General features: G+C 42.9%; 62 protein-coding genes, 1 pseudogene and 1 other annotated feature (2 of these 64 only partly in view). Of the genes and pseudogenes, 56 read left to right on the top strand and 7 right to left on the bottom strand.

The annotated features are described in order from the left end of the window. From tig to yihA, 5 genes are all read left to right on the top strand, one after another. On the top strand, window positions 1-336 hold the end of the coding sequence (gene tig / locus AXI59_RS14835; protein ID WP_061528602.1) for a trigger factor. 939 nt of this gene lie to the left of the window's left edge; the window shows 336 of its 1275 coding nt (coding positions 940-1275); the start codon falls outside the window, past its left edge; it ends in the stop codon at window positions 334-336. Between the two features lie 271 nt (window positions 337-607). Then, complete coding sequence (clpX, locus tag AXI59_RS14830; RefSeq protein WP_061522998.1) at window positions 608-1870, top strand: ATP-dependent protease ATP-binding subunit ClpX; 1263 nt, start codon at window positions 608-610, stop codon at window positions 1868-1870. A gap of 149 nt (window positions 1871-2019) precedes the next feature. Continuing rightward, a complete protein-coding gene (lonB, locus tag AXI59_RS14825; RefSeq protein WP_061528601.1) occupies window positions 2020-3678 on the top strand; it encodes an ATP-dependent protease LonB in 1659 nt (552 codons plus the stop codon). A gap of 191 nt (window positions 3679-3869) precedes the next feature. Then, on the top strand, window positions 3870-6194 hold the full coding sequence (lon, locus tag AXI59_RS14820; protein ID WP_061522996.1) for an endopeptidase La: 2325 nt from the start codon (window positions 3870-3872) through the stop codon (window positions 6192-6194). After that, complete coding sequence (gene yihA, locus AXI59_RS14815) at window positions 6191-6778, top strand: ribosome biogenesis GTP-binding protein YihA/YsxC (RefSeq protein ID WP_061522995.1); 588 nt, start codon at window positions 6191-6193, stop codon at window positions 6776-6778. Before lon ends, yihA begins: the two co-directional genes overlap by 4 nt. A 33-nt stretch (window positions 6779-6811) precedes the next feature. Here yihA and AXI59_RS14810 read toward each other — a convergent pair whose 3' ends face one another. Beyond that, the gene (locus tag AXI59_RS14810; protein ID WP_061522994.1) at window positions 6812-7303 is read right to left on the bottom strand and encodes a hypothetical protein; all 492 of its coding nucleotides are present in this window, start codon (window positions 7301-7303) and stop codon (window positions 6812-6814) included. Between the two features lie 183 nt (window positions 7304-7486). Here AXI59_RS14810 and hemA point away from each other — a divergent pair, with 183 nt between their 5' ends. The 8 genes from hemA to ysxE all read left to right on the top strand — a co-directional run bounded on the left by hemA (window position 7487) and on the right by ysxE (window position 16457). Beyond that, entirely contained in the window at window positions 7487-8854 is a 1368-nt protein-coding gene (gene hemA, locus AXI59_RS14805) for a glutamyl-tRNA reductase (protein WP_061522993.1), read from the top strand. Between the two features lie 7 nt (window positions 8855-8861). After that, window positions 8862-9692, top strand: a complete 831-nt coding sequence (locus tag AXI59_RS14800) for a cytochrome c biogenesis protein (RefSeq protein WP_061522992.1) — start codon at window positions 8862-8864, stop codon at window positions 9690-9692. A gap of 35 nt (window positions 9693-9727) precedes the next feature. Beyond that, window positions 9728-10669, top strand: a complete 942-nt coding sequence (gene hemC / locus AXI59_RS14795; protein WP_061522991.1) for a hydroxymethylbilane synthase — start codon at window positions 9728-9730, stop codon at window positions 10667-10669. Next, window positions 10659-11441 (top strand): uroporphyrinogen-III synthase, encoded by a 783-nt coding sequence (locus tag AXI59_RS14790; RefSeq protein WP_061522990.1) that lies wholly within the window; start codon window positions 10659-10661, stop codon window positions 11439-11441. Before hemC ends, AXI59_RS14790 begins: the two co-directional genes overlap by 11 nt. 2 nt (window positions 11442-11443) lie before the next feature. Next, entirely contained in the window at window positions 11444-12418 is a 975-nt protein-coding gene (gene hemB / locus AXI59_RS14785; RefSeq protein WP_156476294.1) for a porphobilinogen synthase, read from the top strand. A gap of 27 nt (window positions 12419-12445) precedes the next feature. Then, the gene (hemL, locus tag AXI59_RS14780; protein ID WP_061522988.1) at window positions 12446-13735 is read left to right on the top strand and encodes a glutamate-1-semialdehyde 2,1-aminomutase; all 1290 of its coding nucleotides are present in this window, start codon (window positions 12446-12448) and stop codon (window positions 13733-13735) included. 133 nt (window positions 13736-13868) lie between these two features. Beyond that, window positions 13869-15401 carry a LysM peptidoglycan-binding domain-containing protein gene (locus AXI59_RS14775; RefSeq protein WP_061528599.1) on the top strand — a complete coding sequence of 511 codons (1533 nt, stop codon included), beginning with the start codon at window positions 13869-13871 and terminating at the stop codon, window positions 15399-15401. A 33-nt stretch (window positions 15402-15434) separates the two neighbouring features. Continuing rightward, window positions 15435-16457 (top strand): spore coat protein YsxE, encoded by a 1023-nt coding sequence (ysxE, locus tag AXI59_RS14770; protein WP_061528614.1) that lies wholly within the window; start codon window positions 15435-15437, stop codon window positions 16455-16457. Window positions 16458-16470: 13 nt separating this feature from the next. Here the strand turns inward: ysxE and AXI59_RS14765 are convergent, their stop codons facing one another. Further along, complete coding sequence (locus AXI59_RS14765) at window positions 16471-16662, bottom strand: hypothetical protein (RefSeq protein WP_045926471.1); 192 nt, start codon at window positions 16660-16662, stop codon at window positions 16471-16473. Window positions 16663-16831: 169 nt separating this feature from the next. After that, window positions 16832-17055, top strand: a binding site (T-box leader). Between the two features lie 58 nt (window positions 17056-17113). On the opposite strand from AXI59_RS14765, the gene AXI59_RS14760 reads away from it, so the two are divergent. The 6 genes and pseudogenes from AXI59_RS14760 to radC all read left to right on the top strand — a co-directional run. Beyond that, a complete protein-coding gene (locus AXI59_RS14760; protein ID WP_061528597.1) occupies window positions 17114-19756 on the top strand; it encodes a valine--tRNA ligase in 2643 nt (880 codons plus the stop codon). Between the two features lie 58 nt (window positions 19757-19814). Then, window positions 19815-21110 (top strand): bifunctional folylpolyglutamate synthase/dihydrofolate synthase, encoded by a 1296-nt coding sequence (locus AXI59_RS14755; protein ID WP_061528596.1) that lies wholly within the window; start codon window positions 19815-19817, stop codon window positions 21108-21110. A 134-nt stretch (window positions 21111-21244) separates the two neighbouring features. Beyond that, a complete protein-coding gene (locus AXI59_RS14750; protein WP_061528595.1) occupies window positions 21245-21991 on the top strand; it encodes a prepilin peptidase in 747 nt (248 codons plus the stop codon). Between the two features lie 131 nt (window positions 21992-22122). Beyond that, window positions 22123-23127 (top strand): SPOR domain-containing protein, encoded by a 1005-nt coding sequence (locus tag AXI59_RS14745; RefSeq protein ID WP_061528594.1) that lies wholly within the window; start codon window positions 22123-22125, stop codon window positions 23125-23127. 139 nt (window positions 23128-23266) lie between these two features. Continuing rightward, complete coding sequence (locus AXI59_RS14740) at window positions 23267-23836, top strand: Maf family protein (RefSeq protein WP_061528593.1); 570 nt, start codon at window positions 23267-23269, stop codon at window positions 23834-23836. Window positions 23837-23867: 31 nt separating this feature from the next. Then, a pseudogene (radC, locus tag AXI59_RS14735) lies at window positions 23868-24272 on the top strand (RadC family protein); the annotation flags it as partial. A 15-nt stretch (window positions 24273-24287) separates the two neighbouring features. Here the strand turns inward: radC and AXI59_RS14730 are convergent. From AXI59_RS14730 to AXI59_RS14720, 3 genes are read right to left on the bottom strand one after another with little or no spacing between them, the layout of a single operon-like run. Continuing rightward, window positions 24288-25721, bottom strand: a complete 1434-nt coding sequence (locus AXI59_RS14730; protein ID WP_061522981.1) for a recombinase family protein — start codon at window positions 25719-25721, stop codon at window positions 24288-24290. 38 nt (window positions 25722-25759) lie between these two features. After that, complete coding sequence (locus AXI59_RS14725) at window positions 25760-26206, bottom strand: ImmA/IrrE family metallo-endopeptidase (protein WP_061522980.1); 447 nt, start codon at window positions 26204-26206, stop codon at window positions 25760-25762. Between the two features lie 13 nt (window positions 26207-26219). After that, entirely contained in the window at window positions 26220-26657 is a 438-nt protein-coding gene (locus AXI59_RS14720; protein ID WP_061522979.1) for a helix-turn-helix domain-containing protein, read from the bottom strand. A 265-nt stretch (window positions 26658-26922) separates the two neighbouring features. On the opposite strand from AXI59_RS14720, the gene AXI59_RS14715 reads away from it, so the two are divergent. The 14 genes from AXI59_RS14715 to AXI59_RS14655 all read left to right on the top strand — a co-directional run bounded on the left by AXI59_RS14715 (window position 26923) and on the right by AXI59_RS14655 (window position 33953). Then, window positions 26923-27180, top strand: coding sequence for a helix-turn-helix domain-containing protein (locus tag AXI59_RS14715; RefSeq protein WP_061522978.1), 258 nt, complete (start codon window positions 26923-26925; stop codon window positions 27178-27180). Window positions 27181-27266: 86 nt separating this feature from the next. Further along, window positions 27267-27410: a hypothetical protein gene (locus tag AXI59_RS20075; RefSeq protein WP_167348384.1), complete on the top strand. Its 144-nt coding sequence runs from the start codon at window positions 27267-27269 to the stop codon at window positions 27408-27410. A 13-nt stretch (window positions 27411-27423) separates the two neighbouring features. Next, complete coding sequence (locus AXI59_RS14710) at window positions 27424-27705, top strand: YqaH family protein (RefSeq protein ID WP_061522977.1); 282 nt, start codon at window positions 27424-27426, stop codon at window positions 27703-27705. Continuing rightward, a complete protein-coding gene (locus AXI59_RS14705; protein ID WP_061522976.1) occupies window positions 27692-28000 on the top strand; it encodes a hypothetical protein in 309 nt (102 codons plus the stop codon). The genes AXI59_RS14710 and AXI59_RS14705 overlap by 14 nt, the downstream gene beginning before the upstream one ends. Beyond that, window positions 27991-28638, top strand: a complete 648-nt coding sequence (locus tag AXI59_RS14700; RefSeq protein ID WP_061522975.1) for a Rha family transcriptional regulator — start codon at window positions 27991-27993, stop codon at window positions 28636-28638. The genes AXI59_RS14705 and AXI59_RS14700 overlap by 10 nt, the downstream gene beginning before the upstream one ends. 12 nt (window positions 28639-28650) lie before the next feature. Continuing rightward, window positions 28651-29496, top strand: a complete 846-nt coding sequence (locus tag AXI59_RS14695; RefSeq protein WP_061522974.1) for a hypothetical protein — start codon at window positions 28651-28653, stop codon at window positions 29494-29496. Window positions 29497-29625: 129 nt separating this feature from the next. Continuing rightward, window positions 29626-30030 carry a hypothetical protein gene (locus AXI59_RS14690; RefSeq protein ID WP_061522973.1) on the top strand — a complete coding sequence of 135 codons (405 nt, stop codon included), beginning with the start codon at window positions 29626-29628 and terminating at the stop codon, window positions 30028-30030. A gap of 11 nt (window positions 30031-30041) precedes the next feature. Further along, a complete protein-coding gene (locus AXI59_RS14685; RefSeq protein WP_061522972.1) occupies window positions 30042-30815 on the top strand; it encodes a hypothetical protein in 774 nt (257 codons plus the stop codon). Further along, window positions 30808-31164, top strand: coding sequence for a replicative helicase loader/inhibitor (locus tag AXI59_RS14680; RefSeq protein ID WP_061522971.1), 357 nt, complete (start codon window positions 30808-30810; stop codon window positions 31162-31164). Before AXI59_RS14685 ends, AXI59_RS14680 begins: the two co-directional genes overlap by 8 nt. 1 nt (window position 31165) lies before the next feature. Further along, entirely contained in the window at window positions 31166-32494 is a 1329-nt protein-coding gene (dnaB, locus tag AXI59_RS14675; protein WP_061523008.1) for a replicative DNA helicase, read from the top strand. Next, the gene (locus AXI59_RS19835; RefSeq protein ID WP_061522970.1) at window positions 32484-32705 is read left to right on the top strand and encodes a hypothetical protein; all 222 of its coding nucleotides are present in this window, start codon (window positions 32484-32486) and stop codon (window positions 32703-32705) included. Before dnaB ends, AXI59_RS19835 begins: the two co-directional genes overlap by 11 nt. 91 nt (window positions 32706-32796) lie before the next feature. After that, window positions 32797-32991, top strand: coding sequence for a hypothetical protein (locus tag AXI59_RS14665; RefSeq protein WP_061522969.1), 195 nt, complete (start codon window positions 32797-32799; stop codon window positions 32989-32991). A gap of 20 nt (window positions 32992-33011) precedes the next feature. Beyond that, window positions 33012-33212, top strand: coding sequence for an XtrA/YqaO family protein (locus tag AXI59_RS14660; RefSeq protein WP_032867702.1), 201 nt, complete (start codon window positions 33012-33014; stop codon window positions 33210-33212). 225 nt (window positions 33213-33437) lie between these two features. Next, window positions 33438-33953, top strand: coding sequence for a sigma-70 family RNA polymerase sigma factor (locus AXI59_RS14655; RefSeq protein ID WP_061522968.1), 516 nt, complete (start codon window positions 33438-33440; stop codon window positions 33951-33953). Between the two features lie 15 nt (window positions 33954-33968). On the opposite strand, the gene AXI59_RS14650 is transcribed toward AXI59_RS14655, so the two are convergent. Next, on the bottom strand, window positions 33969-34385 hold the full coding sequence (locus AXI59_RS14650; protein ID WP_061522967.1) for a type II toxin-antitoxin system HicB family antitoxin: 417 nt from the start codon (window positions 34383-34385) through the stop codon (window positions 33969-33971). 26 nt (window positions 34386-34411) lie between these two features. Further along, entirely contained in the window at window positions 34412-34597 is a 186-nt protein-coding gene (locus tag AXI59_RS14645) for a type II toxin-antitoxin system HicA family toxin (protein WP_061522966.1), read from the bottom strand. Window positions 34598-34787: 190 nt separating this feature from the next. On the opposite strand from AXI59_RS14645, the gene AXI59_RS14640 reads away from it, so the two are divergent. The 23 genes from AXI59_RS14640 to AXI59_RS14535 all read left to right on the top strand — a co-directional run. Next, the gene (locus AXI59_RS14640; RefSeq protein WP_061522965.1) at window positions 34788-35660 is read left to right on the top strand and encodes a DUF2971 domain-containing protein; all 873 of its coding nucleotides are present in this window, start codon (window positions 34788-34790) and stop codon (window positions 35658-35660) included. A 114-nt stretch (window positions 35661-35774) separates the two neighbouring features. After that, window positions 35775-36560, top strand: coding sequence for a hypothetical protein (locus tag AXI59_RS14635; protein ID WP_156476293.1), 786 nt, complete (start codon window positions 35775-35777; stop codon window positions 36558-36560). A gap of 109 nt (window positions 36561-36669) precedes the next feature. Then, the gene (locus AXI59_RS14630; protein ID WP_061522963.1) at window positions 36670-37434 is read left to right on the top strand and encodes a hypothetical protein; all 765 of its coding nucleotides are present in this window, start codon (window positions 36670-36672) and stop codon (window positions 37432-37434) included. Between the two features lie 157 nt (window positions 37435-37591). Further along, on the top strand, window positions 37592-37792 hold the full coding sequence (locus AXI59_RS14625) for a hypothetical protein (protein WP_061522962.1): 201 nt from the start codon (window positions 37592-37594) through the stop codon (window positions 37790-37792). A gap of 31 nt (window positions 37793-37823) precedes the next feature. Further along, on the top strand, window positions 37824-38138 hold the full coding sequence (locus tag AXI59_RS14620; RefSeq protein ID WP_058906235.1) for an HNH endonuclease: 315 nt from the start codon (window positions 37824-37826) through the stop codon (window positions 38136-38138). 234 nt (window positions 38139-38372) lie between these two features. Next, window positions 38373-38822 (top strand): phage terminase small subunit P27 family, encoded by a 450-nt coding sequence (locus AXI59_RS14615; RefSeq protein ID WP_061523006.1) that lies wholly within the window; start codon window positions 38373-38375, stop codon window positions 38820-38822. After that, window positions 38812-40602, top strand: coding sequence for a terminase large subunit (locus AXI59_RS14610; protein ID WP_061523007.1), 1791 nt, complete (start codon window positions 38812-38814; stop codon window positions 40600-40602). Before AXI59_RS14615 ends, AXI59_RS14610 begins: the two co-directional genes overlap by 11 nt. A gap of 12 nt (window positions 40603-40614) precedes the next feature. Beyond that, the gene (locus AXI59_RS14605; protein ID WP_061522961.1) at window positions 40615-41835 is read left to right on the top strand and encodes a phage portal protein; all 1221 of its coding nucleotides are present in this window, start codon (window positions 40615-40617) and stop codon (window positions 41833-41835) included. Then, window positions 41810-42532 (top strand): head maturation protease, ClpP-related, encoded by a 723-nt coding sequence (locus AXI59_RS14600; RefSeq protein WP_061522960.1) that lies wholly within the window; start codon window positions 41810-41812, stop codon window positions 42530-42532. Before AXI59_RS14605 ends, AXI59_RS14600 begins: the two co-directional genes overlap by 26 nt. Further along, window positions 42529-43725, top strand: a complete 1197-nt coding sequence (locus AXI59_RS14595) for a phage major capsid protein (protein ID WP_061522959.1) — start codon at window positions 42529-42531, stop codon at window positions 43723-43725. Before AXI59_RS14600 ends, AXI59_RS14595 begins: the two co-directional genes overlap by 4 nt. A gap of 12 nt (window positions 43726-43737) precedes the next feature. Further along, window positions 43738-44052, top strand: a complete 315-nt coding sequence (locus tag AXI59_RS14590; RefSeq protein WP_061522958.1) for a head-tail connector protein — start codon at window positions 43738-43740, stop codon at window positions 44050-44052. 6 nt (window positions 44053-44058) lie between these two features. Continuing rightward, entirely contained in the window at window positions 44059-44388 is a 330-nt protein-coding gene (locus AXI59_RS14585; RefSeq protein ID WP_061522957.1) for a phage head closure protein, read from the top strand. Continuing rightward, window positions 44385-44813 (top strand): HK97-gp10 family putative phage morphogenesis protein, encoded by a 429-nt coding sequence (locus AXI59_RS14580; protein ID WP_061522956.1) that lies wholly within the window; start codon window positions 44385-44387, stop codon window positions 44811-44813. Before AXI59_RS14585 ends, AXI59_RS14580 begins: the two co-directional genes overlap by 4 nt. Continuing rightward, a complete protein-coding gene (locus tag AXI59_RS14575) occupies window positions 44810-45199 on the top strand; it encodes a hypothetical protein (RefSeq protein ID WP_061522955.1) in 390 nt (129 codons plus the stop codon). The genes AXI59_RS14580 and AXI59_RS14575 overlap by 4 nt, the downstream gene beginning before the upstream one ends. A 57-nt stretch (window positions 45200-45256) precedes the next feature. After that, window positions 45257-45832 (top strand): major tail protein, encoded by a 576-nt coding sequence (locus AXI59_RS14570; protein ID WP_061522954.1) that lies wholly within the window; start codon window positions 45257-45259, stop codon window positions 45830-45832. Between the two features lie 75 nt (window positions 45833-45907). Beyond that, window positions 45908-46228, top strand: a complete 321-nt coding sequence (gene gpG, locus AXI59_RS14565) for a phage tail assembly chaperone G (RefSeq protein ID WP_061522953.1) — start codon at window positions 45908-45910, stop codon at window positions 46226-46228. A gap of 32 nt (window positions 46229-46260) precedes the next feature. Beyond that, window positions 46261-46395 (top strand): hypothetical protein, encoded by a 135-nt coding sequence (locus AXI59_RS20665; RefSeq protein WP_269448773.1) that lies wholly within the window; start codon window positions 46261-46263, stop codon window positions 46393-46395. 15 nt (window positions 46396-46410) lie between these two features. After that, the gene (locus tag AXI59_RS14560; protein WP_061522952.1) at window positions 46411-52173 is read left to right on the top strand and encodes a phage tail tape measure protein; all 5763 of its coding nucleotides are present in this window, start codon (window positions 46411-46413) and stop codon (window positions 52171-52173) included. Further along, a complete protein-coding gene (locus tag AXI59_RS14555; RefSeq protein ID WP_061522951.1) occupies window positions 52170-53009 on the top strand; it encodes a phage tail domain-containing protein in 840 nt (279 codons plus the stop codon). The genes AXI59_RS14560 and AXI59_RS14555 overlap by 4 nt, the downstream gene beginning before the upstream one ends. Before the next feature lie 8 nt (window positions 53010-53017). Further along, entirely contained in the window at window positions 53018-54172 is a 1155-nt protein-coding gene (locus tag AXI59_RS14550) for a prophage endopeptidase tail family protein (RefSeq protein ID WP_061522950.1), read from the top strand. Continuing rightward, a complete protein-coding gene (locus AXI59_RS14545; RefSeq protein WP_061522949.1) occupies window positions 54165-55346 on the top strand; it encodes a glycoside hydrolase family 113 in 1182 nt (393 codons plus the stop codon). Before AXI59_RS14550 ends, AXI59_RS14545 begins: the two co-directional genes overlap by 8 nt. Before the next feature lie 178 nt (window positions 55347-55524). Next, window positions 55525-56376: an SGNH/GDSL hydrolase family protein gene (locus AXI59_RS14540; RefSeq protein WP_328056377.1), complete on the top strand. Its 852-nt coding sequence runs from the start codon at window positions 55525-55527 to the stop codon at window positions 56374-56376. A 15-nt stretch (window positions 56377-56391) separates the two neighbouring features. Continuing rightward, window positions 56392-57671, top strand: the 5' portion of a protein-coding gene (locus AXI59_RS14535; protein WP_061522948.1) for a phage baseplate upper protein. Its footprint extends 7 nt past the window's final position; only the first 1280 of its 1287 coding nucleotides appear in the window; the start codon lies at window positions 56392-56394; its stop codon lies beyond the right edge, outside the window.

Raw genomic sequence — 57671 nt, 5'->3', positions numbered from 1 at the left:
GACCGCATGATGAAAGAATTCGAACAGCGTCTGCAAATGCAAGGCATGAACCTTGAGCTTTACACTCAATTCTCAGGCCAAGACGAAAACGCGTTAAAAGAGCAGATGAAAGAAGATGCTGCGAAACGCGTAAAATCAAACCTGACTCTTGAAGCGATTGCTCAAGCTGAAAATCTTGAAGTAACAGATGAAGAAGTTGAAGCTGAGCTTACTAAAATGGCTGAAGCATACAACATGCCTGTTGAAAACATCAAACAAGCAATCGGTTCAACTGACGCGATGAAGGAAGATTTAAAAGTTCGAAAAGCAATTGATTTTCTTGTAGAAAACCGTTAATATGGTTCATAATAATAGACATAATAAAACAGGGCGCGAGTAATTCGTGCCTTGTTTTGTACAATTATGATATAACTCTTTTTCTTGGGGCAAGATAGTCATTGCCGGGCTGTTTTTTGTCATACATATAGAATGTGCAAGTACGAAACACATTGTTACCGTCTTATTGGAAAGTATGGTAAAATGCAATACATACTCGATCGTTTCAAGAACCGTTTTCTTTTGCCCTCTAGGTAAAAGAAAAAGTGAGACAAGATTAAGGGGTGAAAGAATGTTTAAATTCAACGAGGAAAAAGGACAATTAAAATGCTCGTTCTGCGGAAAAACTCAAGATCAAGTTCGTAAGCTGGTTGCAGGACCGGGCGTATATATATGCGACGAATGCATCGAGCTCTGCACAGAGATCGTAGAGGAAGAGCTCGGTACTGAAGAAGAAGTCGAATTTAAAGACGTTCCGAAGCCGCAGGAAATCCGTGAGATCCTGAATGAATATGTCATCGGACAGGATCAAGCGAAGAAATCACTTGCGGTTGCGGTCTACAATCATTACAAACGCATCAACTCCAACAGTAAAGTGGATGATGTCGAGCTTTCTAAAAGTAATATTTCATTGATCGGACCGACGGGAAGCGGGAAAACACTGCTTGCCCAAACGCTTGCGCGTATTTTGAACGTACCGTTTGCAATTGCGGACGCTACATCTTTAACTGAGGCCGGATATGTAGGTGAGGATGTGGAAAACATTCTCCTGAAACTCATTCAGGCAGCAGACTATGACGTGGAAAAAGCGGAAAAAGGCATCATTTATATCGATGAAATTGATAAAGTGGCGCGAAAATCTGAAAACCCGTCTATTACACGAGACGTATCAGGTGAAGGCGTGCAGCAGGCGCTTCTGAAAATTCTTGAAGGAACAGTTGCGAGCGTACCGCCTCAAGGAGGACGCAAACATCCTCATCAGGAATTCATTCAGATCGACACGACTAACATTTTGTTCATCTGCGGCGGTGCCTTTGACGGCATCGAACAAATCATTAAGCGCCGTTTGGGACAAAAAGTGATCGGGTTCGGTTCTGATAATAAAGCTGCCGACTTGGAAAAAGAAGAGCTGCTTTCTAAAGTTCTGCCGGAAGATTTGCTCCGTTTCGGGCTGATCCCTGAATTTATCGGCCGTCTTCCTGTCATTGCAAGCCTTGAGCAGCTTGACGAAACAGCATTAGTTGAAATTTTGACTAAGCCTAAAAATGCACTCGTCAAACAGTATACAAAAATGTTAGAACTTGATGATGTCGAGCTTGAATTTGAAGAAGAGGCATTGTCTGAAATCGCGAAAAAAGCGATCGAGCGAAAAACAGGCGCCCGCGGCCTGCGTTCTATCATTGAAGGTATCATGCTTGACGTCATGTTTGATCTGCCGTCCCGCGACGACATTGAAAAATGTGTCATTACCGGAGCGACAGTGGCAGACGGAGAAGCGCCTCGCCTTGTTTTAAAGGACGGCACTGTAGTAGGCCAAGATAAAACATCAGCATAACATCATGAAACCTCCTGAATCATTCGATTCAGGAGGTTTTTTTCTTTCCCGGCACCTTCTGAAAATGTTTATTCCGGGCATCACTGGGCGATACTAGCGAACAGAGGAATGAATTGGATACATAAATCGTTTTTTCAGGAGGGACCAGCATGAGTTGGACAGGGATCGCATTATTCGTACAGCTGTTTTTTGGGATTGTCATCGGATTATATTTTTGGAATCTGCTCAAAAATCAACGTACACAAAAAGTGACAATAGATAAAGAATCAAAAAAGGAAATGGAACAGCTGCGGAAAATGCGGGCGATCAGTTTGTCAGAGCCATTATCAGAAAAAGTGCGGCCGAAAAGCTTTCAGGATATTGTCGGCCAGGAGGACGGAATTAAAGCGTTAAAAGCCGCGCTGTGCGGTCCGAATCCGCAGCACGTCATCGTTTACGGGCCTCCGGGGGTCGGAAAAACGGCTGCTGCCAGACTGGTGTTAGAAGAGGCGAAAAAACATAAACAGTCACCATTTCAAGAGCAGGCTGTTTTTGTAGAGCTTGATGCGACAACCGCGCGTTTTGATGAACGGGGAATCGCCGATCCGCTTATCGGCTCCGTGCATGACCCGATTTATCAGGGAGCGGGCGCAATGGGCCAGGCAGGTATTCCGCAGCCGAAGCAAGGGGCAGTGACACATGCGCACGGCGGTGTGCTGTTTATCGATGAAATCGGTGAGCTTCATCCCATTCAGATGAACAAAATGCTGAAGGTGCTTGAAGACAGGAAAGTATTTTTAGACAGTGCGTATTACAGTGAGGAAAATACACAAATTCCGAATCATATTCATGATATTTTTCAAAACGGGCTTCCCGCAGATTTCCGTTTGATCGGGGCGACAACGAGAATGCCGAATGAAATTCCGCCGGCCATCCGTTCTCGCTGCCTTGAAGTGTTTTTCCGGGAGCTTGAGAAGGATGAGTTAAAAGCCGTAGCGAAAAAAGCAGCGGATAAAATTCAGAAGGACATTTCTGATGAAGCCCTCAGTGTTTTGACAACGTATACGAGAAACGGCCGTGAAGCCGTCAATATGATTCAGATTGCCGCAGGAATGGCGGTCACCGAGGACAGAAAAGAGATTACAATTGAAGATATAGAGTGGGTTGTCCATTCCAGTCAGCTCACACCTAAACATGAGCAGAAAATTGCAGATAAACCGCAAGTCGGAATTGTAAACGGGCTTGCCGTTTACGGACCGAACAGCGGCGCTTTGCTTGAAATCGAAGTGAATGTCACGCCTGCGCAGGACAAAGGCAGCCTGAATATCACGGGAATCGCCGAGGAAGAGAGCATCGGCAGCCAGTCTAAGTCGATCCGCCGTAAAAGCATGGCGAAGGGATCGGTGGAAAATGTTTTAACGGTTCTCCGGACGATGGGAATTAAACCGTCCGACTATGACATTCATGTCAACTTTCCCGGGGGAGGCCCGATTGACGGCCCGTCAGCAGGCATAGCGATGGCCGCGGGGATTTTTTCCGCCATTCATCGCATTCCTATTGACCATACTGTGGCAATGACGGGAGAAATCAGTTTGACGGGACTTGTAAAACCGATCGGCGGTGTCATTCCTAAAATTAAAGCAGCAAAGCAGGCCGGAGCGAAAACGGTTATTATCCCGTATGAAAATCAGCAATCGATTTTGAAACGAATTGACGGCATCACCATTAAAGCGGTCAAAACGTTCCAAGAGGTGCTTGATGTCATATTAGTCGATCCGCCTTCAGAACAAAAACCGTTTGATATTCAGATTAATAAAGAATCTGTTTAACCCCATTTTATAATGGGGTTTTTTTATGAAGGACATCTTTTCCTTTTTCAGAACAGAAAGAAAGGGTATACTACGAAGAGACTGTTTTTATTGCAGGGCGTGTTATTCGGTGATTCCCAATCCCGGAATTGTACAACGATGAAAAAGTTGTATTATAATGGTTCATACTAAAGTCACGGAGGTGTCAGTCAATGGCAGAAGATATAAAACGCAGCATCCCGCTCCTCCCTTTAAGAGGTTTATTGGTATACCCGACGATGGTTTTGCATTTAGATGTGGGCCGTGATAAGTCGGTTCAGGCTCTTGAACAGGCAATGATGCATGATCATATGATTTTTTTAGCCACTCAGCAGGATATTTCGATAGATGAACCGGGTGAAGAGGACATTTTCACTGTCGGCACTTATACAAAAATTAAACAGATGCTGAAGCTTCCAAACGGTACGATCCGGGTGTTGGTAGAAGGGATTCAGCGGGCACAGATTCTCGAATACACTGAGCTGGAAGACTATACTTCGGTGGACATACAGCTGATGCATGAGGACGATTCTAAAGACGTGGAAGACGAAGCGCTGATGCGAACGCTGCTGGACCATTTTGACCAGTACATAAAAATTTCTAAAAAAATCTCCGCTGAAACGTACGCGGCTGTGACGGATATTGAAGAGCCCGGCAGAATGGCAGATATCGTCGCTTCCCACCTGCCGCTCAAATTAAAGGACAAGCAGGATATTTTAGAAACGGCTGATATCAAAGAGCGTTTAAATAAGGTCATCCGTTCCATCAATAATGAAAAAGAAGTGCTGGAAATAGAGAAAAAAATCGGCCAGCGCGTCAAACGTTCGATGGAGCGAACACAAAAAGAATATTACTTACGCGAACAGATGAAAGCCATTCAAAAGGAGCTTGGCGATAAAGAAGGGAAAACGGGAGAGGTTCAGACGCTGTCAGAAAAGATTGAAGAGGCAGGTATGCCTGAACGCGTCAAAGAAACGGCTCTTAAGGAACTAAACCGCTATGAAAAAGTCCCTTCCAGTTCCGCTGAAAGCTCCGTTATCCGTAATTATATTGACTGGCTTATCGCCCTGCCGTGGTCGGATGAAACAGAGGACAAGCTCGATATTAAAAAAGCGGGTGAGATTTTAGACAAGGAGCATCACGGCTTAGAAAAAGTAAAGGAACGTATCCTTGAGTATTTAGCGGTAAAGCAGCTGACGAAAACGCTGAAGGGGCCGATTCTTTGTCTGGCAGGACCTCCCGGGGTCGGAAAAACATCATTGGCAAAATCGATCAGTACGAGCATGGGCCGCCGTTTTGTAAGGATTTCACTTGGCGGGGTCCGTGATGAATCTGAAATCCGCGGTCATCGGAGAACATATGTCGGAGCCATGCCGGGACGCATCATTCAAGGGATGAAAAAAGCCGGCAAACAGAATCCGGTCTTTCTCCTTGATGAAATCGATAAAATGTCTTCTGATTTTAGGGGAGACCCGTCTTCGGCAATGCTTGAGGTGCTCGACCCCGAGCAAAACAGCACTTTCAGCGACCACTATATTGAAGAGACGTTTGACTTGTCAAAGGTGCTTTTTATCGCTACAGCGAATAACTTAGCCACCATTCCGGGCCCTCTCAGAGACAGAATGGAGATCATCAACATATCCGGCTATACTGAAACCGAAAAGCTGGAAATCGTCAAAGACCACCTGCTCCCGAAACAGATCAAAGAGCACGGTCTGACAAAGGGAAACCTGCAGATCCGGGATCAGGCCATTATAGATATCATCCGCTATTATACGAGAGAAGCCGGCGTCAGAACGCTTGAACGCCAGATTGCCGCGATTTGCCGGAAGGCCGCAAAAGCCATTGTCGCTAAAGAGAGAAAACGGATTACCGTCACCGAAAAAAATCTGGCTGACTATATCGGAAAGCGGATTTTCAGATACGGACAAGCGGAAACAGAAGATCAGGTCGGTGTTGTAACTGGCCTTGCGTATACAACAGTCGGCGGAGACACGCTGTCAATTGAAGTCTCGTTATCTCCGGGAAAAGGAAAGCTGATCCTGACCGGAAAGCTTGGAGACGTGATGAGAGAATCAGCCCAGGCTGCGTTCAGTTATGTCCGCTCGAAAGCGGAGCAGCTCGGCATCGACCCGAATTTTCATGAAAAACATGACATTCATATTCACGTTCCTGAAGGAGCGGTGCCAAAAGACGGCCCTTCCGCCGGAATCACAATGGCTACGGCGCTCGTTTCCGCATTAACTGGGCGCCCGGTGTCACGAGAGGTCGGAATGACGGGTGAAATCACATTGCGCGGGCGTGTGCTTCCGATCGGCGGGCTGAAAGAAAAGGCGCTTGGCGCGCACAGGGCCGGCCTGACCACTATTATTGCGCCTAAAGATAATGAAAACGATATAGAGGATATACCGGAAAGCGTCAGAAGCGGGCTGAAGTTTATATTCGTTTCGCATCTCGATGACGTTTTGGAATATGCCTTAGTAGGAGAGAAGAAATGAAAGTCACAAAGTCAGAAATCGTGATCAGCGCGGTCAAACCCGAGCAGTACCCTGAAGGGGGACTCCCGGAAATCGCGCTGGCCGGAAGATCAAATGTAGGAAAGTCATCTTTTATCAACTCGTTAATCAATCGGAAAAACCTCGCCAGAACATCGTCGAAGCCGGGGAAAACACAAACCTTAAACTTTTACATCATTAATGATGAATTGCATTTCGTGGATGTTCCCGGATACGGATTTGCGAAAGTCTCAAAAAGTGAGCGGGAAGCATGGGGAAGAATGATCGAAACCTATATGACAACCCGAGAAGAGCTGAAGGCCTGCGTCCAGATTGTCGATCTCAGGCACGCCCCGTCAGCGGATGACGTGAACATGTATGAATTCTTAAAGTATTACGGAATTCCGGTCATTGTCATCGCGACAAAAGCGGACAAGATTCCAAAAGGAAAATGGGACAAGCACTTAAAGACCGTCAAGCAAACGCTCGATATGGACCCGGAAGATGAGCTGATTTTATTCTCCTCTGAAACGAAAAAAGGGAAAGATGAGGCTTGGGGAGCTATAAAAAAAGCGATCAGCCGCTAAATGAAAAACCCAAAACGCGCCGCGTTTTGGGTTTTATCGTATAGTTTTGTTCCGTCTGATAAACAATAAAAAAAGGCTGATACCGATCAAAACATACGGCCAGTATGTTTTGAAATGCTCTGTTGGAATATGTACGGACTCAAGCCAGGCTGTTATTTGTTTAAAGAAGTACAAAAAGAGGGAAAAACAAATCATTGAAACAGCTTCGTATACATATTCTTTTCTCGCTGCCGCAAATAATGAAAATCCAAATACGAAGATCAGCATTTCAAAATCTCCGGGCCACCATGGAAATTCAGGCTTAGCGAAAAAGTGTAAACCTATCCCGAAAAGAAGCATACCAATCAGGACATGAGGCGGTGCCGCTTCTTTCTTGCCCTGATAGAGCATGGTGAGGCCAAGCAGCATAAGAAGCACCGGCCATTCGCCTTGATTCGGGAACAATTGGACCTGTCCGCTTTGAAGCCAAGCGAATAATGACGCGGCAAGCAGAAGCCCTGGAAATAAAATTGATTTTTTTCTCATCCTATCACCTACCCGTTGTAAAGGTTTTTTAGTATGATAAATACAGTAGGAAATGAAGCTTTTTATACTATAGCACAACATTTTTGAAATCTGTTCACAATTTCAGAAAGAAACTATGTTATAATTATTATAAATTAGAATGATTATAAATTAATGCGAAGTGTGGGGGTGCATGAAAAAGCTATGCATATACTTGTTGTGGGAGTAGATTATAAATCCGCCCCTATTGAAATACGCGAAAAAATAAGTTTTCAGCCGGATGAGCTTGCAGAAGCGATGCTCCGTTTAAAAGAAGAAAAAAGCGTTTTGGAGAACATTATCGTGTCCACCTGCAACCGCACTGAAATATACGCGGTGGTGGATCAGCTTCATACCGGCCGTTATTATATAAAGACATTTTTAGCCGAATGGTTTTCTTTGCCGAAAGAAGAGCTGTCGCCTTTTTTGAAATTCTATGAGAGCGATGCGGCGATTGAACATTTATTCCGTGTGGCATGCGGATTGGATTCTATGGTGATCGGTGAAACGCAAATACTCGGCCAGGTCCGTTCAAGCTTTAAAACGGCGCAGAATGAAAAAACAATCGGCACGATATTTAATGAACTGTTTAAACAGGCGGTGACCGTTGGCAAACGTACGCACGCTGAAACTGATATCGGCGCAAATGCCGTTTCCGTCAGTTACGCTGCTGTTGAGCTTGCGAAAAAAATCTTCGGTTCTCTGTCCAGCAAGCACATTTTAATTCTCGGTGCGGGAAAAATGGGCGAGCTTGCCGCAGAAAATCTGCACGGCCAGGGAATCGGCAAGGTGACGGTCATCAACAGAACGTTCGTGAAAGCAAAAGAGCTTGCGGATCGTTTTTCCGGAGAAGCGCGCAGCCTAAACCAGCTTGAAGATGCTCTCGCTGAAGCCGATATATTAATCAGCTCAACAGGCGCGAGTGATTTTGTCGTGTCTAAAGATATGATGGAAAAGGCCGGCAGAAGGCGGAAGGGCCGTCCGTTATTTATGGTCGATATCGCCGTGCCGAGAGACCTTGATCCGTCGTTAAACGATCTTGAAGGTGTTTTCCTTTACGATATTGATGATCTTGAAGGAATCGTCGAAGCAAACTTAAAAGAACGCCGTGAAACAGCTGAAAAAGTCGAGCTGTTTATTGAAGCGGCAATTGTTGAGTTTAAGCAATGGCTGAATACGCTCGGCGTTGTGCCGGTCATCTCAGCGCTGCGGGAAAAGGCGCTCTCCATCCAGTCAGATACAATGCAGAGCATTGAACGCAAGCTCCCTCATCTGACTGTGAGAGAGAAAAAGCTGTTAAGCAAACATACGAAAAGCATCATTAATCAAATGCTCCGCGACCCGATTCTGAAAGCGAAAGAGCTTGCGGCTGAGGCTGATTCTGAGGAAAAACTGAAGCTGTTTATGCAGATTTTTGATATTGAAGAAGCGGCCGGACACCAGCTGGACAAAAGCCTGGATACCCGCCAGGAGGTTCATTCGTTTCAAAAGGCAGAAACAAAAGCGGGCTTTGGTCCACTTGTAAGTGAGTGAGGGCTGCATGATTGATACAGCAATGGCAAGACTTAATGAAGGCACAATTGTTATCTATGCAGTAAGCGTCCTTTTTTATTTTATAGATTTTCTTCAACACAACCGGAAGGCTGGGAAAATGGCCTTCTGGTTGCTTTCTATTGTCTGGACTCTGCAAACTGTTTATCTTTCCTATTTTATGTGGCAGACGGGCAGATTTCCGGTCTTAAATATTACAGAAGCCCTTTACTTTTATGCCTGGGTGCTTGTCACACTCTCACTTGTCGTCACGCAGATTTTGCGCGTAGACTTTATCGTGTTTTTTACGAACGTCATCGGTTTCTCGATGATAGCGATCCATACGTTTTCACCGACGGATCAGCATTCAGCTGCCTTTTCCGGCCAGCTTGTGTCAGAACTTTTGGTGATCCATATTACAATGGCGATTCTTTCATACGGGGCTTTTTCCCTGTCCTTTGTCTTTTCGCTGCTTTATCAGTTTCAATATTACTTATTAAAGAAGAAAAAATGGGGAAAATGGCTGTTGAGAATTGAAGATTTGTCAAAACTTGATTATATGGCTTACGTTCTGAATGTGATCGGGGTTCCGATGCTGCTGTTAAGCTTGATTTTAGGCGTGATTTGGGCGTATGTGTCGCTGGAAACGCTGTATTGGTTTGACTCAAAGGTGCTCGGTTCATTTATTGTGCTGCTTTTATACAGCTACTATTTATATATCAGATTGATTAAGGAACTGCAGGGAAAAGTGGCGGCGCTATGGAATTCAGCTTGTTTTCTCGTGCTGATGATTAATTATTTCCTGCTCGGAAGCCTGTCGCAATTCCATTGGTTCAGTTAATATCAAGTTCCCAAACAGATTCGGGAGGAAAGAAAATGAGAACGATTATGGTAGGTTCCAGACGGAGCAAACTGGCTATGACCCAAACAAAATGGGTAATTAACAAACTGAAGGGATTGAATCCTTCCTATACATTTGAGATTAAAGAGATTGTTACCAAGGGTGACCGCATTCTCGATGTTACGCTGTCAAAAGTGGGCGGTAAAGGATTGTTTGTGAAAGAGATCGAACAGGCGCTGTTAAATAAGGAGATTGATATGGCGGTTCACAGTATGAAGGACATGCCTGCTCTTTTGCCTGAGGGCCTTACCATCGGCTGTATACCGAAACGCGAGGACCCTCGTGATGCGCTGATTTCAAAGGGGCATCAAAAGCTGGATGACATCAAAAAAGGCGGAATCATCGGCACGAGCAGCTTAAGAAGAAGCGCACAGCTGCTTGTTGAGCGTCCTGACCTTACAATTAAGTGGATCAGAGGTAATATAGATACGAGACTTCAAAAGCTTGAGACAGAGGACTACGATGCTATTATTTTAGCTGCCGCAGGGCTTTCCAGAATGGGCTGGAAAGATGATGTCGTGACGGAGTTCCTCGAACCGGAACGCTGTCTTCCGGCAGTCGGACAAGGCGCTCTTGCGATTGAATGCAGGGAGTCGGATGAAGAGCTGCTGAAGCTGTTCTCGCAATTTACCGATGAGTATACAGCACGCACCGTATCAGCAGAACGGGCCTTTTTGAATGCGATGGAGGGCGGCTGCCAAGTGCCGATCGCCGGATATGCGACAATAAATGATCAGGATGAAGTTGAATTAATCGGCCTTGTGGCATCTCCTGACGGAAAAACGATTTTTAAAGAAAAAACAGCCGGACATAATCCGGAAGAGATTGGAAAACGCTGTGCGGCGATAATGGCGGATAAAGGAGCTAAAGCATTAATCGACCGTGTGAAACAGGAGCTAGATCAGGATGGCGAATGAGCTTCCTTTAAAAGGAAAGACCGTGCTTGTCACCCGCAATAAAAAGCAGGCTGCTTCGTTTCAAAAAAAAGTGGAGGCGCTCGGCGGAACGGCTGTTTCAGCCTCGCTGATTACTTTTCAGGAAGCGCTCCCCGGCGAATGTGCGGACAGTCTCCGGGAAGACCTTTCTGAGCCAGGCTGGCTTGTCTTCACAAGCGTAAACGGCGTCAGGTTCTTTTTTTCCTATCTTGCCGAACACGGAGTAACTGTTCCGGACCGGAAAAAGATTGCCGCAGTCGGTGAGAAGACAGCACGCGCCTTAAAAAAACGCGGGCTCACGGCAGATGTGATGCCGGATGAGTATGTGGCTGAATGTTTGGCCGATACATTAAAGCTGCACGCGGCTGTAACGGAGCCCATTACAGTCATGAAGGGCAATTTATCACGGGATGTCATAAAGACGGAGCTCGAGCCTCTTGGCTATCAGATTAGGGAATGGGTGTTATACCATACCATTCAGGATGAAAAAGGCATGGCTGAACTGAGACAGGCTGCTTCCCGTTCTCATTTTGATTATATTACATTTACAAGTTCATCAGCCGTGCATACCTTTATGCATGCGGTGGGAGACGGAGAAAAAGTTTGGGAGAATCACGGGACGGCATATATCAGCATCGGTCCTCTGACAGAGAAGGCACTGCTGGAATACGGAATTTCGTCCCATGTGCCTAAGACATATACGATAGAAGGAATGCTGGACGTTATGTGCAGCATGTCGAGAAAGGAAAGATGATGATGAATCAAACATTTAACAGACACCGCCGTTTGCGCGCGAATGCAGCAATGAGAGAATTGGTAAAAGAAACACGTTTGCATCCGTCTGATTTTATTTACCCGCTGTTTGTCGTCGAGGGGCTCAAAGGAAAAAAAGAGGTTCCTTCAATGCCGGGTGTTTATAATGTATCACTCGATTTACTGAAGGACGAAATGGCTGAACTTGTATCGCTCGGCATTAAATCTGTCATCGTTTTCGGCGTGCCTGAGGAAAAAGACGCCTGCGGAACTCAGGCTTTTCATGATCACGGCATCGTGCAAAAAGGCATAGCAGAAATTAAAAAGCATTATCCTGATATGATCGTCATCGCCGATACGTGTTTGTGCGAATATACGGATCACGGCCATTGCGGCGTTGTCAAAGACGGTGAAATTTTAAATGACGAATCACTGGAACTGCTGGCGCAAACAGCAGTAAGCCAAGCTAAGGCGGGCGCAGACATCATCGCTCCTTCAAATATGATGGACGGATTTGTCGCGGTTATCAGAGAAGCGCTGGACAAAGAGGGATTCTCTAACATTCCGATTATGTCTTATGCCGTAAAATATTCCAGTGAATTTTACGGTCCGTTCCGTGACGCTGCGGACAGCACGCCGCAATTCGGTGACCGCAAAACATATCAGATGGACCCGTCCAACCGCTTAGAAGCGCTTCGGGAAGCGGAATCTGATGTGGCCGAAGGCGCTGACTTTTTAATCGTCAAACCGTCAATGTCTTATTTAGATATTATGCGGGACGTGAAAACCCGCCATCATCTGCCGCTTGTCGCTTATAATGTGAGCGGAGAGTATTCGATGGTAAAAGCTGCGGCGCAAAACGGCTGGATTAAAGAAAAAGAAATGGTGCTGGAAATTTTAACGAGCATGAAACGCGCAGGTGCTGATTTGATTATGACGTACCATGCGAAAGACGCAGCAAAATGGCTTGCTGAGTAACTATTTATTTGACGGGAGCTGAGGCAGATGCGAAGCTATGAAAAATCAAAAGCCGCTTTTAAAGAAGCGCAAAAACTGATGCCGGGCGGAGTGAACAGCCCTGTACGCGCTTTTAAATCAGTTGATATGGACCCGATTTTTATGCAGCGCGGCAAAGGATCGAGAATTTTTGATATTGACGGCAATGAATATATTGATTATGTGCTGAGCTGGGGACCGCTTATTTTAGGCCATACCAATGACCGTGTCGTCGAAAGCCTGAAAAAAGTAGCGGAAAACGGAACAAGTTTCGGCGCTTCTACAGAAGCAGAAAACGAGCTTGCCAAATTGGTCATTGACCGTGTTCCTTCTGTGGAAATCGTACGGATGGTCAGCTCAGGCACAGAAGCGACAATGAGCGCCTTGCGTCTGGCTCGGGGATATACCGGCCGAAACAAAATTTTGAAATTCGAAGGCTGTTATCATGGCCACGGCGATTCGCTGCTGATTAAAGCAGGATCTGGCGTTGCGACGCTTGGACTTCCTGACAGCCCGGGAGTGCCGGAAGGGATTGCAATGAATACGATTACCGTTCCGTACAACGATTTGGAAAGCGTTAAGCTTGCGTTCCAGGAGTTCGGCGAAGATATTGCCGGTGTGATCGTTGAGCCGGTAGCCGGAAACATGGGTGTTGTTCCTCCGCAGGAAGGATTTTTACAAGGGCTTCGCGACATTACAGAACAGTACGGCACGCTGTTAATTTTTGATGAGGTCATGACCGGTTTCCGTGTTGACTATAACTGCGCTCAAGGATATTTCGGCGTGACACCTGACTTAACGTGCCTCGGCAAAGTAATCGGGGGCGGTCTTCCAGTCGGTGCGTACGGCGGTAAAGCAGAAATTATGGAGAGAATCGCTCCGAGCGGTCCGATCTATCAGGCCGGAACGTTATCAGGAAATCCGCTTGCGATGACGGCGGGCCTTGAGACGTTGAAGCAGCTTACGCCTGATTCGTATAAAGAGTTCATGAAAAAAGGCGATCTGCTTGAAGAAGGCATTTCAAAAGCGGCTGAAGCAAACGGCATTCCGCATACCTTTAACCGTGCGGGTTCAATGATCGGCTTCTTTTTCACAAACGAGCCCGTCATTAACTATGAAGCAGCCAAATCATCCGATTTGCAGCTGTTCGCTAAGTATTATAAAGGCATGGCAAACGAAGGCGTATTCCTTCCGCCATCTCAATTTGAAGGATTATTCCTCTCCACTGCACATACAATGGAAGATATTGAACAAACCATTCAAGCGGCTGAAAAAGTATTTTCAAGCATCAGCCGTTAATCTGCAAAAGCCGATGCAAGCCTGTCTTGTATCGGCTTTTTTTCAATGACCCCCTTATCATATTTCCCCTGACTGCGGCATACACCTTTAGTGACATCTAATTTTAAGGATTAGATGAAAGGAGGATATGAACTTGCCGCATAATCACCGTTTGCAATTTTCTGTTGAAGAATCAATCTGTTTCCAAAAAGGACAGGAAGTTTCTGAGTTACTTTCGATTTCATTAGATCCTGACATCAGGGTACAGGAAGTAAATAATTATGTCTCAATTAAAGGATCATTAGAACTTACTGGCGAGTACAACATAGATCACAATGGACATTTTGAAGAGCAGGCAGCAGAACTGAGGTTTGTAGATGAAGTGAAAGCGAGGGAGGACGGGACGGCTGAACTCCTTCATTGTTTCCCGGTGGACATCACGATTCCGAAAAATAAAGTGAGTCACTTAAATGATGTCTTTGTGTTTATCGATGCGTTTGATTATCAATTAACGGATTCACGGATTTTAACCATTCAGGCCGATTTAGCGATTGAAGGGCTGCTTGATGAAACAGAACCGAAGGAGCCGGAAGTGCCTTTGTATGTGGCCCCTGAATTTGCAAAAGAAGAGTTCGAAAACCTTGCTGACCATAGGCAGGAAGAAGAGGGACATGGACCTGAATTAATTATACGCCATGTGCCGGAGCAGCTATCAGAGGAGCCGGAGGAAGACGCGGTTGAAGTTGAAGCCGAGGAAGATGAAGAAGCGAAGGAAGAAGAGGAAGCTCCTTTATTCAGGGAACAGGAAGACGAACCTTCTTTCCTCAGAGAACAGGAAGATGAGCCTGTTTCATTCACTGAGCCGCCTCCGCCTTCTCCTGTTCTTCATGAAGAAGAGCCGGATGAAGCTGAAGAGCCGTCATTTGTGACAGCCGAAAGGGACGTCCCGGTTTCTGAGGAGGAACCAGCTGAAGCACCGGAGCAGCAGGAAGAGCATTTTGAGGCGGTTCCCCATGACATTTCTTTGATGCCGCAAGAAGATGAAGCTGAAAATGAGGAATTGCCCGTTTTTCAAGAAAAAGAACAGCGGGAAGAGCTTGAGCCTGAATCTGAACCGCTTTTCCGCCATCAGGCAGAGGAGGCTGATACAGAGGCCGAAGAAAGCGCCAAGGAGGCTGCTGAAGAGCCGGAAGATGAGCTGGCGCCCGATTATCGCGCCTTTCTTCCTGAACAGGAAGAGGAGGAGTTTTACAGCGCCCCTAAGCTGCTGGAGGAAGAGGAGCAGGCTGATGAAGGCTTTGAGATTGAGGTAAGGAAAATGGCTCCGTCTGAGGAGGAACAAAAAGAGGAGCCGCCTCTTGATTTGTCCTTCCAGTTTTCAGAGATGCCGTCCGAACCTGAACAGCCGGAGCCTCAAGCGGTTCAAAGAGAAGAGCAGGAAGCGGAAACAGAGCAGAAGGAACATGAGAATTCTCATTATTTGACAAAATTATTTACAAGGGAGGACGAAAAGTTTTCAAGAATGAAAATTTGCATCGTCCAGCAGCAAGATACGATAGAACGCGTGTGTGAGCGTTATGACATCACTTCCCAGCAGCTGATCAGAATGAATGCTTTATCGTTTGATGATGAGCTGGAAGAAGGGCAGATTCTTTATATACCGGAATACAATAACAGCCATGCGTAAGCAGCAAGAGGCCTTAAAAATGTGGTGAATGGAATGGAAGCAGTCCAATCTGTGCTTCAGGAATACGGGCTGGAGGCTGAATATATCGAACCTGTCAGCCCGCGTGTGCGAAAGATCTACACAAACCACGGCATATTTGCCTTGAAACAGCTGGGGCCGTCCCGCAGCAGGCAATTTACGGATCATATGGTCAGCATCGAGGAGAAAGGATATCGTTCATTCGTTCCGGTCTACCGCACGCATGCGGGCGAGTTTTTTTCGGGGAGCGGTACGGAAGATTCTTATTATTTAATGCCTTGGCTGCAATATGACGAAGAAGAAGAACGGGATCAAAAACACGTTTATCTTTTTAAAGAAATTGCAAGGCTCCATTCGGCGACTGTACGGGATATCCAAATCAGACCGGAGGAAATCAGCAGCTTTTATGAAATGACGAAAAAAGATTGGGAAAATGACAAGCTTGTCTACGAGCAGTTTGCCGACAGGGCCGAAAACGAGTGGTATCTTTCTCCTTTTGAACTGCAGGCTGTTACGTATCTTGCAGAAACGGTTTCCGCTGTGAATTTTGCTCTCGAACGGCTGGAAGAGTGGTATGAAGCAGCGAAGGACAAAGAAACATCGAGAGTGGTGATTAATCACGGCAGTTTATCAAGCCGCCACTTTCTTTATAATGATGTGGGGGCCGGCTTTTTCACGAATTTTGAAAAAGCCTCGCCGGGCCCTCCTCAAAATGATCTGTTCGGCTTTTACTCCAGAATGTTCAGAAGCTACCCGAAAGCCTGCCCGGAGTGTCTGGAGTGGTTTTATACGTATCACAAAGCCTTTCCCCTTCGTGAAGCGGAAATCAGCCTGTTTCTCAGCTACATGGCTTATCCGGCAGGCATGTACAAAGTGCTCAATCGGTATCAAACCGATCAAAGGGGCCCGGAAAAAGAAGAATGCACTCATTTATTAAGGGCGTATTGGCAAATGAAAAATATTGAGCCTTTTCTCACGAAGGTGCACCAAATTGAGCAGGAGAAAAAAATAAAGGCCGAAAACGAGTCCACTTCATGACGGACTCGTTTTTTTAGATCCATTCCAAATGTAAAGCGCACGCTAAAAACAGCAGAATGGCAAGCAGCAGGACATCAAAGGTCGTCGGAAAGAAAATCGTTCTGATTCCTTGAAAAATCGTGATGGGTATAATCACTTGCGCGGAGACAAGGCGGACCTGCCTGGCCCACGGCGGCAGCGAATAAGAATTGAATTTTTTCCTCACGTACATCCTCCTAAAAGTCGCCTTTACTTGATCATATGTGAAGAAAAAGGGCGGGGTGCATGCCCATTTATGTATGGCGGCAATGGTTTTTGGAAAAGATGATTGACGAATCAAAAACACTTTTACTATAATAAAGAACATAAATAAACAAGATCATGAGCTGATAAATACACCTGCTGAGAACGGGAAGAGTACAAGAAAGACGCATGAAGAGAGAGAAGCTATTATGCTGAAAGGCTTCTTATGACGTCTCATTGGAAGGTCGCCCGGGAGCATAATTTCTTGAAACACCAAGTAGAGAAATTCGGGCCGCCCCCGTTATCCGTTTAAGTGCATGAACACATGCTGTTCATGAAAAAAGGTGGTACCGCGAAAGAGCTTTTCGTCCTTTACAAGGATGAAGGCTCTTTTTTAGTTGCTCAGCCATTTCTAAACATGATGGAGGGTTATGATGGATACAAACGAACAAACAATGCCGACAAAATATGATCCGGCTGCCATTGAAAAAGGCCGCTACGATTTTTGGCTGAAAGGAAAATATTTCGAAGCGGGCAGTGATCAGACGAAACAGCCGTACTCTGTCGTTATTCCGCCGCCAAACGTAACAGGAAGGCTGCACCTCGGCCATGCGTGGGATACGACGCTGCAAGATATCGTGACGCGAATGAAGCGCATGCAGGGATATGACGTGCTGTGGCTTCCGGGCATGGACCACGCCGGCATCGCTACTCAGGCAAAAGTTGAGGCAAAGCTCCGCGAACAGGGCACAAGCCGCTATGACCTAGGCCGCGAGAAATTTCTTGAAGAAACTTGGAAGTGGAAGGAAGAGTACGCTGACTTCATCCGCAGCCAATGGGCCAAAATGGGCCTTGGACTCGATTACTCACGCGAACGCTTTACTCTTGATGAGGGGCTGAACAAGGCCGTGCGTGAAGTATTCGTCAAGCTGTACGAAAAAGGCCTGATTTACAGAGGCGAATATATCATCAACTGGGATCCGGCCACAAAAACGGCATTATCCGATATTGAAGTCATCTATAAGGATGTGCAGGGGGCATTTTATCATTTGCGCTATCCGTTAGCAGACGGTTCAGGCTCCATTGAAATCGCCACTACCCGCCCGGAAACGATGCTTGGCGACACGGCTGTTGCGGTTCATCCGGAAGATGAGCGTTATAAGCATTTGATTGGAAAAACCGTTATTCTGCCGATCACAAACCGTGAAATTCCGATCGTCGGCGATGATTATGTCGATATGGAATTCGGTTCAGGAGCTGTTAAAATCACGCCTGCCCATGACCCGAATGATTTTGAACTCGGCAACCGCCACAATTTAGAACGGATTCTCGTCATGAATGAAGACGGAACAATGAATGAAAATGCGTTAGCGTATAACGGCATGGACCGGTTTGAGTGCCGTAAAAAACTCGTCAAAGACCTGCAGGAATCAGGCGTTCTCTTTAAAATTGAGGAGCACATGCACTCTGTCGGCCACAGTGAGAGAAGCGGCGCGGTCGTTGAACCGTATTTGTCCACACAATGGTTTGTCAAAATGCAGCCGCTTGCCGATGCAGCGGTTGAGCTTCAGACAAAAGAAGAGAAAGTCAACTTTGTTCCGGACCGTTTCGAAAAAACATACTTACACTGGATGGAAAACATCCGCGATTGGTGTATTTCCCGCCAATTATGGTGGGGCCACCGCATCCCTGCCTGGTATCATAAAGAAACTGGCGAAGTGTATGTCGGCCTTGAGGCGCCGGAAGACAGCGAAAACTGGGAGCAGGATGCAGACGTCCTTGATACGTGGTTCAGCTCCGCGCTTTGGCCGTTCTCCACGATGGGCTGGCCTGACGAAAACGCAGAAGACTTTACACGTTATTACTCCACCGACGTGCTTGTAACAGGGTATGACATCATTTTCTTCTGGGTATCCCGCATGATTTTCCAAGGCCTTGAGTTTACGGGCGAGCGTCCGTTTAAAGACGTGCTGATTCACGGCTTAATCCGTGACGAACAAGGCAGAAAAATGAGTAAATCGCTTGGAAACGGCGTTGATCCGATGGACGTCATCGATCAGTACGGAGCAGATTCCCTCCGTTATTTCTTAGCAACCGGAAGCTCTCCGGGGCAGGATCTCCGTTTCAGCTACGAAAAAGTGGAGTCTACTTGGAACTTTGCAAACAAAATTTGGAATGCCTCCCGTTTTGCATTAATGAACATGGACGGCATGACCTATGATGAGCTTGATCTCTCAGGAGAAAAATCAGTTGCCGATAAGTGGATTCTGACAAGACTGAACGAAACGATTGAAAACGTGACTCAGCTTGCGGACCGTTATGAATTCGGTGAAGTCGGACGCCATCTGTACAACTTCATCTGGGATGATGTGTGTGACTGGTATATCGAAATGGCGAAGCTGCCGCTTTACGGCGAAGATGAAGCTGCGAAGAAAACCACACGTTCTGTCCTGGCATACGTGCTTGATCAGACGATGCGTCTGCTTCACCCGTTTATGCCGTTCTTAACGGAGGAAATTTGGCAGCACCTTCCTCACGAGGGCGAATCGATTACAATCAGTTCTTGGCCTGTTGCGGTGCCGGAACATACGGATACAGAAGCTGCGGCAGATATGAAACTGCTTGTTGAATTAATCCGTTCTGTCCGCAATATCCGCAGTGAAGTCAATACGCCGATGAGCAAGCAGGTTGAGCTTTATATTAAAACATCTACAGAAGACATCGCTGAGCGCCTTGAGAAGAACCGCTCTTACGTTGAGCGCTTCACAAACCCGAGCTCGCTGAAAATCGGAACTGATATCAATGCGGCCGATAAAGCGATGACAGCAGTCGTAACCGGAGCGGAAGTGATTTTACCGCTTGAAGGGCTGATTAATATTGATGAAGAAATTGCCCGTTTACAAAAAGAATTCGACAAGCTGACAAAAGAAGTCGAACGCGTTCAGAAAAAACTCGGCAACGAAGGATTCATCAAAAAGGCTCCTGAACATGTCATTGAAGAAGAGCGTGAGAAAGAAAAAGACTACACGGCAAAACGCGAGGCTGTCCGGCAGCGGATGGAAGAGCTGAAGGGCTGATTAACGAACGGGGCGGTTTCCTAAGAAACCGCCTTGCTGTATAAAAGAGGGGATTTCATTGTTTAATACGTACAAAGAAGCGATCAGCTGGATTCACGGCCGGCTCAAATTCGGCGTAAAGCCGGGCCTTCTCCGTATGGAAAGGCTGATGGAAAAATTGGGTCGCCCCGAGAAAAAAATCCGCGCCATTCATGTGGCGGGCACAAACGGAAAAGGGTCAACCGTCTCGTTTATCCGCTCCGTGCTTCAAGAAGCCGGCTATACGGTCGGTACATTTACTTCTCCGTATATCATTACGTTTAATGAACGTATCAGCGTCAACGGCACGCCGATTTCTGATGAGGAATGGAGACAGCTAGTTAACGAAATAAAACCTTTTGTGGATGAGCTGGATGAGACGGATGCCGGAACGGTGACAGAATTTGAAATCATTACAGCTTGTGCATTTTTATATTTTGCAAAGCAAAGCGGCATTGATTTTGTCATTTTTGAAGCAGGGCTTGGCGGAAAATACGATTCAACCAATATCGTTGAACCGCTGCTGACCGTTATTACAAGCATCGGGCATGACCATATGGCGATTTTAGGCCATACCATTGAGGCCATTGCGGGGGAAAAAGCCGGTATTATAAAAGAAGGCATTCCGATTATTACAGGCGTCAACCAGCCGGAGGCGCTTGGCGTCATCGAAGCAGAGGCCGAAGAAAAGCAGGCTCCGTATCAGTCATTATATGAAACGTGCAGGCTTTTTAACGAAGCGGCGCTTCCGTCAGGCGAATCCTTTTCGTTAGAAACCGATGTGAAACGCTATGAAAATATTCAAACCTCATTGATCGGCATTCATCAAAGGCAGAATGCGGCATTGGCGATTTTGGCGGCTGAATGGCTAAATCGCTTAACATATGCAGACATTTCGGAAGACGCATTGCGGAACGGGCTGAAAAAAGCTTCATGGCCTGGCCGATTTGAACAGCTTCAAGAACGTCCTGTTGTGTATGCGGACGGCGCCCATAACGAAGAAGGAATAGAAAAACTGGCCGAAACCGTCAAGCAGCGCTTTGCCGGCGATACAATTCATGTTGTGTTCAGCGCATTAAAAGACAAACCGTATCAGGAAATGATCAAGAAGCTTGAAACGGTTGCAGACTCTATTCACTTTTCGTCGTTTGATTTCCCGCGTGCTTCAAGCGCAAAAGACCTTTATGACGCAAGCAGCCTGACGAATAAAAGCTTTGATGAAGACCCGGACAGCGTAAAAGCATGGATTGAACAAAAAGACGGCGCAGATGACATCATCATCATTACCGGATCACTGTATTTTATTTCAGAAATGAGAAAGCGGCTTATTTCATAGCCGTGAAAAGCCCGGCAGGAAATGATCGGTTTTGCCGGGCTTTTTTATATGCAAAATTGATTTTTGTACATTTAAGGTCTTGCATCTTTCCATGCTACAATCTGAGCCAGATTGATAGAAAAGGTGTGGTCAAGATGCTTTTCATTCTGTTTGCCCTCGGATTAATCCTCGGTTCTTTTTTTTATACAGCAGGGTGCCGCATTCCGCTGCGGATCTCGATTGTTTACCCGCGTTCAGCCTGTTCTTTTTGCTGCTCCCCGCTCTCTTGGGCTGAACTGATCCCTGTTTTTTCTTATGCCGTGCAGAGAGGAAGGTGCAAAAGCTGCCGGCGGAAGCTATCACTGATGTATCCCGCGGCGGAATGGTTTACAGCGTGTTTGTTTACGTCTGCCGGTATTCGCTTTGGTTTGACAGCAGAACTGTTTGTCGCTCTTCTATTTCTCTCTCTGTTGATTATTGTCACTGTGACGGATCTGCATTATATGCTGATTCCTGACAAGGTTCTGCTGTTTTTTCTCCCGTTTTTCATTGCCGGGCGTTTTTTCTCGCCGCTTGGTTCATGGTATGCAGGGCTTGCCGGGGCAGTTTGCGGTTTTCTTCTGCTTGCCGTTATCATGCTTGTCAGCAAAGGCGGGATCGGCGGAGGTGATGTAAAACTGTTCGGGGTTATCGGGCTTGCGCTTGGCATAAAGCTCGTGCTCATTGCATTTTTTCTGTCCGTCATCATCGGAGCCGCATACGGGGCGTGTGCTCAGCTTGTCGGAAGGCTGGCAAAAAAGCAGCCTTTCCCCTTTGCGCCGGCCATCGCAGCCGGAAGTATCGTGAGTTATTTATACGGTGAGGAGCTGTTTTCGTTCTACATCCATCTCGCCTCCGGCTGACCTGAAAAATTTGGCGAACGTTTTTTGGACAAGACGACAAAAGTCTTGTTCTTTTTTTTTTCGCCTATGCTAAAGTGTGAAACATGATCAGTTCATGGTACGGCCAAGACGAAAGCAAGGGGGAAGAGACGTTGAAAAAAAGGAAAAGCAAAAAGAACAGCAAAGCAAAAAATAATGCCCTTAAAGTAACCATTAACGGACAAGAAGAAACTATGTATGGACAAGAGGAAATGAAAACCGGAGAGGAAAAAACAGTCACATTTTCGAATTGGGAGGAAACCAAAAAAGCGGAGCAGGAGACAGCAGCCTCTCATGAAGACCCTAAGGAAGATGATTTTAACTGGGATGACGAGGGGGAAAAGGACGTTTTTGAGGATGACCCGAAAGTCGTTCCGCCGTACCAAAAGAAAAACACGGGGGGCCATATGTACTCCAAAAAGAAGCATCCGTCTTCTCCCGTAAAAAGAGCAGTCACAACGATTGCCGTTGCAGCAGTTTTAGGGACGGGACTCGGCCTTGTCGCCTTAAATATGTCCGGCAGTAAAGAAGCGTCCGCGCCGGCAGCAGCTGACAAAGGCTCACAAGGGCAGACGGTAAAAGCGGGTGACACCGCATCAGCCCAACAAGAAACGGGTGACACAAGCGATTCGGGACAGGCAGAGGGAAACTATAAGACATATGCGGTGCAAGCGGGAAAATTTTCATCAGAAAAAGGAGCCAAAACCTTAGTTGACCAGCTGACTGAAAAAGGCTATTCAGCAGTTTCTCTATCAAAAGACGACGGATACACCTATGTGATCGCCGGCCTCTCTGCAGAAAAAAGTTTATCGCAGCAATTGGGGCAGGCGCTGATCGACAAGAATTTTGAGGCTTGGGGAGGAAAAGAGCTTTCCTTTGCGATTGAATCCGATATGGAGGATTCCTTTAAACAAGCATCCGAGCTGTCCGCCAAAGCGATCATCGGTAAAGAAGTAGCAAAAGCCGATGTGGCCAAAATCACAAAAACGGTAAACGGCGCAGACGCGGCCGACAAAAAGGAAAAAGAGGCTGTGCTGCAAGCGCTGAAGGAACTCGAAACGCCAAGCCCCGAGTCAGGCTGGAAGGCCCAGCAGCAACTGCTGAGCGTTGTAAAATAATATTTCTTCTCCCGTCATGCGGCGGGATTTTTTATTTTGTCATGAAAAAGTTATTTTTCTGAAATTGTGAATACGGGTTTGATTTGGTAGGATAGACAAGTATCTTTTTTTCTTAAGCAACCCTGAAAGGATGACAATCATGACAAAACGCTTAATACTCGCTTCACAATCTCCGCGAAGAAAAGAACTCCTTAATCTTCTTCAGATTCCTTACAGCATTATTGTGAGCCATGTAGATGAAAAATTAAATCGAAACCTTTCACCGGAAGAAAACGTCCAATGGTTGGCTGAGCAAAAAGCCGGGGCTGTAGCCGGAGAAAATCCCGATGCAGTCGTTATCGGCGCTGACACGATGGTTTGTATAGACGGCGAATGCCTCGGCAAACCGCGTGACAAAAAAGAGGCGGCAGATATGCTGCGGAGGCTTTCCGGCCGAAGCCATAAAGTCATTACTGCGGTCAGCATCCAGGCGCGAGACCGGAAAAAAACGTTCTGTGAAACGACGGAAGTGACGTTTTGGCCGCTTAGTGAAGACGAAATACAGAATTACATCGAAACTAAAGAACCGATGGATAAAGCAGGTGCATACGGCATCCAAGGAAAAGGCGCGCTTTTAGTGAAAAAGATAGACGGTGATTTCCATTCTGTCGTCGGGCTTCCTGTTTCAAAAACAATGAGAGCCCTGAAAGATTTTAATATAAAAGCTTGATGTTCAAACGGGGAAGGGGAACAAGGAGGGCTTGATCATCTGCGATCTGCCGTTAAAATTCAGAGATTTCCCGGAAAAAGAAAAACCGAGAGAACGGCTTCTGCACTGCGGAGCCGAAAATCTGTCAAACAATGAATTGCTCGCAATCCTATTAAGAACGGGGACAAAGCATGAATCTGTAATGAACCTCTCTCACCGGCTGCTGCGCACTTTTGACGGCCTGCGCCTGTTAAAAGGCGCATCCGCCCAAGAGCTGTCGAGCATTCCCGGAATCGGCACTGTGAAAGCCGTTCAAATACTGGCCGCAATTGAGCTGGGGAGTCGCATTCATAAGACATCCGCCGAGGAACATTACGTCATCCGCTCTCCGGAAGACGGGGCAAATTTTGTGATGGAGGATATGCGCTTTTTATCCCAGGAGCATTTTGTCTGTGTATAGTTGATATAAATACTAATAAAAATCGACACTGAGGATCTTTACTTTCCCTTCTTTTTTCTCAAACTTAATCCTTTCTATTAGCTCCTGAACGTACTCCCTTTTTTCTTCATTAGTTAAAACATTCCAATTTTCTTTAAACATTACAATTAGTTTTTTTACCTTTTCAATATCAACGGGGGTTTTTGGGATGGCGGCACCTTGCTTTTTTTGCAGCTCTGCATTAGCTTGTTCAAGTGCCGTTTTTGTTTCATTCATGAGTTGTTCAAATTCATTATCCGTTATCAAATCTTTTGACCATGCTTTTTGATATTTTTTTCGTTGGTTTTCAATTTTTATTATTTTCTGATGCAACTTTTCGAAATCCTGGTTACTTTTACATTGCTTTGGAAAATCAGGTTCTCTTTTAAAACTAACTTGCTCCATATAGTTTATAAAAGCTTTTTCAAATTTCTTCTCGCTTACTCCTATTGCCGGCCTTTTATTTAGTGTACACGCTTGGCACCTATAATGATTACTTTCTACGTTCTTATTGTCTTTTTTTCTAAAATATATTGAACGTTCGCACGTTAAGCGGTTACCGCAATTCGGGCATATAATTTTTGATTGGAAAATAAAAATAGATGTGGTTTCTCTTTTTTTGAAATTTTGCCTATCATGTAAAATGGTTTGTAGTAGTTTGAATTCTACTTTTGTTATATACCCCTCAAAAGCATCCTCAATTATTTCATCATTCCATCTAAGAGCACCATACAAGGCAGGGTTTTTTAAAATAACTAAGATTGATGCAATGTGCCATTTGTAACCTCTTGTGGGTTGATATTCAGAGTTATCAAGGTAATCAGCCAATTTTCTAATTGAGTAACCTTCTTTTATTTTCTCTATCATTTCTAAAATGACAGCGCCTTGTTCTGGATTTTTGATTAATGTGTTTCCTTCTTTTTTCCATCCATAAGGGGCAGGCGCACTAAATTGTCCCTGTCTGGCCTTTTCTATTTGCCCCATTCGAACCCGTTCGCCGAGGTTCTCACGTTCCCATTGCGCCATGGCAGCAACTAAAGTAATAAAGAGCCGCCCAGTTGCTGATCCTGTATCATATACTTCTGTCGCTGACCGGAAAACAGCATTATATTTATCAAAGTAGTCAAGAAGAGAATAGAGGTCACGCACTGATCGAGTTAAACGGTCTAGCCTATACACTAAGACGGTATCAATGATTCCCTGCTCGATATGTCTTAACATTAATTCTAAGGAAGGTCTATTAATATCTTTTGCTGATTTTCCTTCGTCTGTATAAAACTTATAATTCGTCCAGCCTTGCGATATGCAATAAGCTTTAAGTTTTTCCCCTTGGGCTGGAATTGAATAGCCCTCCCTTGCTTGTTCCTCAGTTGAAACCCTGATATAAATCCCGATGCTTTTTCTTTCATTTTCATTTTTCAGATTCATAATGTAGCTCCTTAGCAAACGTATGTTCTGTTTTAGGGTTAAAAATTTTTAAGGTTGGAAACATCTTTTAAATGAGCAACCTCACAGGGGATGCCGTTTATTGCAGCGATATCTTTTAAAGTAAGTGAAGTGCCCCTGTGTTGTTCGATAGCCCAATCCGGGAGTAAAAGTTCAACAGCAAACGTATTTGCCTCAATTTCAATTTTATCAATTGAAAAAAAAGTACGCTTTCTCATAAATGGTGTATTGGAATGTGGGTGCAATTGTGAATGTCCAAGTTCGTGAGCGCATACAAATATTTTTTGACTTGAATTTAGGTTTGAATTTATAACGATGTATTTATTTCTCCTGTCGTATTTATAAAATCCTTGTATCTCGTGGTGTAGATTCCAAGGTATAACGTTGACATTTAGATATGAGGCAAGCTCAAAGGGGTTGCTAGTTTTATACTTTGAAATCAGTTTATTCACAGTTGACTTAATCAAAGGTGAAAGCCTCCTATTCTTGATTGTCTTCTCTATACTTTTTGGGTGTATATTTTTTGTTAATTCTTTGTGTCTGCCGAACGACATGCTCCATGGCTTCCATAAGAGACTCAATAGCCTCCTGACTCATGGGTTCTCCTGAAAAACTAAGACCGTCCGTATTCTCTAAATCTTTTCTTATAGCCTCCATTCGTTTTGCAATATCTTTTTCAGCTTTCGTTTCGTAAGGTGTGGGTTCTTCTTTAACTAAGTCACCATCTGCGACTATTTCAGTCACATTAATATTTAAAGCAGCAGCAAGACGTTCAATAGTGGTTAAACTCGGTTTGTATCTATCCCTTTCGATATCAGCAAGATACGATCTTGACATATTTGCGAGTTCGGCAAGCTCGACCTGGGTTAATTTTGATTTTTTCCTCAGTGCTTTAATTTTCTGCCCTACACTTGTCATATCTTTGAGCTCCTTTAATAAATTATTGTCGTGACGTGTCGTGTACCATAGCCTTTCTAACTTCCTGAGAGTAATTATATTCTCAAAATGTCGGAAATACAATACTTAAAATGACGGAAATACAAGTAATTTTCAGCAAAATGACGGAAATACAAGTATATATCTCACTGAATCTTTAAAATACTTGAATTTCGCCAAATTTCGACTTTTACATAATGTCGTGAATGCCGTACAATTTGATCATACCTTAACGGGGGGTGAAAAAATGTTAGATAAGAAAAATCTTGGCTATTCCATTAAGAGTAAGCGAAAAGAGAAGAACATGAATCAGTCAGAGTTAGCAAGCTTGACGGGACTTTCTAGGACTTATATTTCCGACATTGAAAACGGAAGATATTTGCCCGGAACTAATTCTCTTTCGAAAATAGCTATTTGCATTGATCTTGATTTAAATGTATTAAAAATGACGGAAATACAAGTTGTTGAGGAGGAATTGCATGATAGAACTACCAGCACATGTTGAGGATAGGATTTTTCAATTCTTTATGAAATATTCTATCCCTCGGCTTCTTGAAATGGAAGAAGAGAAGGAGAAAGGGGAAATGTTAGATGAGAAAAGAAAAGGCGCTTAAACTCGCTGCTTTCTTCGCTGAATTTGAACAATTAATGATTAAAAAAAATCGGCCACACATCGGCAATTACTGTAAAGAACAAATGGTTAAGTATTGTGCTGTTTATTTAAATGCGGAATAAAAGGAGTCAAGTTATGAACTTAAACGAGTTTTTAAAAACTGATCGCGAAAATGCGGAAAGAAAAATCAAGTCAATGGAATCTCTTTTACACGACATGATCCCGGATGCTCTTCAAGATAATGACTTCGACGGCTGTTTAGAAATTATTGAAACTTTAAAGCAGCATTGCGAAGACCTCAAACGGATGCACCAACAGGCACCAGTCACACAATTACATGAAATCGCGTCCCAGTTTTCATCAAGAGGGATAGATGTTTCGGTTGTGCAAAGGGGGCTGACAAGTGAATACATCTAATTCAGTTTCGCCAGAAATCACCAATATATGGCCGGAAGATGAAAAGTCGAGAGATTTAATAGCAATTTTAAATGAATATGGCCCGCTCTTCATTTTTCCAAAGAATGCTGCAGACAACCGAGGGGAAAAAGTGGAGATCATCGAAAGGGCAAAATCAATTTCTGGTAAAGTCCTCATGGAATTTACCCAAAACGGAACTGATTATTGTATCCAGTGGTGCCGAGCTTCCGAGCAGGAAATTATAAAAGTTAGGCAACGTGAACTAAAGAAAATGGAGGAAGCAGCATGCAATTAAATTTAATCGAATCAAACGGGCAATATCTTGCCGACAGTCGGGATGTTGCGGAAATGGTGGGGAAAAATCATTTCCATCTTACGAGAGATATTGAGGGCTACATAAAGGTGATTGAGGAAAATCCAAAATTGGATTCTCAAACATTTTTCATCCCTAGCACATATCTGACAAAACAGAACAAGGCAGCCAAGCATTATTTAATTACAAAACAAGGGTGTGAAATGGTCGCCAACAAAATGACAGGGGAAAAAGGCATACTGTTTACCGCTGCTTACGTGGATCAATTCAATCAGATGGAGCGGCACTTGCAAAATGATTACTCACAGTTAAGCCCGCAGCTTCAGCAGATGATACGTCTTGAACAAAAGCAAAATGAACACGATAAGCGATTGAACCAACTTGAAAACAATTGGCAAATTGATTCTTTTCAGCAAAATGTAATTCAGAAGCAGATACGTAAGCGTGTTTATGAAATCCGTGACAATTACGACAACAGCGAGACAGGCACACGCCGATTGTTTGCAGGCATTCACCGCAATTTTAGAGACGCGTTCTCCGTGCCGTCGTACAGGGATTTACGCAAACTTGATTTTGAGGACGCTAAAGCATGGATTAAATCATGGAGACCGCTATTTTAGGAGGAATGGAAAATGAATACATTTGAGTTTTATAGTCGAGTTAAAGCATTAAAAGTGGAAGTGAACCATGTTTCTACAGAGTTTCAAGCCTTTATCCTGAATGCAAATAAAGCCCTTCAAGATGGCCTGGATAGAATAGCAGAATCTAATTTAATGCATCTGTTTGCCGGCGCATCAGAGGGGGATATTCCTGAGGAGGTTCTTCAAGCACTGAGTGAATTTTTCAACGTAGATAAAATTATGGCCGTTACAAAATATAGCCCCTATAACACCATGGTTTGGGTTAAGCGACTGCAGCGTAAAATAAACGCTTGGAACAAACTCACTTTAAAGTATCATAAGCGTCTTTGGGCCATATTGAACGAGATTGAGAGCTTAGAAACCTACCAAGCCATGGGGAATAAATGGCGGGCTGAGGTGAACGAAATTAAGCAAGAAATTAAAACAGCTTTAAATTATAGAATCTCGTGTCAAGAGAAACTAGAAAAATATCTATTTATGTCAGTAGGTTACTGGAAAATGAAAAAGAACGATTTTTTGTCTCTTCTATCTATTGATCACAGTAAAGAAAGAGCGGCTGAAATGAGAAAGATAATTGATGATCTGCCGGCCGAAATTGATTCTGACAGACTTTTAGTTGAGGTTGTCACTAAAAATATAGAAGCCCCCGAAGATGACGTTTACTTTGATATTTTCTTTGCTGGTGTCATGGAACGTATTAAAAATGGGGAGATTGATACGTTGAGAATGTTTCAAGAGGTTATAAAAGAGCCGATCCCCGTGTATAAAGCCGTAAAAGATGAATACGGCCGCGTTGTCTCAATGGAGCGGGATCGGCCAAACCTTACATTACTGTAGAAGAAGGTAAAGCTGGTCAAGGAGAGTGCTGCAACACTTTTTCTTGACTGGCTTGAATAGAAAATATCACGCTTCTTTAAAAAAATCAATTCGATATTTCAAATATATGCCATGAAAAGGGGAAGAATTATGAAATTAATGGGTACGCCTACAAAAATAGCTGCTATTGGTGAACAGGTCGGAGCGGATAAAGATAAAACTATGACATGCGGGCAGTATTACGATGCTGGAATGGTTACGATGCTTAAATTGATTGCAACAAAAGACCTCCATGAGCCGGTAAATGATGGAGAAGAGAAAATCGAATGGTCTAAAAAAACATGCAAGGCCAATGAACGAACGAATGAGCTTTTTTCCATGTTAAGCAAGAAACTGCCTGCAGATTCAAAGCGGCTATTACAGGACTTTGACGAGGTTTATTCATGCAAAAGCGCGTTTGAGACAGAGGATGCTTTCATATCAGGGTTTATAGCTGGCTTCCGCTATCTCATGGGAGAAGTAGCATATAGTGACGAATTGAATTTTTACAAGTAAAGGTGAGTTAAATGATTGGTTGGATAAAGCTTCATAGGAGTGTTCAAGATCACTGGATATACCAAGAAAAAAGAAAGTTTTCTAAATATGAAGCTTGGCTCGATTTACTTATGATGGCCAGTCATAAAGATAATAAATTCGTGTTAGGAAATGAGCTTTATGATCTTAAAAGAGGGGAATTTATTTCATCTATTCGTAAGCTTGGCGAACGTTGGTCATGGTCAAATACAAAAGTGACGCAGTTTCTTGATCTGTTAAAGAAGGATGAAATGATTGATTTTAAAAAAGACACTAAAAAAACGCTTATAACCATTGTCAATTATGGGGTTTACCATGATTCCGATGAAGAAAAAAAGACAGTGATCGAACACAAAAACGACACGAAAGCGACACAAAAACACACAATCAAGAATGATAAGAATGTAAAGAATGAAAAGAATATAAAACCTTCTCGTCTCAAATATGAAATTTGCGACATGGAGAACGCGGAATATTTGTTTAAAGAAATCCAAAACAATAACCCGGATGCTAAAAAACCGAATCTTGAAAAATGGGCGAATGAATTTAGATTGATCCGCGAGCGAGACAAACGCACAGATCAGCAGATTAAATATTTAATCAATTGGTCACAACAAGATAGCTTTTGGAAAACCAATATACTTAGTCCGGCCAGTCTTAGAAAACAGTTTGATAGGCTTGTCACCAAAATTAAAAGTGATAAAGAGCAGAAAAGGGCAAACAAGGCACCGCAGTTAAACGTAGAGGAGTTTGATTTGGATGATTAAAAAACAAACTTTTGAAATCATGGCGCTCATAAAACAATACTTTGAGCATTTCGAGATAACGCAGGATAAAGTTGATTCGTGGCATGAGCTGTTACAGGATGCTGATTACGAACAAGTGCGTGACAATCTCATTCGTTTTTGTAAACGGAGCAAGTTTCCGCCCAAGGTTGCTGACTTGCTGAATGAAAAAAACGTCATCGTTGATCGGATCAATGCGATACCGTCCATAGAAGAGACAAAAGACTACCTTTCAAAATTATCCGCTCCCGTTGAGCAAACGGAAGAGGAACGGGCATTAATTGAAAAGTCAAAAGCGGAAATTAGAAAAATCTTGGGAATCGGTGATTGACATGAACGCAAATACTTTTCTATACAACACAGATGCGGAGCAAACCTTTTTAGGAGCGCTCCTTCTTAACCCTGATTTATTAAAAGACTGTACCACAAAGCCGCTGCACTTATCCCAAGTCAAGCATAGAAACCTATTATCCGCGATGTTAGAGCTGGACACAAAAGGGACGCCAATAGACTTGGTTTCGATTACGGAACATATCGGCCGGGACAACTTAGGGAGCGTCGGGGGTCATCAGTATTTGGCGGCGTTGGCTTCTTCTGTCCCGACTACTGCAAACATTGGATTCTATGAAAAAATCATTTTTGAGTATTGGCAAAGGCGGGAAATGGGCAAAATTGCGGAAGAAATTAAAAAGAATTCAGCAAATGACGATCCGTCCGCTGTCATTCAATCTACTATATCCGATTTAATGCGCTTAGAAGACGCCACAGGCGACGAAGAGGACGGGGCAATACAAAATGACCTGTTAGACATTTACGAAGAGCTATCGGAGCCTAAAGGGGAAATAACGGGTATGCGGAGCGGCTTCACGGAATTAGATCGAATGACGTCAGGTTTTCAAAAGCAAGAATTAGTGATAATAGCCGCGCGTCCGTCTGTAGGGAAAACCGCGTTTTGTCTAAACGTTGCTCAGAATTTCATGGCAAGCCCTCTAAATAATTATAAAGGTGGGGCTGTAGCTATTTTCTCCCTTGAAATGTCACGAAAGCAGCTCCTAAAAAGAATGGCGTCAAGCCTTGGAAATATTGATGCTCATGCGATGCGTACCGGTAATTTAACGGCGAATGACTGGAACAAGCTTTCACAAGCAAACGGGGTTCTTGGCTCCGCTGATCTCAGGATTTTTGACCGCCCAGGCGTTACAGTTAACGAAATATGGTCAAAGGTCAGAAAAATGAAACGTGAATTTGCTGGAAAAGATATTTTGATCATTATTGATTATCTGCAGCTTATTTCAGGATCGGCAAAACATAGGGGTAACAGAACGCAGGAAATAAGCGAAATAAGCCGCATGTTAAAACACATGGCCCGCGAGTTGGATATTTGCGTTATTGCCCTCAGTCAGCTTTCACGGGGCGTTGAACAGCGGCAGGATAAACGACCGATGATGTCAGACATAAGAGAATCGGGACAAATTGAGCAGGACGCGGATGTCATTGGGTTTCTTTATCGGGATGATTATTACGACAAGGAAAGCGAGAACAAAAATATTATTGAGATCATTATAGCCAAGCAGCGAAACGGCCCGGTCGGAACTGTTTCACTGGCGTTCATCAAAGAGTACGGACTTTTTGTCAACTTGGAGCGGCGCTTTGACGATTAGAGAATGGTATGAAGCAGCGCTCCGCCATAATTATTATTCCCTTATCCTGCTGATCGAATTTTTGGTGTACGAGAAAAAAACGGTACGGCTGCAGGATTCGGAAGAGGCGCTGAATTTTTACTTGCAAGAGAAGTTTAAAGACAGGATGAACGCTCATTTGCTTGCTTACGAGCGGCAAAAGCAAAAAGGGAAACCGGTATTTCAAAATTAAAAATAAGAACCGATAGAAACGAACGTTTCGGGATCCAATTGGATTTATATATTCGGGTTTTGTGATAGCAGCATGGGGAGGAAACAATAGAGTGAGTAACTTTTTTGAGGAATCGGTAAAGAGATTGACAACGGAGGGGTTGTATTTACTACTTACGGATATTAAACAAAGGATTGGGGATGCTCTTTTATCTGAAAATCAATCCTATTTACAGCAACAACAGCAAAGAGCGGATATTGTCAAAAAGGAAATGGACAGCCGCGCTGCTGCCAGTAAAAATAAATAAATCGAAAGGAAGGCAACCATTTGAGACTAATTAAATTAGATTCTATAATAGAGAAAGATAAACTTATAATTGACATGGCAAAGCATGAAAATTTTGCTGTCATTGTTTCAAATGGGGAAGCAAAAATGACGCCGCTTCCTGAGCATGGAGAAACAAAAATTGTCACGAGTAAAGGAAAAGTAACCCGCGTTAAGTGGGATGAAGGCGAATTATTCAACTGAATAAGTCCAAGACGGAAAGCCTGCGGACACTGATCATTGTACAGATTTACTGTGCTCTGATTGGTGTCCGTTTTTTGTTTTTCGGAAGCGCCAGCAAAGAAATGCTGATATAAACGCATAAGGCTCAATCTGAGGGCTTTTCCCCACTTCTGGGGAAAAGGGGTTTGCGAAGGCTGAAACGAGCCGAGAGCGGCGTATTTAAGGGGAAATAACAGGAGGAAACATATGCAAGATTTAATCATTGAATATAAAAGCGCATTAAAAGATGTCAAAAAGATGTACCGGCAGTTATCGGCGGTTGCTGATAGTCTATTAACGGCTGAACAAAAAAGCGATAAAAAGATCATTGGCGGCATGATAAGCGACATTGAATATACAATCGAATGGCTGCAGAATGGGAGACAACCCGGTGCCCGCCGTGGTGCTGATCGTAGGGATGTATATAAAAGAACGATCCTATCTGATCCGCGTTTGATTGATGCGCTGCCGGAAGAGTATGCCATCATTCAGGAGCCTGATGGAGAGGTAAGCGATTGGGACAGGGAAAGAATAGAGGATGCCTTGTCTGTACTTACAGACCGAGAGAAAGACATTTTTATTATGCATGCTGTGCAAAATATGTCCTTTGAAGAAATAGCTGCTTTACTCAATATAAAAAAAGGAACCGTTCAGAAGAATATTGAACGATCCCGCTTGAAGATGAAAAATAGAGCAAATGACAGCCTTTTTTGTTTAACTTAAACAGGCTGTCTTTTTTTATGATGATCTTTTGTTCATGCCGAGCCGCTCACGTAATGCAAATTGAAGAAGCTGTGAAAAGTTTACGCCTTCTTTTTCCGCTGCCTCTGCAAGCCATTTTGGTACAGTAAGTGTCTTTTTCACCGCTTTGTTTTCCATTTCATCACGCACAATATCCGTCCAGGCGCTTATCATAACCACAAAACCAGTTGCCGGCACTTCAATATCGTTTGGGGCTGATGGGGAAGGGATATTGTCGCCGTCCTCTTCCATTCCGTATAAAAAGCCTTCAAGCGCATCTTTCGCCATGCTCATAGCATCTTCCACGTTCTCACCTTCTGAAATGCAGCCGGGTAGATCGGGGAATGTAATTGTATAGCCGTCGCTTCCGTCTTCTCCTGCATCAAAAATCGCCGGAAATAAATACTTTGCCATATATATAAAACCTCCTTACAAGGGGGCTATTTAAGCCCCGCCTGTTTAAGTATAGAATTTAGTGTGCCGGGTTTGAAGTCCTTTTTTGGATGTGGGACTGTTACCGTGCCCGGTTTGGCTGGGTGTTTGAAGTGGTGATGACTACCAACAACCCGCTTTAAATACCACCCATCTTTTGTAAGTATCTTTATGATATCTCTTGAAGACTTCATGTTTCCCTCCCTTCACATATATTATAACACGTATTATTTATACGTGTCGATACTTATTTTTGAAAAAAAGCATTTTTTGTCTTACGGTTGAGTCTAATTTATGAAAGGAACTTTTGTTCGACAAATTTCGCAAATGGTTCCATTGTCACTCTCTTTTGCCGATAATAAAGGGGTGAAGGAGGATTAAACAATGGATTTTAGAGACATGATGGCTGAAAAATATCTTAATGAAGAAAAAAAGGAATGTACTTTATATCATTACACTAACATATATGGACTAGAAGGGATTTTAGATAACAGGGAGTTTTGGGTATCACATTCTGATTTTTTGAATGATAAAACTGAATTAAAATATACTCTCGAGATCTGTGAGAGTTTATTACAGGATAAGTTGAAATATAATGAGTTAAAAGATAAAATACTTGATAAATTTGATACTGTATTAAAACTTATGAATGATCACTTAATTTATATATTGTCCCTCTCAAATAATGGGGATTCAAATTTATTATGGTCAAATTATTCAAATAATGATGGATACAATATTGCTTTCAGTTTTCGGGCCATAATTGATGATTTTGAGTTTAATCAAAGTTATAGTGATTATTATTTATATCATTCAAGTGTTATTTATGAAAAAGAGCATCAAATTAAAGCAATTTCTGAAGTAATTGATTATTTTATTGAGTTAGCTGAAAAGGACATTCTTTTTGATAGAATCAATGATGATTACATAGTTGGCGTTGCTGATATAATAAGGACCATTCAGTTGTTTTCTATATTTTTTAAAGATAATTGTTTCAGTCAGGAAGAAGAGTATAGAATTGCGATCGTTCCATATTTGAGTAAGAAAATTCAATATGATTGTAGAATTTCAAATGGAACATTCATACCTTTTATTAAACTTGGTTTTCATAAAAATCGTGTGAAAGGGATAACAATAGGACCTAAAAATAATATGGATATAACTCTGGAAGGTCTAGTTCAATTTCTAAACCTGCATGAATACAACCATATTTCGAAAGACTCTATAAGGTATTCATGTATTCCTTATAGATATTAAGCACCTTATTAAGGTGCTTTTTTATATTCTCTGTAAACTGTTTCCGGTAAATCGTTCGACAAATTTCGTAAACTGTTCCTTTGTCAGTATCATTCACCGATAATAATCTGGGAGGTGAATGACATAGACATTATTTCATGGATTCCAGAAAATCTTAGACCAGCCACTTTAACTGCAACTACCACATTATTAGGTGCATTTGTGGGAGCGTGTGTTGCTCAGTTTTTTTCACACCGTCTGACATTAAAAAGAGAAAGAAAGAATAGTGAAAGAGTAGTTTATAATGAATTGTTTGCTCCAATTTTATTGGAAATATATATGTATTATGACTATCAAACAGCTTTTAGAAAAGACCATTTTAAAGGTGAAGTAATACAAATATGGGAGAAAGAGAATCAATTGGAGAAAATAAATGATCATATAGGAAATAATCTTAAATTTGCTTCTCCAAAGATTATAAGAGCATACAACGCTGTATTGAGATATGAAGTTATGGAGGATATAGCTGGTATTGGTAAAGATCAAGAACAATTAGCTCTTATAGAAGAATTATTGAATGAATTATTGAGAATTGCACCATTTGATAACGAATCTAAAAAAGAACTTTCTAAATATAGGACATATTATTTTCTATTTAGAATGTTAACAAATTATTTTCATAGTATCGAAGATGCTAAAACGATTTTGACGAATGATTTTTATTTCCAAAACAGCAAATTATCAAGTAACAGAATATATAAAAGACTTTTATCAAATACGAATCTGAGATACAAAAAGAGATATGTACAAACCTTGTTCAGATACAAGAACGAGGAGGATTATTTTATAAAAGTTCTAGCACGAAAAAAGGATCGTAAACCACTTCAAATAATAATGAAGAGGGTGCAAGGAGAGAAATGAAGGAGCAAGAGGATTACCCGTTCCAGGGGAATCGTTAGACAAATTTCGCCAATGGTTTTTTGTTAGAATCTCTTGCCAATTTAAGAAGTTAATTTGTAGGAGGACTCAAGTGATAATCTTAAAGAAAATAATTTCTATCTTATGGGCTGGTATAAAAAAGTTTTTTGAATTTTTGTTTATACCATCTCGGAATTATTCAGTTAAATATGCTCAATATCTTTTATGGGAATTTGCAATAGGAATAGGTTTAGCTATTATATTTAAACAAAACAGAGAACTAATAATACAATATACAGTATTTTTGTTCATGAATTTATTAATATTTTCATGTTTATTTTGGCTCCTTACTTTTTTGTATAAATGGCGATATAGAAAAAGCAGGGCTTTTGAAAGAGATCTAAAATATGAAGGATTTTTACATGATTGTTCTGATATAAATGACGTTATATCAGAAGTTGATAATCTCAAAGAATCAATTAATGATTGGGCTGGAACCGACAAGCACACAGCCTTACAAAAAGTTAAAACATTAAGAATATATTATAAGTCTAGTACTACCAAAAAAGCAGAAGATTTTTTAACTAACACATCCATTGGAGTGATTTTAGGGTTAATATCGGGTTTAATTCTGAAACCAGAGGTAATGGATACTATAAAAAGTATATATGGGGATACATTCAACCTTATTAGTAATGCTATTATTAATTACATTAACGCAATAACTCTACTCATCATAGGTCTGATGATAGCAAGTAAGATATTAATAGAAACTCACAGATTGACGAGATCTGCCCAACTGTACGAGGAAGTACTGGAAAGTGTGGTGACAGAACTTGAAGAAAAAATAAAAAATGAAAATAGTCTTGGCGCCTAAACTGGCGCTGAGGCTATTCACTTTAAGTTGGGCATCTATCTTAGATGCTTTTTTATATTCTCTGTAAACTGAATCCGGTAAATCTCAGGGAGAACTATTGGCGGTTAACGGTCTGAGTACGGGGGCAGTTTAGAAAGAATATGATTGGAGGGATTACATGAAAACAATTAGTCAAGCCTTTGAGGAATTAGGAAAGAATGTGAGGTGTGCGGCTGAAAGGATGCCAACACCCAAGCCGCTATCCACAGAAGGTTTTATTATGTTGAGTGAAGGAGATAGAGCATGGAAACAATTTATGCGCACCCATTTGAGACGTCATGGTTTATTGCGCTCACGTTCTTCTGTTTATCGTGTGTAGTCTGTTCGGGTAAATCGGAAAAGGAATAAGCATGGCAAGGCAACGTGACGAATTAGACAAAATCTATAATACGGCACGCTGGAAGCGAGTGAGGAAAGTCGTTCTGATAAGGGACGGCTATTTGTGCTGTGAGTGCCGTCGTCGTGGATTGATAACAGAAGCAAATACGGTTCACCATATCATCGCATTAAGGGATGATCCAAGCCGGGCGTTTGATCTTGATAATCTTGAAACGATCTGTTTAGAGTGCCACAACAGGGAGCATCCAGAACGTAGTGGCGGGGAGAAGAAGAAAAAACGAAGCGAAAATGTTTTCAAATTCTACGGGAACAACGAAATAAGTTAAAAAAACGCTGAAACATACCCCCCTACCCTTTAAACATGGGGCAATGCGCTTTTCAAACAACGGTGTGGCCCTTCCTATACAATAAATTCGATTTTGAAGATTTTTCGCCCCGGAAAAACAAAGGAGAGCATCCCGGCCGAAGCCTTGATGCTCTTAGGTTTATCGTATATCGGGGGCCGCAATTTGTAAAGGGTAAAAATGAATTTTTTTCGAAAGAGGGTGATAACAGTGGCTATGCCTGCAAAAAGTGCCAAACTCACATTATTAGACGGCAATAAAAGCCGCTATACGAAAGCAGAATTAGAAAAACGTGTTGAAAATGAAGAGAAAATGAAAATGAGGGCCGATAATATCGAGCCGCCTTCCTGGTTGTCTGCAACTGCTAAAAAGGAATTTAAACGGCTGACCGAGCTTCTTTTAGAAGTGGAATTGATCAATGAGGCCGATATCACACATTTAGCCTTTTATTGTGACGCGTATTCTCAATACATTTCATTTGAAAGGCAAATTAAAAAATATGGGTTGTGGGTTGATGGGAAGCCCAACCCTTTTATTATGCGTAAAAAAGATATGGCAGCGCAACTGCGGGCGTATGGTTCAGATTTAGGCTTGTCGCCGGCAGCTCGTGCAAAATTAGCAATTAACTTAGAGAGCGGGGAAGAAGATGAAGAAGATGACTTCTAAACCCTTGCTTGACATGAGTTACTCGGAGCTTACCAAGTGGTGGGCTGATTATCAAGCGGAACAACAATCATGGGGCGGCATCCTTGTGCAGCCTTATCCTGAATTACTGACAACATGGTACGCAGAACAGCTGATAGATGGATCAATCCCGGCATCAAAGGAAAATATCTTAGCTGCTAAACGACATATGAGAGATTTAGAGCGGCAGGGCACAGATGATTTTCCTTGGATTTTTGATGAAGAGAAAGGGCACCGTCCTATCAGGTTTATTGAAAAGAAATGTAAACCCTCTAAAGGTGATCACGATCAACTTATCATGCAGCCGTGGCAGCATTTTGTCATCGGCTCCATTTTTGGATGGGTTCATAAAGATACAGGAATCCGAAAGTATCGTGAGGCCCTAGATTTTGTTGGCCGGAAAAATGGAAAAACAACGATTATTTCCGGGATTTCTAATTATATGTTGGGCTTTGACGGAGAGCGCGGGGCCAATGTTTACGTATTGGCTAACTCTCAAAAACAATCATCTATCTTGTTCAATGAATCCAAGGCTATGATTGAGAATTCGCCCTATTTAAACAAACGCTTTAAGGCATTGAGAAGTGAAATTCGTTATGAAAATATGAAATGCACAATGCAAGCCATGTCAGCGGAAAAAAATAATAAAGACGGGGAAAACTTGCATTTTGCTGTATTTGATGAAATTCACGAATACATTGATTATTTATTAATCAACGTAATGAAGAAGTCGAGGGGCATGCGGAAGCAGCCATTAATTATTTATATTACGACAGCCGGCTACGTTTTAGATGGGCCATTGATGAATTTTTTTGAGGCGGGGAAAGAATGCCTTGAAAACCTCGAAGATGATTTAGACGAACGGACTTTTTATTATCTTGCGAAGCTGGACAAGCCGGAAGAGGCGGACGATCCGCGGATGTGGATAAAAGCAAACCCAAACATTGGCCTTATGGACTTTGTAAACCTTGTGACAGACTACAAGAAAGATAGGAAGAACCCGCAGGAGCTTGCCGACTGGTTAACAAAGCAATTTAATATTTTCAGTGATGTAGATGAATTGTCATTTGTTGATGTAGCAACGATCAATAAAAACAACAAGGAAATTGACGTTGATATGCTCAAAGGCCGGGAATGTGTCGGCGGTTATGACTTGTCCGAAACTGAGGATTTTACCAGCGCTTGTTTAGAATTTCCGCTTGATAACGGGGAGATATTTTTTCTGACTCATTCATGGATACCGGAGGCCCGATATAACCGGGACAATAATCAGCAGCGGTTGGATGAATGGAGGAAAAAAGGATATCTGACCATTATCCCGGAGGCTGAATACGTCAATTACGAGGTTGTTTTGGATTGGTTTATTGAAAAATCCAAGCTGTACAAGATAAAGAAAATTGGTTACGACAAGGCCAAAGCGTTATTTTTAAACGCGGCCCTTGAAGAACACGGATTCGAAACGGAAAAAGTAATCCAAGGCTTTAAAACGCTTGGCGGCCCAATGCAGAACTTTAAAGAGCTGATGCTAGACGGGAAAGTCATATTTAACAATAACAAGCTTTTCCGTTGGTATCTGAACAATGTAAGAATGGTTAAAGATCGTAACAATAACTGGATGCCTACGAAACAATCCAAGAACCGCAAAATTGACGGGGTGGCCGCAGCATTAACGGCCCATACGTTTGTAATTCCTATGTTAATCAAGCCGAAAAAGTCCGGGAAAGTGAAGTATTATTCCGTTGCCGATTTAAAAAGCATGTAGGGGGGTGAGGCTTTGGGATTAAAGGAGACTTTTAAACGTTTTTTTAACCGGGTTACGTTTCAAAAACCGGTTACGCATCACATGAGTTTCCAAGGTGACTATTTTAGCAGCGCTTCAGATATGAACGAAGCGATATTCAGTGCAGTAAGCCGATTGGGAAATACGTTTGCCAGTCTGCCGTTAAAATTATTTGATGACAATTTTCAGCAGCCATCTGATTGTGACGGCTTTAATTTGCTGAGGGATGGGCCACGATACTTTACCCGATTCGATTTTTTTAGAGATATTGAAACAATTCGGAATCTAAAGGGCAATGCCTTTGTGCAGCTATTCCGCGATATAAACGGACAAATTGTTGATATGGCCCTCGTAAAGCCGGGATGTTGTGAGCCAGTGCTTGATATAACGTCTGGTGAGTTGTATTACGCCGTTTCATCCGTTGATAATGCACCGAATCAACAAACAATGTATGTCCATTATAGTGAAATGCTCCATTTTAAACATGCGCGGTTCGGTCAAGTTATGGGAATGAACCCAATTGACTTGCTAAAGAACACGATTGATTATGATCACGAAGTACGAAAAATATCAATGAATCAATTAAACGGAACAAATGAAGGGCTTATCGTGAGGTTTGACGGAAGCTTAGATGAAAAACAAAAGGAAGCACATATCAAAGCGATAGCGGGATTCTATCGAGATAATGGCGGTTTGCTGGTCGAGGAAAGCGGAATCACAATTACACGGGTTGAGCGTCAAGTTGTAGACCCGAAATTAATTGATATTGATAAAGTGACAAGGTCGCGTGTTGCTATGGTATACAACGTGCCTGAACATTTTTTAGGTGATAATACATCCAGCTTTTCATCATTAGAGCAGCTTAATTTAGAATTTGTGACAAACAATCTGATGCCTACCCTCAAACAATATGAAGAAGAGCTGAACAAAAAGATTTTGACGCCGGATCAAAAGCGAAGAGGCTATCATTTTACTTTTGTTGTCAACTCACTGCTGCGCGGTGATACACAGACCCGACAAAATTACTATCAAGCGGCGGTCAGAAATTCGTGGATGAAAGCAAATGAGGTGCGAATAGAGGAAGGGTTGCCGCCCGATCCTGATGAAAACGCTAATAAGTTATGGATTAGCGGCGACCTGTACCCGATTGAAACGCCGGTGTCTGAACGTAAAGGGGGTGAAAGCAAAAATGAAAAAAAATCAGGCGAACAATAAATATTGGAGTATGAAGACATCCGGTGACAGCAGCGCGGATGTTTTTATTTTTGGCGAAGTGGTCACAAGCGGATATGAATGGGATGAAATAGATACCTCGGCCGCCTCATTTAAGCAGGATTTAGACCTTTTGGGAGATATGAGTGTTTTAAATGTACACATTAATTCGCCCGGTGGCTCTGTATTTGAAGGCGTGGCCATCTGCTCCATGCTCAAACAGCATAAAGCATTCGTTAACGTATATATTGATGGGTTAGCTGCTTCAATCGCAAGTGTCATCGCAATGGCGGGTGACGCTATTTTTATGCCCTCAAACGCTATGATGATGGTTCATAATCCGTGGACAATAGCGATGGGAAACGCAAATGAAATGAGAAAGCAGGCTGATGTCCTTGACAAAATTTCTGAGTCTATGAAAGCGTCCTATCTTGAAAAAGCGGGCGACAAATTGACAAAGGAAACACTGGATTCTTTGATGGATAACGAAACGTGGTTATCTGCTAGTGAAGCCGTTTCTTACGGTCTTGCTGATGAAATTACAGCATCGAACCAAGCAGCAGCTTGCGTTTCCTCTTCATTATTTTCTCGTTATCGAAATGTGCCGCACGCACTCAAAGAACCTGAATCTATAAATGAGAAACAACCAAAATTACTGAATAAGAAATTACAGATTCTTAAAGGAGAGTTTAACCGATGACATACGAAGAACTAAAAAATACTTGGATTAATGCGGGGCAGCAGGTTTCTGATGCACAACACAATTTACAGCTTGCACTTGTTGACGATGAAGTAACCGCGGAGGAAGTCGAGGGCTTAAAGGCGAAGCTACAGGCAGCTCAGGCGAAACGAGACATTGCAAAAGAACAAATGGAAGAAGTCGAAAAAGCGGCGGTTAAACAAGCGAGACAGGCCCCGTCTATTCCTTCCACGGCGACGGATGTAAAAGACCAATTTATAAAGGATTTTAAAGACCTATTGAGCGGCAGACCGAGCGCGGCCGTGACTACCAAACTAGATGAAAATGGGGAAGGTATTGGCTTGACGATCCCACAAGATATTCAAACTGCGGTCAATAAATTAAAACGTCAGTTTGACGCCTTGGAACAATACGTTAATGTGGTGCCGGTGACATCCCTTTCAGGAAGCCGAAACATTGAAAAATTGAGCGATGTAACACCATTTAAAAATATCGACAATGAAAACGACGAAATAAACGAGAATGACGATCCATCAACAAGCATTCTGCGGTACTTAATTCAGCGTTATGCGGGTATTTCAACAATTACCAACACGCTATTAAAAGAGTCGGCGGAACAAATTATTGCGTGGATTACGGATTGGTTGGCGAAAAAATCAACAGCAACGCGGAATGCGAAAATTATCCAAGTATTAAACAGCTTGCCTGATGCACAGAAAAAGACCGTCGCGAATGTGGATGATATCAAAGACGTTATGAACGTGAAACTTGATCCAGCTATCAAATTAACTTCATCTTTTATCACAAATCAAAGCGGCTTTAACGTTTTGGACAAGGTGAAAGATGCATTTGGCCGTTATTTGCTGCAGCCGAACCCGCAGAACCCGACAGAATTAATGTTGTTGAATAAGCCTATCAAGGTTATTTCTGACAAATATTTACCGAACGGTGGAACAGACAAAGCACCTATTTACCCTCTATTTGCAGGAGATTTAAAAGAGGCCGTGGTTTTATTTGACCGGGAGCAGCTTTCTATCATGATGACGAATGTGGGCGCCGGCGCTTTTGAAAAAGATCAAACCAAAATTCGCGCTATTGACCGGTTTGACGTGAAATTGTGGGACGAGGAAGCGGTTGTGTTTGCGAGCTTTAAAGGTATCGCCGACGAAACCCCAGCAACAACAGCAGGGTAAGGAGTGAGATAAATGGCAGTATCTCTGTCCGAGGTAAAAGCGGCGTTAAGGATTGACACTGACTTCGATGACAAATTGTTGGAAAAATATATAGATGCTGCAGCCGACACCCTTATTTCCGCTGTAGGGGATGAGGTGGAAGGCTTTTATGACGATAACCCTATTTTTGACGTGGCGGTTATGAGATTGGTGGATCATTATTATAAAAACCGGTCTGCTACCTCAAACGGCGTAGAGGTGCGTGATATCCCCTTTGGGATTACGCCCTCTATCATACAATTGAAAGGCAAGTATTTACGTCAATTGCAAAAACAAGAAGGAAGGTAAAAAACGGTGCCAATCGCGAAAACAGGCGACTTAAACGAGCGAATTACGTTTAATGTTCAAAAATCAACCAAAATAAACGGGGTGCCGAAAATGGGGCCGGTTGAGGTTGCTACGGTTTGGGCCGCGGTGTGGCGGCAACGCTTAAAAGACCGAATCAATAACCTGGGGGAAGGCATCGCCAACAAAATAACATTTGTTGTCCGTCAAAATCTGCCTTTTAAAATTACAAATGATATGACGATCTCCCATAAAGGAACAGAATACAAAATCGTAGACATTGAACCGGATACCGTTAACTACGAATGGAAAACCATCATTTGTGAGGCGATAACATGAGTGTGGAAATAGATATGTCCGGTTTAGATGCTCAACTCCGTAAAGTGGCTTACCGGACAAAAAGCGGAGGCGTAAAAGCGACATTGGCGGGCGCTATGATCGTCAAAGAAGCTTTAAAGGCAAATACCCCTTACGAGAATGAATCTGACCGGAAATGGAAAGCACAGCGGCAAATTGAGGCTAAAACAGGGGAATCCCATGAGTTTAAACATATGCGTGACGATATCGTTATTTCAAAGCCTGACGATCTGGGCGAGGTAACGGTTGGCTATGGAAAGGATACGGCTTGGCGTTCCCATTTTGTAAATGACGGGACAATTCATCAGCCGCCGCAGCATTTTGCGGAGAAAACCGTGGCAGAAACAAGGGAAACAGTAACGGCAACCATGCAGCGCGTCATTAACACGGAGGTTGCCGGTTTATGAGCTTATTGACTGAAGCTTATGACCTTCTCACTGCTCAGGACAATCCGTTAATGATTAATGAGGATTACGTTTTTATGCATACGGTTCCGGTTGTCCTCCCGGACGGCACGGGTTTAAAAGACGCAAAAAACGCCATTGTGAAAATAAGTCATATTCTCAACAAAAGGGCTAGATACGCAAGTAATTTCAGTCAGGAAATTCAAACGTCTGTACAAATACAAATCTGGTATGAGTATGACGACAGTTTGGCCGAGCAATACGACGACTTACTAAATGATTACTTTGAGTCAAACGGTTTTTATTCTTTCGAAAGTTACATATCCGTTGACCCGGATATTGAAAAGCTGTATTTAACCGCAAAATTCAAAAAAACAAGTATCAGTTAGTCACTGTCAGCCAGTGACTTTTTTCATACAAAAAAACAGGAAAAGGAATGATAATATATGGCGACTGTAGGTTTTGAATCCATTGTTATTACCGTCTTGGATGAAAACGAAAAAGCAACAGATAAAAAATACGTGTTGGACGGAAAGCAAGATAAAAACGGGGTGGTTGAGGCTAATATCACGGGGCTGGCACCGACTAAAACGAAAAACTACGCGTCAAATATGGCGATTGATGTTTCGGCAAAAGGCACCGGAGATGTGAAATGCGAGCTATCTGTTTATAATTTACCGGACGATTGCATGGCGGAAATTACCGGTATGAAAAAAGTAAACGGAATCTATCAGCTTGGAAAGGATACGCAGCCGCCATTTGTGTCTGTGGAATGCTTATCATCTGATATAAACGGAAATAAGCTCCATGTTGGTCTGTTAAAAGGAATGTTCGGTGCGCCGGATGCCGATCTAAAGACAAATGATGCAAACGTACAAACCGCGCAGGATAAAATTTCAGGGGAATTTATCGCTCGATCTTCTGATGGGCTGGTGTATGGTAAAGCAAACGAGGGGGATAAAGATTTTTCATTGGAAGCATGGGAAAAATTTATCCGTCCTTCTGACACGTCAGCAGCATAAAACCATACTTTGCGAGGCTGGAATTTCCGGCCTCTTTTTAATTCAAAAAATGAAACCGAAAAGGAGAAATGAACAATGTTAAGAATCGAGTTACTCAATGAAAAAGGCGAAAAAGTGGTATATGAACAGGATTTTGTATCTGGCCGTAAAGTACGTGAAGCGTTGGCATTGCAGGATGAAATGGATAAAAACGAAAATCTGTCAGAAGCGGAACGTTTAGATAAAATGGTCACGTTCGTCGCCAGTGTTTTCAGCGACAAAAAAGTAACGATGGATTCTATTTATGATGGAACGGATTCACGTAAACTTATGCGAACAATTGTGGGCATTATGGATATCATCATGGGAAACGAGGAAGAGGGCTTAAAGGAAGTGGCACTAAAAGCACAGGGATAACAGCAGCCGAGGCCCGAAGAGACATGAAAAAAATGTATCACAATCTGATTGCGGCCGGATGGTCGTTTCATGATATAGACGAAGCGGATTATTACGGCCTTTTAGATATGCTGTCAGAAGACGCGCATGTGATGACTGGTGAAGAATTCTTCAATTCTATTACGTAAGAAAGGAGGGAGAATATGGCCGAAGGTGTTGTTATTAAGGTTGGTTTGGATGGAACAAAAGTAACGCAAAGTTTAAAAGCCATCAAAAACACAGTTGCGGCATCTACCAGCCAATGGAAGGCTGAGTTTCAGATTTTCAAAAATGCCGGGGATCAATTAGGCATGCTTGGCGCAAAGTATGACGGATTAAGTCGGACGATCAAGATACAAGACGTTCAAGTGAAAAAGCTGACAGAATCATATAATAAGGCCGTTGAAAAGTACGGAAAGAATACTGAAGAGGCAATGCGTTTCGCTAATCAAATCAACAATACAACCCGGAGACAGGCGCTTTACCGTCAAGAATTGAAAGATACTGAGATCGCCATGAATGATCAAAAAAGAGGGACGAGCCTTGTACGGGAAAACCTGTCTTTATTAACGAGGGAAACAACGGCAGCGATCAATAAATTCAAAGCTCAGGGCAAAGCGTTGCGGGCTAATAAAGAAGAATACAAGGGCCTTGGAAGTCAGATTAAAGAACGTAACCAGCTTATTGATAAAGAAAAGCTGAAATTACAGGAATTAATTGAGAAAAAAGGCGCTGACAATTTAGCAACCAAAAAGCAACGCGCAGCCATCTTGGAGCTGGAAGCGGCGCAAGCATCTGCTATTAGCCGGTATAAAACACTCAATCGGCAAGTGGGCAGCTCTTCAAAGCTTAGTTTAGCGTTTCGCGACAATGTCAACAAATTAAGGGACTCTGTGAACCGGGCTAGCGATAAATTAACGAGTGCCGGCCATTCAATGACAACAGCCACATTTGGCATTGGAGGGGCATTTGTTTACGGAACAAAGCAGGCCGTAGAATTTGAACGGAAAATGACAGATATTAAATCTTTGTTGGAATCGGACGGAGAATCTACAAAAGAGGCCGGCGAGATTACAAAGGACATGGAAAAGCAAGCAACGGAACTCTCTGGAAAATACGGTATTTCCGTTCAAAAAATCGGTGATGCATACGAAACTATGATCCGTAAAGGCGATACAGGGCGGCAAGCCATTGCAGCGGTCGAAAAAATGATCAAAGCGTCTACGGCTGCGGGATCTGAATTTAAAGAAACGACCAAAGTTTCTATGAATGTCATGGAGCAGTTTTTTGATAAGTCAAAGTCAGCGGCAAAAACGGCCGAGAACACGACAAGAGTTACAAACGCCATGACTTACGCGGCGGATCATGGGTCTGCTAAATTCACGGAATTAGGTTACTCCATGAACTATGTGGGGGATTATGCTAAATCCGTCGGCTACTCAATGGAAGATATGGCGGCATATCTTGAAGTCATGTCACGGCGTGGTGTGGAAGGTACGTCCGCTGGTACTGGTTTACGTGGCGTTATGGCAAGCCTTGTTAAGCCGTCAAGACAGGCAGCTAATGCAATGCACGACATTGGCCTTAAAACAAGTGACTCACACGGAAACTTATTGAGGCTGTCCGATATTGTGGAGCAATTACGGGAAAAAACAAAAGGAATGGGAACCGAGGAAAAAGGAAACTTGCTTTCCCGCATGTTTGGCCGGACTTCCCTTCCTACCATTACCGCGTTAATGACGGAATCTGGCAAGCATTTAGATGATTTTTCCGCGAAAATCAAGAATGCTGAAAAGACAGATTATGCCGGGACTGTTACCAACCGCATGATGAAATCAGGGAAAAAGCAGCTTGATATTTTCAAGGAAACATCCAAAAACTTTGCCATGGAAGTATCAGCAACCCTGCTGCCGTCCGTGACATCACTTGTAAAGCATCTTAATAAATTACTTGTGAAATTTGAAAATCTTTCACCTGAAACAAAGAAAACAATTGGAACAGTTGCGGCCCTGACAGCAGTATTCGCGCCTCTTGCTATTGGTTTAGGGGCTGTATTTAAAGCTATCAGTATTACAACGTCGGGCCTCATGGGTTTAGGACGGGCTGTATCCTTTGTTGCAAAATCACCTTTTACCTTCTTGAAAAATGCAAGAATGGAAGGAACCAAGACAAACAAAGTCTTAAAAGGGATCGGCAAGGGGTTTAAATGGACTGGAAAACTGGCATGGGGCGGCGTAAAGAAGACTGGTTCAGCCATTAAATTATTTGGCAAGGGAATTGGAAAAGCCTTTAAATGGACGGGTAAGCTTGCTTGGAGCGGTGTAAAGAAAACTGGTGCACTTATTAAGGTGTTTGGAAAAGGAATCGGCAAGGCGTTTATGTGGACGGGCAGGTTGGCGTGGTCAGGTGTCAAGGCAGCGGGCCGGGGGATTAGTGCCTCTGGAAAGGCTATCGGAAAATCATTTAAATGGACAGCGCGTCTTGCTGCTTCCGGTATCAAAAAAACAATTATCGGTATCGGCGTAGCTTCAAAGGCAACAGCAAGAGGCATAAAAACAATGACAAAAGCGTCTTTATCCTTTGCGAAAACAGGGGGTATTTGGGTTGCTCAAAAAGTGAAAATACTTGCAGTGGCAACAGCTCAAAGAGTCGCGGCAGCGTCAACAAAAGCATGGGCGGTCGCTCAAAGAGTATTAAACGTTGCTTTAAAAGCAAATCCAATTGGGCTTGTTATTACGGCTATTGGCCTGCTTGTAGCTGCGGTTATCTATTCGTATAAACACTTTAAGGGATTCCGAAAAGTGGTTGACTCTGTTTGGTCGGGTGTGAAGAAAACTTTTTCTTCATCGGTTAAATACTGCAAAAAGCTTTTTTCCAATTTGTCCAAGCATTTCAGTGATACATGGGGAGATATAAAAGACGAATTTAAGAGTGCAACAAAATTAATCAAAAGTATCTTGAAAACATTTTCCGACTTTTTCCATGGTCGTTGGGATAAACTTTGGGACGATGTAAAATCCATTGTTAAAAATGGTGTGAAGCTTGTCAAATCACAATTTAAAGCCGGATTTAATTTCTTGAATAAAATAACCGGCGGAACACTCGGCAAGATGTGGAAAAAGGTTTCTAAAGTCGGCGGGGATATTATTTCTTTCTTTAAGAAACTGCCCGGAAAAATGGCTGACGGGATTAAAAGCGGAGCTAAAGCGCTTGGAAACGCCGGGATTTTTGTCGGGAACAAACTGATTGATGGCGTAGAAAGCGTGACAAACGGCGTCATTGGCGGTGTAAACTGGGTTCTTAAAAAGGTTGATATGCCAACAATCGACGACGTTAAAATGAAACACATTCCTTACTTCGCAAAAGGAACATGGCAGGGTGATCCGAACGCATTCGCCGGCGGGCTTGCTCATGTTGGGGATGGCGGAAAACATGAACTAATGCGTTTTCCCAATGGAGAAATGGCCTTATCTCCAAACACAGATACCATCGTAAACCTACCGCAAGGCACGTCAATTTTAGGCGGTGATAAAACCGAACAATTGATGAAAAGCGGGGCATTGCCGAAATTTTCAATTGGTACATGGCTTGGTTCTGCAAAAGACTTCATAAAAGGGGGCTGGAACAAACTTAAAGATATTGGATCAAATATCTATGATTATCTTTCCGATCCAATGAAACTATTAAATACGGTTGTTTCTAAATTCGCCGGCTCCGCACTTGGAAAGCTTGGCGGTTCCGTCCTTGATATGGGAAAAGGCATTATTAAAAAGATTATTAGCGGCGTGAAAGACAAACTGACTGATTTTGCATCCGGCGGCGTTGATACTGGCGATGTGAAGGTTTCCGGCTCCCTGAAATCATGGGTCAAAAAAGGAATGAAAATCGCAGGCGTAAGCGGCGCTGCATGGGAAAAAGGTTTAGAGACAATAGCCATACACGAATCCGGCGGCACGGCCGGTTCCCATGTGAACAAATGGGATTCAAACTGGCGTGCAGGTCATCCGTCAGCCGGGCTAATGCAGATGATTGAAACAACGTTTGCATCCCATGCGAAGGCTGGTCATAAACAATGGTTGAACCCAATAGACCAAGTTGCGGCAGCAATCGGATATATTAAATCAAGGTATCACGGGATCGCGAATGTACCGGGCATTAAGGCGCTTGCACACGGCCGTAAATATGTCGGATATGCCACCGGGACAGATCATCATAACGGCGGGCCTGCGGTGTTGGGAGACGGCGGGCAGCGCGAACCATATTTGACACCGCAGGGAAGGTTCGGTGTAAGCCCGAACGTGCCGACTCTTTTCGCGAATCTACCAAAAGGCACAAAAGTATGGCCGTCAATCAAGGCGTTTAAAGAGCAAGTGGGGCATTTTGCAAAAGGCACAAATGAGGTATGGGTTGATGGCTATTACCGTAGCAATGGAACATATGTAAAAGGATATTGGCGGAAAAAATCTCAAAGTCATTCGACTAAATCCGGTTCCTCAAAGAAAACAAAAACAAGAACCATTATTAAGTATGTGACACGGCCAGCAGCCAACAGTAAAACAATGAGTAAGGAAGCGAGCAAACGAAAGGCGGCTGCAGCGGCGAAGAGAAAAGCGGCTGAACTCAGCAAGAAAATATCAGACAGCATTTCAACGATCATTACAGATTACAGGGCCGGAAAAATTTCAGCCAAAACCGAAAGGGCACGACTGGAAGCCATTCAAAAGAATCATAAATTAACCGCGACACAGCGTAACCGTATTGTTGCCGCAATTGGTGCGTCAAGCAAAGCCATTGCAAAGCAAATCAGCTCCTACAATAACGCAATAGGCAGCGCAATTAATAAATTTGACAGCACAATGAAAACAATCAGAACAACATATAACAATGCGGTGGCAGATGCGAAAAAAACGTATCAATCGGCTGTTAATGAAAATAGAAATACGGCTTATACGTCTTTTTCTATGTTTGATAAGGCAGAACAATCGAAAGTGTCCGGGGTGGGCCTGCTGCGGAATCTTAAATCGCAAAATTCTCTCTATAAAAAATTCACATCGAATATAAAGAAATTGCAGCGGCGCGGCGCATCTAAAAAGATGATTAATGAACTGCTGCAGCAAGGGCCTTCCGCAAATGCAGATGTAGAGGCATTATTGAGCTTGTCCGCCAGTGACTGGAAGTCTTACAAAGTGGCTTACTCAGAAAAGGCGAAGACAGCAAATGCTTTGGGTGATCTCACAACCTCATACGGAGATGCGAAAACTGATCTTAACAAGGCCCTAAAAACAGCAAAGGCCAAGTATCAATCAAGCGTGAATGATGCCGTAAATACGTTGGGAAATGCCATGAAATCAGCCAACAAAAAATACAAAAGCACTGGTGTAACACTCAGCGGCCATTTTGTTAGCGGGATTGTAAACGGGTTGAAAAAGAGTCAAAAAGATGTGTCATCTGCAGCCGAGAAAATCGCTCATAACATCGAAAATTCGATCCGAAAGAGATTAGATATTCATTCGCCTTCCCGTGTTGCTGTGCGGCTTATGGGGTTCTTTGGTGATGGTCTTGTAAATGGTCTGACTGGCAGCATCACCAATGTTTCACGGGCGGCCCTTCATGTCTCGGATTCAATAACAAAGAATATTATCCCGATTGATGGAACAGCAGCCGTAGAAAACCTACAGGCGGTAGCAGCGGCCGCAGCCCGAAAAACGCAACAAAGTAATCAAGCGAGCGGCAAAAATGACGAGCTATTAACAAAATTGTTATTGGCCCAGGAAAGAACCAACCAATTGTTAGCTCAACTCTTGATCGGGCAGGGGGCCAATCAAAACAATGGAGCTGCAGACTTAAAAACAATCGCTAACCTGCTTAATGGAATCAATGGCAACGCGTTAGGGTTGAATACATTCATGCAAGGGGGTAAACCGTGAGCATCCTACAAGACTTAATCATAAATAAAAATGGTGTGGAACAGGCATTATCAAAAACGGTTAACATGCGTGGGCTGCAGTTTTTGGATATGACCGTTTCGGCCCCATCCATTACACCGTCCTATCTTACAAATCCCGGCCTTGATGGTCAAATTGAGTCGGGATCGGCCGTATACGGAGCCAGAACAGTAAGTGTTAACTTCTTATTCAAAGGGAAAGATTTACATGACTTTGAATTGGGCTGCCGGGCTATTCATGCTTTCCTTTTCAGTCGGGAGGCTTTCTATATAAGGAGTACGCTTATGCCTGCCATGCGTTACAAAGTAAGAGCGAAGCCGTACGAAACCACACGCCTTAGCTTAACAGATATGACGTTTACCGTGGAATTTGACTTGCCTTCCGGTTTCCGGGAGGCTTTTCAAACAACGCAGGAAGCGGACTTTTCAAACGATGCTGCAGCGTGGCCTATTGGAATGAATATACCTTTAGATCAACCATTATTTTATACATTTAAGACGAATTCGTTTTCTGTTTACAATGCCTCGGAAATTGTCATAAATCCGTTGAAACACCATTTGTTAGATATCATATTGACTTGCACTGGCACGCCGACCATTACGAATAAGACAACCGGCGATGTTTTTAAGCTCAATAAAAAAATGGCTGCCTCTGACACACTTTTATTAAACGGGTGTTATCCGTTTTTAAACGGCAACAGATGCGGACGGGACACAAATCACGGTGTCATTACATTGGCCGAGGGATGGAATGATTTTGTGCTCACAGGATGCGAAAACCCGGTAATCTCATTTAATACGAGATTCCTGTATTTATAGGTGAAGCCATGAAAATCCTTATTGTTAAAAATCCAGAATACGAAGAGATTGTAATGGACTTTACAGACTTTGAGCGCAGCATAGAAAGCAACCTGACAAACTGGCAAATTTCATTTAATATCACTCAGACAAACACCAATGCGTTTGTTTTTAATTTGCTGCAAAGCGACCAAGCTTCTTTACTGTTTGAGGGGCAAGAATATGTCATACAACAAATCAATCCTGTATTAAGCGGAAATACGCAAACAATTTCTGTTACGGCCACACATATTTATTATGACGTACAGAAAAAAATTAGATTGGAAGACACCATAGATTCGGATTATGAGGACGACAGCCGGCCAAAACATACGCTTGAAGAATACTTGTCCTATCTGTTTAAGGGAAATACCTACGGGTACAGCTACGAAATTAAAGGAGCTTTTACGGCCCGTAAATTAATAACCGAGTTTGGTAAATCAGATGCGGTTTCCTTAATCAATACCTTAATTGATACTTTTCAGTGTTATGTGATGGCGGATAATAAGAAGATCATTTTTATGGACGAAGCCCATTTTAAAACTGTCACAGAAGAACAATTCAGATGGCTGTACAACACTGATGACATTAATTTATCACTGGATAAAACAAATCTACGGACAAAATGTTGGGTGTATCCGTATAAGGATGCCCACGACAACTATTTTTTCGAACCGTATGTTTATACGTCCGCCAATGCTGCAAGATTCGGTGACTCATTCGCGGAGCCGTTGGATTTAACAGGCGATACGGACGCAACAACAAAAAAATACACGGACGCGGAGGCTGCAAAACATTTACAGGATGTTCCAGAAACGACATTCACGCTGAATTATTACGGCTCCCGTCTGCCGGCAATAGGGGAAGTGTGGATGGCTATCATTGAGCCAATGGGCTTGGATGTAGACGTTTCAATCGTTGGGGTAAAAGATTACCCTTTCGATGATACAAAACCCGCAGAATTGACGTTTAGCAACGCAAGAAAGGATATGCTCTCTATTCAACAGCAAATATCCAAGAAAGCCACGACAGCATATAATAAATCCCACTTTGCAACGGAGTTAATCAGCAGCGTTCAAAAAGTGGCTGTCAACGCATGGGATGCGAGAGTAGTCATTGAAAAGGTGGGTGAGGTTAATGACTGATATTGTTATCTTAAAAGATTCTAAAAATAACCCGTTTTATCCTAAAACGCATACGTCGGCGGTAGCCGGTTTAGATGATAAGCTGTCCGATTACGATAATAGAATGATAAATGTCGAGTTAAGTAATTTAGTGGTTAACCCGCTGAAATGGAAGGGCGGCAACGCTTCAGCATTCGGCCGGAAACAGTATTCTGATATTTATCATGATGCCAGCAAATTAAATCTGAACACATTGACAATACCATTGCAAATAGCGGCCGCCGACGCGTCTGATTCTAACCCTGTTATTACCGACTACTCATATAACGAAGCATGGGAGGCCATACCGAAAGCCAAACGAGACGGATACAGGGTTATTTTAGAGCCGTACCCGTACATAGCAAACGGAACGGTCGCGGAAACAGACTGGATACCGACCGATATTGAACAATGGTTTTCTGTTTGGGGCAGGCATTTAAAAAACCTTGCTGCCACATGTGAAGAGAACGGCGTTGACGGGCTTTACATCGCTTCTAACTTAGTTCATATGGAAAGCTTCACTGACAAATGGAAATCGTTAATTTCCGATGTTCGTACGGTTTATACAGGAAAAATTCTCTATCGTACAAATTATTGGGTCACAGCTTCATGGGCACCCGATTATGTGGCAGCCTATGAAAATAAACTAAATAACGCTCTTTTTGGATTGGTTGATATCATAGCAATAGCGGCCTATTTTGAGCTGACTGATAATAAAAACCCTTCCGTTGACGAGCTTATAGATGCAATTTACAACGTGCCTTTATACGGCCGCGGTCAAAACATTTTTGAAGAAATACAGGCTTTCTACGACAAGTGGAAGAAGCCTGTTTTTTTTGGTGAATTAGGGATACCGCCCTATTCAAATTCGCCGGAGCAGCCGCATAATGCTTTCGGTGATCTTGGAGAATACAACGAGTCCATTCAGTCTAATTGGTTTGAAGCGTGGGTAAGGGTTTTTCAAACACAAGAATGGTGGCTCGGTTATTCCATTTATACGATTACAGATGAAAAATCAGTGTACAACGTAATGGGCCGTAAAGCAGAGACGGTTATTCGTGGCCAATCATTGGGCGGACAACAATTCAGCATGAGCGAAGTGATCAAACAGCTCAACGATTTAAAAAAACAGATAGCTGAATTACAAAATAAGTGAGTAAAGAAAGGATGAAATCATGATCAATTTAAATAAGGATTTACCCACCAGCTTAGATCGAGATTTTCGTGAGGCCCTCAATACAAATTTTGAGAAAATCGAACAGGCTATCAATAACCCTTCCGCGCAGCTATCGCCAGAGGAAATTGGCGAGAAGATCAAAGAAAATAATGACGAAATGTATAGAGAAATCAGGGCCATCATTACACCCGACATGTCACCTTTAGAGGTTACGGAGCAAGTGGAACAGGCGAAAATAGACAGTAAAAACATCAAACATGCCACGTTGTCGGAACGGATCGCGGCAGAAACAGAATACTCACAAAATAGTAATGAGTTAAATCAGCTTCTAAATATCACCGACAGCGGCCATATCAGTGTTGATTTTATTAAGAAAAGCAATCTGCTCAATGCAAAGAAAATCGCTATTTTGGGGGATAGTGTAGCCCACGGGCTGCGCGCCCAATACAACTTTGGCGATATCTTGAAAGAAAGGACAGGTGCCGAGGTCATAAATCTTTCTGTCAGCGGCGTTAACATGAGCAATAACGGAAACAACAATATCTATCAGCAGGCTCTTAAAACATCCGGGAACGATGTTGTCATTGTACAGGGAACGGATGATGACTGGTGTAACAGCATTGATATAGGAACAGACGAAAAGGATATTACGAAATTCTACGGCGGTTTTTATCAAGTCATTCAACAGCTCCGCATGAGAAATAAAGGCTGTAAGATCATCGTCATGACTGCCACACGACAAGCGAAGGTTTCAAACGGAAAGATTGTCCGACGGGATACCGATAAAAACAAATTAGGACTGACATTGGCCGACTATGTGGATGCTCAAAAGGAAGCTTGTACGCTGCTTTCTGTTCCGTATGCTGACATGTTTTATACGGATTTAATTGATCCTTACAACCCTGCTTTCAGAAAAATGTGTATGTCAGAAGGACTGCACCCGAACGAGATCGGGCATCAAATTATTTTCCAAGAAATTTGCCGCAATTATTTTTACTACTACGGATAAGGGAGTGCTTAAAACATGGCAAATCAAGATTTAGTTTTTGATATTAGCAAGGCGCATTTAGAACAAATTAACCAGCAACTTATCATTGGAAGAGTGGGGGATGGCGGTTTAAAAGCGGTGACGGTATCAGTCATGTCAAACGGTACGCCTTATGATCTAACGGGGAAAACCGTCTCTTTTGAAGGGCTGAAGCCTGACGGCACGCATATTATTGATGCAAACGGCGGTATTGTCCTCAATGAACAGGGCGGCATTTTTCGTTATGTGTTTCCATATCAAGCATTTGCAGCGATGGGGGAATATGAACAGGCATTCTTTAAAGTGAGCCGAGGCAGTCAGACAGACACCACATTAGAGTTTAAAATCAAAGTGCTTGAGAACAAAGTGGAAATGGGTATCAATTCAGTCTCTTTTATTTCTGATTTTGAAAATTTGAAGGCGCAGCTCAAACAAGCCTATGACGACTTTTTAGAACAAATTAAATCAGACCAGGATGCAACACAAAATATCATAGAGAGCACTAAAACAACGATCCAATCATTGCAAGAGCAATTAAACACGCTTAACACTAAAATTAAAAACAGTGATATTGTCACTTCCGGCCAATATGAAAATGATATGAGAACTCTCAATGATCAAATTAGTCAATTCAACAGCGCGGTTGATAATTTGGGAAAAAGCGTGTCCGCTGATCTTGGAGAAATGAAACAAAAGATTGATACAGCTATCGTTAACAAAATGGATACAACGCCCGTCGTTTTAGCAGACATTCATGACATTATCAGTACCGGTGTGTATTGGTATAATTCCACAACTCAAAACCTGCCGCCTAAATTGAATGGCGACAATGCAAATGGATTTATTTTTGCAGTTTTCAGTGATCAGGATAATGGTTTAGTGACTTTGCAGGGATCTGATTGGCATATTGAAAAATATCAGGGAGCCTATCGTAATTGGGTGTCAAAATCACCAGTTCTATTGTTTTCAGGCAGCGCAAAAGCGGGGGACACTATTAAACTGGCTGCCGATATTTCTAATTTCAGCTATTTCCTTTTTGAAGTCCATTTCAAAACGGATTATTACCATGTTTCGACGCAGCGGCCTGTCCCGGTTAATACGGTTTTTTATATCAACAATGCCGGCCTAAAAAGCAATGGGAAAGGCATGTATCAAGATGAAATCAGATTGAAGTACACGGACGGAAAGACATTAGTCGTGACAGAATGCCTTTCACTGGATACTGAAAAAATGGAAATCAGCAACCCGGACATTTATATTTCAAGCATTAAGGGGGT

The sequence above is a fragment of the Bacillus nakamurai genome (assembly GCF_001584325.1).
Taxonomy (GTDB): Bacteria; Bacillota; Bacilli; order Bacillales; family Bacillaceae; genus Bacillus; species Bacillus nakamurai.
Note: the sequence above shows the minus strand (reverse complement) of the source record. Positions and strands in the feature narration are given on the sequence as shown.

What these genes read in the sequence shown, in the direction of transcription:
- clpX (WP_061522998.1), top strand. Translation starts at nt 608, where the DNA reads ATGTTTAAATTCAACGAGGAAAAAGGACAATTAAAATGCTCGTTCTGC.
- lonB (WP_061528601.1), top strand. Translation starts at nt 2,020, where the DNA reads ATGAGTTGGACAGGGATCGCATTATTCGTACAGCTGTTTTTTGGGATT.
- lon (WP_061522996.1), top strand. Translation starts at nt 3,870, where the DNA reads ATGGCAGAAGATATAAAACGCAGCATCCCGCTCCTCCCTTTAAGAGGT.
- yihA (WP_061522995.1), top strand. Translation starts at nt 6,191, where the DNA reads ATGAAAGTCACAAAGTCAGAAATCGTGATCAGCGCGGTCAAACCCGAG.
- AXI59_RS14810 (WP_061522994.1), bottom strand. Translation starts at nt 7,303, where the DNA reads ATGAGAAAAAAATCAATTTTATTTCCAGGGCTTCTGCTTGCCGCGTCA.
- hemA (WP_061522993.1), top strand. Translation starts at nt 7,487, where the DNA reads ATGCATATACTTGTTGTGGGAGTAGATTATAAATCCGCCCCTATTGAA.
- AXI59_RS14800 (WP_061522992.1), top strand. Translation starts at nt 8,862, where the DNA reads ATGATTGATACAGCAATGGCAAGACTTAATGAAGGCACAATTGTTATC.
- hemC (WP_061522991.1), top strand. Translation starts at nt 9,728, where the DNA reads ATGAGAACGATTATGGTAGGTTCCAGACGGAGCAAACTGGCTATGACC.
- AXI59_RS14790 (WP_061522990.1), top strand. Translation starts at nt 10,659, where the DNA reads ATGGCGAATGAGCTTCCTTTAAAAGGAAAGACCGTGCTTGTCACCCGC.
- hemB (WP_156476294.1), top strand. Translation starts at nt 11,444, where the DNA reads ATGAATCAAACATTTAACAGACACCGCCGTTTGCGCGCGAATGCAGCA.
- hemL (WP_061522988.1), top strand. Translation starts at nt 12,446, where the DNA reads ATGCGAAGCTATGAAAAATCAAAAGCCGCTTTTAAAGAAGCGCAAAAA.
- ysxE (WP_061528614.1), top strand. Translation starts at nt 15,435, where the DNA reads ATGGAAGCAGTCCAATCTGTGCTTCAGGAATACGGGCTGGAGGCTGAA.
- AXI59_RS14760 (WP_061528597.1), top strand. Translation starts at nt 17,114, where the DNA reads ATGGATACAAACGAACAAACAATGCCGACAAAATATGATCCGGCTGCC.
- AXI59_RS14750 (WP_061528595.1), top strand. Translation starts at nt 21,245, where the DNA reads ATGCTTTTCATTCTGTTTGCCCTCGGATTAATCCTCGGTTCTTTTTTT.
- AXI59_RS14740 (WP_061528593.1), top strand. Translation starts at nt 23,267, where the DNA reads ATGACAAAACGCTTAATACTCGCTTCACAATCTCCGCGAAGAAAAGAA.
- AXI59_RS14730 (WP_061522981.1), bottom strand. Translation starts at nt 25,721, where the DNA reads ATGAATCTGAAAAATGAAAATGAAAGAAAAAGCATCGGGATTTATATC.
- AXI59_RS14720 (WP_061522979.1), bottom strand. Translation starts at nt 26,657, where the DNA reads ATGACAAGTGTAGGGCAGAAAATTAAAGCACTGAGGAAAAAATCAAAA.
- AXI59_RS14715 (WP_061522978.1), top strand. Translation starts at nt 26,923, where the DNA reads ATGTTAGATAAGAAAAATCTTGGCTATTCCATTAAGAGTAAGCGAAAA.
- AXI59_RS20075 (WP_167348384.1), top strand. Translation starts at nt 27,267, where the DNA reads ATGAGAAAAGAAAAGGCGCTTAAACTCGCTGCTTTCTTCGCTGAATTT.
- AXI59_RS14710 (WP_061522977.1), top strand. Translation starts at nt 27,424, where the DNA reads ATGAACTTAAACGAGTTTTTAAAAACTGATCGCGAAAATGCGGAAAGA.
- AXI59_RS14700 (WP_061522975.1), top strand. Translation starts at nt 27,991, where the DNA reads ATGCAATTAAATTTAATCGAATCAAACGGGCAATATCTTGCCGACAGT.
- AXI59_RS14695 (WP_061522974.1), top strand. Translation starts at nt 28,651, where the DNA reads ATGAATACATTTGAGTTTTATAGTCGAGTTAAAGCATTAAAAGTGGAA.
- AXI59_RS14690 (WP_061522973.1), top strand. Translation starts at nt 29,626, where the DNA reads ATGAAATTAATGGGTACGCCTACAAAAATAGCTGCTATTGGTGAACAG.
- AXI59_RS14685 (WP_061522972.1), top strand. Translation starts at nt 30,042, where the DNA reads ATGATTGGTTGGATAAAGCTTCATAGGAGTGTTCAAGATCACTGGATA.
- AXI59_RS14680 (WP_061522971.1), top strand. Translation starts at nt 30,808, where the DNA reads ATGATTAAAAAACAAACTTTTGAAATCATGGCGCTCATAAAACAATAC.
- dnaB (WP_061523008.1), top strand. Translation starts at nt 31,166, where the DNA reads ATGAACGCAAATACTTTTCTATACAACACAGATGCGGAGCAAACCTTT.
- AXI59_RS14655 (WP_061522968.1), top strand. Translation starts at nt 33,438, where the DNA reads ATGCAAGATTTAATCATTGAATATAAAAGCGCATTAAAAGATGTCAAA.
- AXI59_RS14650 (WP_061522967.1), bottom strand. Translation starts at nt 34,385, where the DNA reads ATGGCAAAGTATTTATTTCCGGCGATTTTTGATGCAGGAGAAGACGGA.
- AXI59_RS14645 (WP_061522966.1), bottom strand. Translation starts at nt 34,597, where the DNA reads ATGAAGTCTTCAAGAGATATCATAAAGATACTTACAAAAGATGGGTGG.
- AXI59_RS14640 (WP_061522965.1), top strand. Translation starts at nt 34,788, where the DNA reads ATGGATTTTAGAGACATGATGGCTGAAAAATATCTTAATGAAGAAAAA.
- AXI59_RS14625 (WP_061522962.1), top strand. Translation starts at nt 37,592, where the DNA reads ATGAAAACAATTAGTCAAGCCTTTGAGGAATTAGGAAAGAATGTGAGG.
- AXI59_RS14620 (WP_058906235.1), top strand. Translation starts at nt 37,824, where the DNA reads ATGGCAAGGCAACGTGACGAATTAGACAAAATCTATAATACGGCACGC.
- AXI59_RS14615 (WP_061523006.1), top strand. Translation starts at nt 38,373, where the DNA reads ATGCCTGCAAAAAGTGCCAAACTCACATTATTAGACGGCAATAAAAGC.
- AXI59_RS14610 (WP_061523007.1), top strand. Translation starts at nt 38,812, where the DNA reads ATGACTTCTAAACCCTTGCTTGACATGAGTTACTCGGAGCTTACCAAG.
- AXI59_RS14600 (WP_061522960.1), top strand. Translation starts at nt 41,810, where the DNA reads ATGAAAAAAAATCAGGCGAACAATAAATATTGGAGTATGAAGACATCC.
- AXI59_RS14595 (WP_061522959.1), top strand. Translation starts at nt 42,529, where the DNA reads ATGACATACGAAGAACTAAAAAATACTTGGATTAATGCGGGGCAGCAG.
- AXI59_RS14590 (WP_061522958.1), top strand. Translation starts at nt 43,738, where the DNA reads ATGGCAGTATCTCTGTCCGAGGTAAAAGCGGCGTTAAGGATTGACACT.
- AXI59_RS14580 (WP_061522956.1), top strand. Translation starts at nt 44,385, where the DNA reads ATGAGTGTGGAAATAGATATGTCCGGTTTAGATGCTCAACTCCGTAAA.
- AXI59_RS14575 (WP_061522955.1), top strand. Translation starts at nt 44,810, where the DNA reads ATGAGCTTATTGACTGAAGCTTATGACCTTCTCACTGCTCAGGACAAT.
- AXI59_RS14570 (WP_061522954.1), top strand. Translation starts at nt 45,257, where the DNA reads ATGGCGACTGTAGGTTTTGAATCCATTGTTATTACCGTCTTGGATGAA.
- gpG (WP_061522953.1), top strand. Translation starts at nt 45,908, where the DNA reads ATGTTAAGAATCGAGTTACTCAATGAAAAAGGCGAAAAAGTGGTATAT.
- AXI59_RS20665 (WP_269448773.1), top strand. Translation starts at nt 46,261, where the DNA reads ATGTATCACAATCTGATTGCGGCCGGATGGTCGTTTCATGATATAGAC.
- AXI59_RS14560 (WP_061522952.1), top strand. Translation starts at nt 46,411, where the DNA reads ATGGCCGAAGGTGTTGTTATTAAGGTTGGTTTGGATGGAACAAAAGTA.
- AXI59_RS14550 (WP_061522950.1), top strand. Translation starts at nt 53,018, where the DNA reads ATGAAAATCCTTATTGTTAAAAATCCAGAATACGAAGAGATTGTAATG.
- AXI59_RS14545 (WP_061522949.1), top strand. Translation starts at nt 54,165, where the DNA reads ATGACTGATATTGTTATCTTAAAAGATTCTAAAAATAACCCGTTTTAT.
- AXI59_RS14540 (WP_328056377.1), top strand. Translation starts at nt 55,525, where the DNA reads ATGTATAGAGAAATCAGGGCCATCATTACACCCGACATGTCACCTTTA.